At 64.3% G+C, this 57,671-nt stretch carries 54 protein-coding genes (1 of these 54 running past the window's edge); 37 read left to right on the top strand and 17 right to left on the bottom strand.

The genetic code is table 11. The features are described 5' to 3' along the window. The 24 genes from pseB to MT490_RS19385 all read left to right on the top strand — a co-directional run. Positions 1–206 carry the 3' portion of a UDP-N-acetylglucosamine 4,6-dehydratase (inverting) gene (pseB, locus tag MT490_RS19500; protein WP_297391375.1) on the top strand. The gene continues 805 nt to the left of window position 1, outside the view, so 206 of the gene's 1,011 nt are visible here — the last part of the coding sequence; its start codon lies beyond the left edge, outside the window; the stop codon is at positions 204–206. 23 nt (positions 207–229) lie between these two features. After that, positions 230–1,387, top strand: coding sequence for a UDP-4-amino-4,6-dideoxy-N-acetyl-beta-L-altrosamine transaminase (gene pseC, locus MT490_RS19495; RefSeq protein ID WP_297391373.1), 1,158 nt, complete (start codon positions 230–232; stop codon positions 1,385–1,387). A 4-nt stretch (positions 1,388–1,391) separates the two neighbouring features. Next, the gene (gene pseF, locus MT490_RS19490) at positions 1,392–2,078 is read left to right on the top strand and encodes a pseudaminic acid cytidylyltransferase (RefSeq protein WP_297391371.1); all 687 of its coding nucleotides are present in this window, start codon (positions 1,392–1,394) and stop codon (positions 2,076–2,078) included. After that, complete coding sequence (pseG, locus tag MT490_RS19485) at positions 2,003–3,160, top strand: UDP-2,4-diacetamido-2,4,6-trideoxy-beta-L-altropyranose hydrolase (RefSeq protein ID WP_363321769.1); 1,158 nt, start codon at positions 2,003–2,005, stop codon at positions 3,158–3,160. Before pseF ends, pseG begins: the two co-directional genes overlap by 76 nt. A gap of 3 nt (positions 3,161–3,163) precedes the next feature. Continuing rightward, positions 3,164–3,721, top strand: coding sequence for a UDP-4-amino-4,6-dideoxy-N-acetyl-beta-L-altrosamine N-acetyltransferase (gene pseH, locus MT490_RS19480; RefSeq protein ID WP_297391368.1), 558 nt, complete (start codon positions 3,164–3,166; stop codon positions 3,719–3,721). 2 nt (positions 3,722–3,723) lie between these two features. Then, complete coding sequence (pseI, locus tag MT490_RS19475; protein WP_297391366.1) at positions 3,724–4,767, top strand: pseudaminic acid synthase; 1,044 nt, start codon at positions 3,724–3,726, stop codon at positions 4,765–4,767. Positions 4,768–4,774: 7 nt separating this feature from the next. Continuing rightward, the gene (locus MT490_RS19470) at positions 4,775–5,773 is read left to right on the top strand and encodes a Gfo/Idh/MocA family oxidoreductase (protein WP_297391364.1); all 999 of its coding nucleotides are present in this window, start codon (positions 4,775–4,777) and stop codon (positions 5,771–5,773) included. Beyond that, positions 5,770–7,044 carry a DegT/DnrJ/EryC1/StrS family aminotransferase gene (locus tag MT490_RS19465; protein ID WP_297391362.1) on the top strand — a complete coding sequence of 425 codons (1,275 nt, stop codon included), beginning with the start codon at positions 5,770–5,772 and terminating at the stop codon, positions 7,042–7,044. The genes MT490_RS19470 and MT490_RS19465 overlap by 4 nt, the downstream gene beginning before the upstream one ends. After that, entirely contained in the window at positions 7,041–7,565 is a 525-nt protein-coding gene (locus MT490_RS19460) for a GNAT family protein (RefSeq protein ID WP_297391360.1), read from the top strand. The genes MT490_RS19465 and MT490_RS19460 overlap by 4 nt, the downstream gene beginning before the upstream one ends. Continuing rightward, entirely contained in the window at positions 7,565–8,431 is an 867-nt protein-coding gene (locus tag MT490_RS19455) for a hypothetical protein (RefSeq protein ID WP_297391358.1), read from the top strand. Before MT490_RS19460 ends, MT490_RS19455 begins: the two co-directional genes overlap by 1 nt. 168 nt (positions 8,432–8,599) lie before the next feature. Further along, a complete protein-coding gene (locus tag MT490_RS19450) occupies positions 8,600–9,727 on the top strand; it encodes an N-acetyl sugar amidotransferase (protein ID WP_297391356.1) in 1,128 nt (375 codons plus the stop codon). Then, the gene (gene hisH, locus MT490_RS19445; protein ID WP_297391354.1) at positions 9,724–10,335 is read left to right on the top strand and encodes an imidazole glycerol phosphate synthase subunit HisH; all 612 of its coding nucleotides are present in this window, start codon (positions 9,724–9,726) and stop codon (positions 10,333–10,335) included. The genes MT490_RS19450 and hisH overlap by 4 nt, the downstream gene beginning before the upstream one ends. Then, positions 10,332–11,102: a HisA/HisF-related TIM barrel protein gene (locus tag MT490_RS19440; protein ID WP_297391352.1), complete on the top strand. Its 771-nt coding sequence runs from the start codon at positions 10,332–10,334 to the stop codon at positions 11,100–11,102. The genes hisH and MT490_RS19440 overlap by 4 nt, the downstream gene beginning before the upstream one ends. 3 nt (positions 11,103–11,105) lie before the next feature. Beyond that, positions 11,106–12,338 (top strand): N-acetyl sugar amidotransferase, encoded by a 1,233-nt coding sequence (locus MT490_RS19435; protein WP_297391350.1) that lies wholly within the window; start codon positions 11,106–11,108, stop codon positions 12,336–12,338. Next, positions 12,335–13,339 carry a zinc-binding alcohol dehydrogenase gene (locus tag MT490_RS19430; protein WP_297391348.1) on the top strand — a complete coding sequence of 335 codons (1,005 nt, stop codon included), beginning with the start codon at positions 12,335–12,337 and terminating at the stop codon, positions 13,337–13,339. The genes MT490_RS19435 and MT490_RS19430 overlap by 4 nt, the downstream gene beginning before the upstream one ends. Then, positions 13,336–14,412 (top strand): Gfo/Idh/MocA family oxidoreductase, encoded by a 1,077-nt coding sequence (locus MT490_RS19425; protein WP_297391347.1) that lies wholly within the window; start codon positions 13,336–13,338, stop codon positions 14,410–14,412. The genes MT490_RS19430 and MT490_RS19425 overlap by 4 nt, the downstream gene beginning before the upstream one ends. A gap of 37 nt (positions 14,413–14,449) precedes the next feature. Then, complete coding sequence (locus MT490_RS19420) at positions 14,450–15,295, top strand: hypothetical protein (protein ID WP_297391346.1); 846 nt, start codon at positions 14,450–14,452, stop codon at positions 15,293–15,295. Between the two features lie 281 nt (positions 15,296–15,576). Then, positions 15,577–16,656, top strand: a complete 1,080-nt coding sequence (locus MT490_RS19415; protein WP_297391344.1) for a hypothetical protein — start codon at positions 15,577–15,579, stop codon at positions 16,654–16,656. 34 nt (positions 16,657–16,690) lie between these two features. Next, positions 16,691–17,233 (top strand): DapH/DapD/GlmU-related protein, encoded by a 543-nt coding sequence (locus MT490_RS19410; RefSeq protein WP_297391343.1) that lies wholly within the window; start codon positions 16,691–16,693, stop codon positions 17,231–17,233. Further along, positions 17,184–18,515: a hypothetical protein gene (locus MT490_RS19405; RefSeq protein WP_297391341.1), complete on the top strand. Its 1,332-nt coding sequence runs from the start codon at positions 17,184–17,186 to the stop codon at positions 18,513–18,515. The genes MT490_RS19410 and MT490_RS19405 overlap by 50 nt, the downstream gene beginning before the upstream one ends. Positions 18,516–18,584: 69 nt before the next feature. Continuing rightward, complete coding sequence (locus MT490_RS19400) at positions 18,585–19,862, top strand: hypothetical protein (RefSeq protein ID WP_297391340.1); 1,278 nt, start codon at positions 18,585–18,587, stop codon at positions 19,860–19,862. Positions 19,863–19,872: 10 nt separating this feature from the next. After that, positions 19,873–20,487: an acyltransferase gene (locus tag MT490_RS19395; protein ID WP_297391338.1), complete on the top strand. Its 615-nt coding sequence runs from the start codon at positions 19,873–19,875 to the stop codon at positions 20,485–20,487. 227 nt (positions 20,488–20,714) lie between these two features. Further along, on the top strand, positions 20,715–21,713 hold the full coding sequence (locus tag MT490_RS19390) for a hypothetical protein (protein WP_297391336.1): 999 nt from the start codon (positions 20,715–20,717) through the stop codon (positions 21,711–21,713). Beyond that, positions 21,706–22,680, top strand: a complete 975-nt coding sequence (locus MT490_RS19385) for a hypothetical protein (RefSeq protein WP_297391335.1) — start codon at positions 21,706–21,708, stop codon at positions 22,678–22,680. The genes MT490_RS19390 and MT490_RS19385 overlap by 8 nt, the downstream gene beginning before the upstream one ends. A gap of 19 nt (positions 22,681–22,699) precedes the next feature. Here MT490_RS19385 and MT490_RS19380 read toward each other — a convergent pair whose 3' ends face one another. Then, positions 22,700–24,025: a VCBS repeat-containing protein gene (locus tag MT490_RS19380; RefSeq protein WP_297391333.1), complete on the bottom strand. Its 1,326-nt coding sequence runs from the start codon at positions 24,023–24,025 to the stop codon at positions 22,700–22,702. A 531-nt stretch (positions 24,026–24,556) separates the two neighbouring features. Between MT490_RS19380 and MT490_RS19375 the strand changes: the two genes are divergently transcribed. From MT490_RS19375 to MT490_RS19345, 7 genes are read left to right on the top strand one after another with little or no spacing between them, the layout of a single operon-like run. Next, positions 24,557–25,603 carry a Gfo/Idh/MocA family oxidoreductase gene (locus MT490_RS19375; protein ID WP_297391331.1) on the top strand — a complete coding sequence of 349 codons (1,047 nt, stop codon included), beginning with the start codon at positions 24,557–24,559 and terminating at the stop codon, positions 25,601–25,603. Next, positions 25,600–26,475, top strand: a complete 876-nt coding sequence (locus tag MT490_RS19370; protein ID WP_297391330.1) for a hypothetical protein — start codon at positions 25,600–25,602, stop codon at positions 26,473–26,475. Before MT490_RS19375 ends, MT490_RS19370 begins: the two co-directional genes overlap by 4 nt. A gap of 10 nt (positions 26,476–26,485) precedes the next feature. Continuing rightward, positions 26,486–27,619 (top strand): NAD-dependent epimerase/dehydratase family protein, encoded by a 1,134-nt coding sequence (locus MT490_RS19365; RefSeq protein ID WP_297391328.1) that lies wholly within the window; start codon positions 26,486–26,488, stop codon positions 27,617–27,619. Positions 27,620–27,628: 9 nt separating this feature from the next. Next, entirely contained in the window at positions 27,629–29,086 is a 1,458-nt protein-coding gene (locus MT490_RS19360; RefSeq protein ID WP_297391326.1) for an O-antigen ligase family protein, read from the top strand. After that, positions 29,083–29,787, top strand: a complete 705-nt coding sequence (locus MT490_RS19355; RefSeq protein ID WP_297391325.1) for a polysaccharide biosynthesis/export family protein — start codon at positions 29,083–29,085, stop codon at positions 29,785–29,787. The genes MT490_RS19360 and MT490_RS19355 overlap by 4 nt, the downstream gene beginning before the upstream one ends. A gap of 34 nt (positions 29,788–29,821) precedes the next feature. Next, positions 29,822–32,029: a polysaccharide biosynthesis tyrosine autokinase gene (locus MT490_RS19350; protein ID WP_297391324.1), complete on the top strand. Its 2,208-nt coding sequence runs from the start codon at positions 29,822–29,824 to the stop codon at positions 32,027–32,029. A 55-nt stretch (positions 32,030–32,084) separates the two neighbouring features. Next, entirely contained in the window at positions 32,085–33,260 is a 1,176-nt protein-coding gene (locus MT490_RS19345; RefSeq protein ID WP_297391321.1) for a hypothetical protein, read from the top strand. 53 nt (positions 33,261–33,313) lie between these two features. On the opposite strand, the gene MT490_RS19340 is transcribed toward MT490_RS19345, so the two are convergent. Both MT490_RS19340 and MT490_RS19335 read right to left on the bottom strand, forming a co-directional pair. After that, complete coding sequence (locus tag MT490_RS19340) at positions 33,314–34,024, bottom strand: metallophosphoesterase family protein (protein WP_297391319.1); 711 nt, start codon at positions 34,022–34,024, stop codon at positions 33,314–33,316. Positions 34,025–34,286: 262 nt separating this feature from the next. After that, positions 34,287–34,469 carry a hypothetical protein gene (locus MT490_RS19335; protein ID WP_156404738.1) on the bottom strand — a complete coding sequence of 61 codons (183 nt, stop codon included), beginning with the start codon at positions 34,467–34,469 and terminating at the stop codon, positions 34,287–34,289. Positions 34,470–34,969: 500 nt separating this feature from the next. Here MT490_RS19335 and MT490_RS19330 point away from each other — a divergent pair, with 500 nt between their 5' ends. Then, on the top strand, positions 34,970–35,926 hold the full coding sequence (locus tag MT490_RS19330) for a M48 family metallopeptidase (RefSeq protein WP_297391317.1): 957 nt from the start codon (positions 34,970–34,972) through the stop codon (positions 35,924–35,926). A 6-nt stretch (positions 35,927–35,932) separates the two neighbouring features. Here MT490_RS19330 and wecC read toward each other — a convergent pair whose 3' ends face one another. Beyond that, positions 35,933–37,228 (bottom strand): UDP-N-acetyl-D-mannosamine dehydrogenase, encoded by a 1,296-nt coding sequence (gene wecC, locus MT490_RS19325; protein WP_297391315.1) that lies wholly within the window; start codon positions 37,226–37,228, stop codon positions 35,933–35,935. Further along, positions 37,212–38,342 (bottom strand): UDP-N-acetylglucosamine 2-epimerase (non-hydrolyzing), encoded by a 1,131-nt coding sequence (gene wecB, locus MT490_RS19320; protein WP_297391313.1) that lies wholly within the window; start codon positions 38,340–38,342, stop codon positions 37,212–37,214. Before wecB ends, wecC begins: the two co-directional genes overlap by 17 nt. A gap of 104 nt (positions 38,343–38,446) precedes the next feature. On the opposite strand from wecB, the gene galU reads away from it, so the two are divergent. Together galU and MT490_RS19310 are read left to right on the top strand one after the other, a co-directional pair. Further along, on the top strand, positions 38,447–39,307 hold the full coding sequence (gene galU, locus MT490_RS19315) for a UTP--glucose-1-phosphate uridylyltransferase GalU (RefSeq protein WP_297391312.1): 861 nt from the start codon (positions 38,447–38,449) through the stop codon (positions 39,305–39,307). Between the two features lie 102 nt (positions 39,308–39,409). Beyond that, the gene (locus MT490_RS19310; RefSeq protein ID WP_297391310.1) at positions 39,410–39,670 is read left to right on the top strand and encodes a hypothetical protein; all 261 of its coding nucleotides are present in this window, start codon (positions 39,410–39,412) and stop codon (positions 39,668–39,670) included. Positions 39,671–40,123: 453 nt separating this feature from the next. Here the strand turns inward: MT490_RS19310 and MT490_RS19305 are convergent, their stop codons facing one another. The 12 genes from MT490_RS19305 to MT490_RS19250 all read right to left on the bottom strand — a co-directional run bounded on the left by MT490_RS19305 (position 40,124) and on the right by MT490_RS19250 (position 54,411). Next, positions 40,124–41,470, bottom strand: coding sequence for a nucleotide sugar dehydrogenase (locus tag MT490_RS19305; protein ID WP_297391308.1), 1,347 nt, complete (start codon positions 41,468–41,470; stop codon positions 40,124–40,126). Between the two features lie 55 nt (positions 41,471–41,525). Then, the gene (locus tag MT490_RS19300; protein ID WP_297391306.1) at positions 41,526–42,536 is read right to left on the bottom strand and encodes an NAD-dependent epimerase/dehydratase family protein; all 1,011 of its coding nucleotides are present in this window, start codon (positions 42,534–42,536) and stop codon (positions 41,526–41,528) included. A 264-nt stretch (positions 42,537–42,800) separates the two neighbouring features. Then, positions 42,801–43,604 (bottom strand): molybdopterin-synthase adenylyltransferase MoeB, encoded by an 804-nt coding sequence (moeB, locus tag MT490_RS19295; RefSeq protein WP_297391304.1) that lies wholly within the window; start codon positions 43,602–43,604, stop codon positions 42,801–42,803. Beyond that, positions 43,601–43,972 (bottom strand): hypothetical protein, encoded by a 372-nt coding sequence (locus tag MT490_RS19290; protein ID WP_297391302.1) that lies wholly within the window; start codon positions 43,970–43,972, stop codon positions 43,601–43,603. The genes moeB and MT490_RS19290 overlap by 4 nt, the downstream gene beginning before the upstream one ends. A gap of 166 nt (positions 43,973–44,138) precedes the next feature. Then, positions 44,139–44,609 carry a dUTP diphosphatase gene (gene dut, locus MT490_RS19285; RefSeq protein ID WP_297391300.1) on the bottom strand — a complete coding sequence of 157 codons (471 nt, stop codon included), beginning with the start codon at positions 44,607–44,609 and terminating at the stop codon, positions 44,139–44,141. 251 nt (positions 44,610–44,860) lie between these two features. Next, positions 44,861–44,995, bottom strand: coding sequence for a hypothetical protein (locus tag MT490_RS19280; protein ID WP_297391298.1), 135 nt, complete (start codon positions 44,993–44,995; stop codon positions 44,861–44,863). A 101-nt stretch (positions 44,996–45,096) separates the two neighbouring features. Continuing rightward, a complete protein-coding gene (locus MT490_RS19275; RefSeq protein ID WP_297391296.1) occupies positions 45,097–48,750 on the bottom strand; it encodes an autotransporter domain-containing protein in 3,654 nt (1,217 codons plus the stop codon). Positions 48,751–48,978: 228 nt separating this feature from the next. After that, complete coding sequence (locus MT490_RS19270) at positions 48,979–49,773, bottom strand: alpha/beta fold hydrolase (RefSeq protein ID WP_297391294.1); 795 nt, start codon at positions 49,771–49,773, stop codon at positions 48,979–48,981. Further along, positions 49,763–50,932, bottom strand: a complete 1,170-nt coding sequence (gene coaBC, locus MT490_RS19265) for a bifunctional phosphopantothenoylcysteine decarboxylase/phosphopantothenate--cysteine ligase CoaBC (protein WP_297391292.1) — start codon at positions 50,930–50,932, stop codon at positions 49,763–49,765. Before coaBC ends, MT490_RS19270 begins: the two co-directional genes overlap by 11 nt. Then, entirely contained in the window at positions 50,929–52,041 is a 1,113-nt protein-coding gene (locus tag MT490_RS19260) for a hypothetical protein (protein ID WP_297391290.1), read from the bottom strand. Before MT490_RS19260 ends, coaBC begins: the two co-directional genes overlap by 4 nt. Positions 52,042–52,097: 56 nt before the next feature. Next, on the bottom strand, positions 52,098–53,630 hold the full coding sequence (ubiB, locus tag MT490_RS19255) for a 2-polyprenylphenol 6-hydroxylase (protein ID WP_297391289.1): 1,533 nt from the start codon (positions 53,628–53,630) through the stop codon (positions 52,098–52,100). 49 nt (positions 53,631–53,679) lie between these two features. After that, positions 53,680–54,411 (bottom strand): class I SAM-dependent methyltransferase, encoded by a 732-nt coding sequence (locus MT490_RS19250; RefSeq protein WP_297391287.1) that lies wholly within the window; start codon positions 54,409–54,411, stop codon positions 53,680–53,682. Positions 54,412–54,456: 45 nt separating this feature from the next. On the opposite strand from MT490_RS19250, the gene mutM reads away from it, so the two are divergent. The 3 genes from mutM to dnaA all read left to right on the top strand — a co-directional run bounded on the left by mutM (position 54,457) and on the right by dnaA (position 57,443). Next, on the top strand, positions 54,457–55,266 hold the full coding sequence (gene mutM / locus MT490_RS19245; RefSeq protein ID WP_297391285.1) for a bifunctional DNA-formamidopyrimidine glycosylase/DNA-(apurinic or apyrimidinic site) lyase: 810 nt from the start codon (positions 54,457–54,459) through the stop codon (positions 55,264–55,266). 119 nt (positions 55,267–55,385) lie between these two features. Then, on the top strand, positions 55,386–55,649 hold the full coding sequence (rpsT, locus tag MT490_RS19240; protein ID WP_297391283.1) for a 30S ribosomal protein S20: 264 nt from the start codon (positions 55,386–55,388) through the stop codon (positions 55,647–55,649). Positions 55,650–56,105: 456 nt separating this feature from the next. Then, the gene (dnaA, locus tag MT490_RS19235) at positions 56,106–57,443 is read left to right on the top strand and encodes a chromosomal replication initiator protein DnaA (protein ID WP_297391281.1); all 1,338 of its coding nucleotides are present in this window, start codon (positions 56,106–56,108) and stop codon (positions 57,441–57,443) included. Positions 57,444–57,671 lie beyond the last annotated feature (228 nt).

Here is a 57,671-nt window from a genome sequence, read left to right as displayed (position 1 = left end):
GCTTCAACACCGTCGATATGGGCGACTACTACGCGATCCTGCCGGTCTCCGCGGTCTATTCGATCGAGGACTATTGCGCGCGCCGCAATGGCGTGCCGGTCCCACCGGGATTTGCCTATGATAGCGGATCGAATCCCGATTTCCTCACCGTTGAGCAGATTCGCGCGTTGATCGAGGAACATGTCGTCGGCAAGACGATCGATTGACACCAGCCAGCGGAGGCCCTGCCGTGGCGTTTATCCCCTATAGCTGCCAGAACATCAGCGACGACGACATCGCGGCGGTGACTGCAGTCCTGCGTTCCGAATATCTGACGCAGGGGCCGTCCGGACCGGCGTTCGAGAAGGCGTTCGCGGAGCGACATAAGGTCAGGCACGCAGTCGCGGTGTCGAGTGCCACCGCAGCGCTGCATATCGGTTGTCTCGCGCTAGCCATCGGTCCAGGCTCGCTGGTCTGGACGAGTCCCAACAGCTTCATCGCCTCGGCCAATTGTGCGCTATATTGCGGCGCCGATGTCGACTTCGTCGATATCGATCCGGTGACGCGTAACATGTCGCTGTCGGCGCTGACCGAGAAGCTCGCGGCGGCGGACAAGGCCGGGCGCCTTCCCGATATGGTCATTCCGGTCGATTTCGCGGGGTTTGCGGTCGATCTCAAGGAGATGCGCGAGCTTGCCGACTGCTACGGGTTCAAGATCCTCGAGGATGCGAGCCACGCGACTGGAGCCTCCTATCTCGGTGAGCCGGTCGGCAGCGCCTATGCCCATGCCACGGTGTTCAGCTTTCACGCCGTTAAAGTTGTGACCACCGCTGAAGGCGGGATGATCACGACCAACGACGACGACCTCGCACGCAAATTCCGGCTACTTCGCTCGCACGGCATGACTCGCGAGCCGGACCAGATGGAGGGCGAGCCTGAAGGCGGTTGGTATTATGAGCAGGTCGCGCTCGGCTACAATTACCGCCTGACCGACCTTCAATCGGCGCTGGGCCTCTCGCAGCTCGACCGGCTAGACCAATGGCAGCGCCGCCGCGCTGAGATCGCCGATCGTTACGATCGGCTGTTCGCTGGCATGCCGCTCAGACTTCCGGCGCGCCTTCAGGACCGCGAGTCTGCCTGGCATCTCTATGCGATCGAACTGGGCGACGACGTCGCAGCATCTCGTGCGGACGTGTTCGCGGGCATGCGCCAGGCGGGGATCGGAGTGAATGTCCACTACATCCCGATCCATACCCAACCGCAATACCGGCGCTTGGGCTTCGAGCGTGGCGATTTCGCGAATGCGGAGCGCTATTATGACCGCGCGATCTCGATCCCGCTGTTTCCGGCGATGACCGACGAGCAACAGCAGAAAGTGGTCGATGCCGTGCGCGGACTCATCGGCTGAAGCCATGAAGGTTGCGATCATTCCGGCGCGCGGCGGCAGCAAGCGGATCCCGCGCAAGAACATCAAGCTGTTCGCGGGCAAGCCGATGATCGGCTACGCGATCGAGGCGGCGCTCGATAGCGGCCAGTTCGACCGAGTGATCGTCTCGACCGATGACGAGGAGATCGCGGACGTGGCGCGGGCGCATGGGGCTGAGCTGCCCTTTCGCCGCCCGCCCGAACTCGCCGACGATCACACGCCGACCGTGCCGGTGATCCGGCATGCGATCGAGACGTGCAACGGCCTCGGTTGGTGCGTGAGGCATGTCTGCTGCATCTATCCGGGCGTGCCGTTCATCCGGGCTGCCGATCTGGCGGCCGCGTTTGAACTGCTCGAGGCGAATGGCGGTGAAGGCTATGCCTTTCCTGTCGCCAACTTCCCGTCCCCGATTCAGCGCGCGCTGAAGCAAGGGACCGATGGCAGAGTCGCCCCGTTCAGCCCCGAATATGTCGGCACCCGGACCCAGGACCTGGAACCCGCCTATTTCGATGCGGGACAATTCTATTGGGGCAGCGTGGCGGCTTGGCTGAGCGGCGCGTCGCCGCATGCCGGCGGCCGGACGATCATTCTGCCCGAATGGCGCGTGGTCGATATCGATACGCCCGCGGACTGGGAGCGCGCGGAAATCCTGTTTCAGGCCTTCGCAGAATGAATGTGGCGATACGTGCCGACGCTTCGACGTGGATGGGTACGGGTCATGTCCGCCGCATGCTATCAATCGCGATCGCGTTGCGGCCTCTCGGTGTCAGCGTCGTTTTCGTGTCGCGCCGTCTCGACGTGGATGTCGAGAAGCTGATCACGGCGGAGGGCTTTCCTGCGCTGATGCTGGCCGCGCCGCACGAGCGGCACGCGGCCGGGGCGAAGGCGCACGCAGACTGGGCGGGAGTCGCGCAGGAGCGGGACGCTTCGGAGACGGTCGCGGCGCTTGGCGATCATGGCCCGATCGATCTCTTGATCGTCGATCACTACGCGTTCGACGCGGCCTGGCATCGGCAGGTCGCTGCCCAGTTGGAGGTTAGAACGGCAATCGTCGACGATCTGGGTGATCGCCCGCTATTCGGCCGCTGGTTGATCGATCACAATTATCATCCGGATCATCTTGCCAAATATGCCGGCCTGACCAACCCGGGAATCGCAATGCTCGCCGGCCCGCAATATGCGATGCTGGGGCCGAACTATGCGGACGCAGCGCGTTACCGGTTCGCGCCGGAGGTGCGCAGCATCGGCATATTCCTGGGGGGTGTCGACGAGCGTTCCGACAATATTCGAGTGCTTCGCGCACTCGACGCCATCGGCTGGACCGGCCCGGTTGAGATCGTCACCACCAGCGCAAATCCCGCGCTCGACGTCTTGGAAGCGGCGGTGCGCGATCGGCCGGGCGTTCGCCTGTCTCGCGATCTTCCCGATCTGGTTGATTTCTTCGCCAGGCACGATCTCCAGATCGGCGCAGGTGGCGGAGCGATCTGGGAGAGATGCTGTATCGGTCCGCCGACGGTGTGCCTCGTCTGTGCCGAAAATCAGCGGCTGAGCGTGCCGTTCCTCGACGCTATCGGCGTCGTGGCGGCTTGCGATCTTCTCGCGGACGCGCCGCCGCAATCGGCGACGCTGGAAACGGTCATCGCGAACATGATCGCCTCCGTGGAGCGGCGTCGGCGGATGTGCGAAGCGGCGACAAAGCTGGTAGACGGCCATGGCGCGAAGCGGATCGCCGAGGCGCTGCTGGGTGGGAGATGAGAGATGGCGTGTAGGCTGCGCAAGGTCGCCGAGCGGGACCTCGAGCGGATTCGCGAGTGGCGCATGCTGCCTGAGATCACGCGCTACATGTACTCCGACCCGCAAATCTCGCCCGAGCAGCAGCGTGCCTGGTTCGCGCGGATCGACGCGTCGCCGAGCGACCGGGTGTGGATCATCGAACTGAGCGAAACGTCCGAGCCAGTCGGAATTCTCAGCCTTTCGGATATCGATCTCGCGCATCGCCGCGCCTGTTGGGCATATTATATCGCGAGCGAGGCGGCGAAGGGGAAAGGGCTTGCTAAGACGCTCGAGCTGAACCTGTACCGGTACGTCTTCGAAGAGATGCAGTTGAATCGCTTGTGGTGCGAGGTACTGGCCTTCAACGATCGCGTCGTTTCGCTCCATGAACGGTTCGGCAGCAAGGTGGAGGGCGTCTTGCGCCAGCACATCTTGAAGAACGGCGAAAAGCACGACGTCGTCCGGATGGCCATATTGGCCGACGAATGGCCGGACGTGCGGGAGAAATTCCGCTATGACCTCATCGAAATTGAGCAGGGTTGACCATGAAGATCGGTGATGTCGAAGTTGGCCGGGGGGTACGTCCCTATCTGATTGCGGAGATGTCGGGGAACCATAACCAGTCGCTCGACAGGGCGCTGGAGATCGTCGATGCTGCGGCAGCGAGCGGCGCGGACGCAGTGAAGCTCCAGACCTACACCGCCGACACGATGACGCTCGACGTGCGTGCGCCCGGGTTCGTCATCGAGGATCCCGACAGCCTGTGGGCGGGCCGCCAGCTCTATGAACTCTACGACGAGGCGCACACTCCCTGGGACTGGCACAAGCCGATCATGGAGCGCGCGGCGAGCCACGGGATGCATTGCTTCTCGACGCCGTTCGACGACAGCGCGGTGGATTTCCTCGAAGAGCTGGGTGTGCCTGCTTACAAGATCGCCTCGTTCGAGATGACCGATCTTCCGCTGATCCGGAAGGTGGCGAAGACAGGCAAGCCGATGATCATCTCGACCGGCATGGGCACGGTGGCGGAGATCGACGAGGCGGTGCGCACCGCGAAGGATGCGGGCAACGACCAGCTCGTCATCCTAAAATGCACCAGCACCTATCCGGCAACGCCCGAGAACACGAATATCTCGACCATCCCCAATATGCGCGAGGCGTTCGGGGTGGAGGTCGGGCTTTCCGACCATACGATGGGATGCGGCGTCGCGGTTGCCGCGGTGGGGCTAGGCGCGGTTCTCATCGAGAAGCATTTCACGCTGAGCCGAGCCGATGGCGGAGTCGATTCGGCCTTCTCGCTCGAGCCGCAGGAATTCCGGTTGCTGCGCGACGAAAGCGAGCGCGCTTGGCTGGCACTGGGCCGTGTCACCTATGGCGGCACCAAGGCGGAAGAGAAATCGCGCGCGTATCGCCGTTCGCTCTATATCGGCAAGGACATGGCGGCGGGCGAGGAGCTGACGCCCGAGACGTTGCGCATCATCCGCCCCGGTTTCGGGCTGCCGCCCAAATTCTACGACCAGTTGCTGGGCAAGCGCGTAAAGCGCGCGGTGACCGCGGGAACGCCCGTCGACTGGGGTGTGGTCAGCTGAACGAAGCATGCGCGAGGTCCTGATCGTTGGTTGCGGCAATATCGCCGGAGGGTTCGACGCGGGTCGCGGCGCGGACATGCCGCCCTTCACCCATGCCGGCGCGTTCGCGCAGCATCCGGATTTCGTGGTAACTGCCTGCGTCGATCCCGACGATGCGCAGCGAGCCGCGTTCGCGGAGCGCTGGCAGGTGGGCGAGGACGCGGCGAGCATAGAGGCGCTGGCGGCTGAGCCGGGTCGGTTTGCGGTCATTAGCATCTGTTCGCCGACGCGGTTTCACGCCAGGCATGTCGACGCCGCTCTGGCGCTTCGTCCGCAATTGATCTTCTGCGAAAAGCCGGTGGCGGCGAGCGCCGCCGAGACCCGCGCGCTGGCCCAGCGATGCGCCGCCGCAGGCGTGTTGCTCGCGGTCAACTACACCCGACGCTGGGCAACCGACGTGGCCCGTCTGGCGCGCGAACTCAAGGAGGGCGCCTGGGGCACCGTTCGCGCGGCGAGCGGTGTCTATACGAAGGGCGTGGTCCACAATGGCGGCCACATGATCGACTTGTTGGATATGTTGCTGGGCGAGATCGACTTCGTCGGCGCTGGCGCGCCGAGCTTCGATTTCTGGGACGACGACCCGAGCGTCCCCGCACTGCTCGCCAGCCGCGCGGGCGTGCCGATCACGCTCGCGATCGGCGACGCCCGTGACTATGCGCTGTTCGAGCTGACGCTCGTCACCGAGCGCGGCGCGGTGGTGATGCTCGATGGCGGTCAGCGCTGGGTCGTTCGTCGCGTCGGCGACAGCGACACATTCGCAGGCTATCGCAGCCTTGGCGGCAGCGAGTATCGCGCCGGCGAGTATGACGAGGCGATGCGCGCGGCTGTGGCAAACATCGCGGCCGCGCTCGACGACGGTGCTCCGCTCGCCAGCGGGCCGGACAACGCACTCGCCGCGCAGACTCTGTGTGAAACCATCCGGGACGCCGCACTCGCGGGTTCCGCCTCTCGAAGGACGATGCAATGACCGCGACCTTGGCTCTGAATGGCGGCACGCCCTCGATTCCCCGCCCGCTCGAGCTCTTCCGGAGCATGGGCGAGGATGAGGTCGAGGCCGCGGCGAGGGTTGTACGCACGGGCGTGCTCTCTGCCTTCATTGGCGCACCGGGCGAATTCTTCCTCGGCGGTCCCGAGGTGCGCGCCTTCGAAGCGAAGGCCGCGGACTATTTCGGCGTCAAGCATGCGATCAGCGTCAACAGCTGGACCTCCGGCCTGATCGCGGCGGTCGGCGCCATCGGCATCGAGCCCGGCGATGAGGTCATCACGACGCCCTGGACCATGTCGGCCACCGCGATGGCGATCCTCCATTGGAACGCGATCCCCGTCTTTGCCGATATCGATCACCGCAGCTTCAACATCGATCCCGCCAGCGTCGAGAAATTGATCGGGCCGCGGACGAAAGCGATCATGGCCGTGGATATTTTCGGCCAGTCGGCGGATATGACGGCACTACGCGGGATCGCCGACAGGCACGGCCTCAAGCTGCTCACCGATACTGCCCAGGCGCCGGGATCGCGCACTGGCAATCGCTTTACCGGCACGCTTGCCGACATCGGTGGATTCAGCCTCAACTATCACAAGCATATTCACTGCGGCGAAGGTGGCGTGCTGGTCACCGACGACGACCAATTGGCCGCGCGGCTCCAGCTGATCCGCAACCATGCGGAGTCGGTGATAAAGAGCGACAATCCCGCCGATCTCGCCAACATGATCGGCTACAACTTCCGCATGGGCGAGATCGAGGCGGCGATCGCCGCGGTGCAGCTCGGCAAGCTCAAGGCTCGCGTCGAAAGCCGCCAGCGTGCCGCCCAGCAGCTCGATGAGGCTCTGGGCGAGCTTCAGGGGCTCACCACGCCGCAGGTCGAGACCGACGGTACGCATGTCTACTACGTCTATGGCCTGACGCTCGACGTGGATCGCCTGGGCGTTTCGCGCCAGAAGGTGGTCGACGCGCTGAGGGCCGAGGGGGTTCCCGCCCTGGCGGCGGGGTACCAGAACCTGCACCTGCTGCCGATCTTCATGCACAAGATCGCCTATGGCACGGGCGGCTTACCCTGGACGCTGGCGGAGCGCGAGATCGCCTATGGCCCGGGGACGTGCCCGGTCGCCGAAGAGCTGCATTCCAAGACCTTTGTCGGCATCAACCTGTGCGCGTGCGAATTCGATCCCGACGATGTGGAACTGGTGATCGGGGCGTTCCGCAAGGTGTGGGGCAATCTGGACGCGCTGAAGGGGTGAGCGGAGCGGTCCACCTCCGCGGCGACAAGGTCCGGCTCGACAGCTTCGTCGGGGCGGACCTGACGGATGCCTATGTCGGCTGGCTCAACGACCCCGAGGTGACGCGCTTCTCCAACCAGCGGTTTCGCCAGCATTCGCGCGAGAGCTGCGGCGCCTATCTCGCGAGCTTCGAGGGTACGCCCAACGATTTCCTGTCGGTGAAGGCGAGCGACGGCAGGGCGATCGGCACGATGACGGTCTATCGCTCGGTGCCGCACGCGACGGCCGATGTCGGAATCATGATCGGCGACCGCAATTATTGGAATGGCGGCTATGGGCAGGATGCCTGGAACACGTTGCTCGATTGGCTGCTCTCGCAAGGCGACGTGCGCAAGGTGACAGCGGGAACCCTTTCCTGCAATCGGGGCATGGTACGACTGATGGAGCGTTCCGGCATGGCGCTCGAGGGCACGCGGCGCGCGCAGGAGATCGTCGACGGCGAGCCGCACGATATCCTGCTCTACGCCAAATTCGCCCGATGATGGACCTGCCGGTGCCGCTGGCCGTCGTCGCGCACGATGCCGGTGCGGCCAATATCATCCTCGCGTGGATCGAGGAGCGGGACTTGGAGTCGCTGCGCGCTGTGATGCGCGGGCCGGCGGAGAAGCTATGGCGCGCGCGGTTCGGTGAGGCCCGGCTGATGCGGGACATCGATGCGGCGCTCGACGGGGCGGCTGCGCTTCTTTCCGGCACCGGCTGGGCAAGCGAGCTGGAGCATGATGCTCGCGCCGCCGCCAAGTCGAGAGGGCTGCATTCGGTGGCAGTGGTCGATCATTGGGTGAACTACCGCGCACGCTTCGAGCGGGGCGGGGAACAGGTTCTCCCGGATGAATTGTGGGTGACGGACCGCTATGCGATGGCGGAGGCGCATCGCGCGCTGGGCGGAATTCCGGTTCGCCTGCAACCCAATCGGTATCTGCGCACCCAGGTCGAAGCGGCGGGGCCGGTGCCCGAGCACGGCGACCTGCTGTTCGTGTCCGAGCCTGCGCGCAGCGACTGGGGGCGGGGGGAGCCCGGGGAATTCCAGGCACTCGACTATCTCGCCCTGCATCGCGACGTGGCCGGGATCGACGCGGGAGCGACATTGCGCATCCGCCCGCATCCTTCCGATCCCCCCGGCAAATATGCCGAATGGATCGGACGGCGCCCGGGAGCGGTGCTGGATTCTTCCGCCGACATGGCAGATGCCTTGCGGGGCGCCACCTGGGTCGCGGGGTTGAACTCCTTCGCGCTCGCGATTGCCTTGGAGGCGGGGCGGCGCGCGATCTGCGCCTTGCCGCCGGGGGCCCCCGATTGCGTGTTGCCTCATCAAGGGCTGATCCACTTGCGCGCGTTGGTTCGCGCATAGCCGATACGCCGTCGACGTCCCTAGCTTTCGCTGGATTTCCAATCGGCTCCGGCTATAAGTGCAAATCTCTCCTCGGGGATGGCTGCCGCCGCCGTTGCTGGAATGTCCGGCACCTGATGCTTTCGGGGCGACAGTCATCTGACCATTTTGCAGCGTTGGTGGATTTGGATGAAGTACTGCTCGCGTTGCCTTCAGCCTGATACGCGCCCCAACACCAAGTTCACTGCCGAAGGTATTTGTCCCGCTTGCGATTATTTCGAGCGGCTTCGGGACGTGGATTGGCAGGAGCGTTACGAAATACTGGAGGACCTGCTTGCGAAATTTCCCCGCAAGTCCGGGCAGTATGACTGCATCATCGGGGTGTCCGGGGGCAAGGATTCGACGCGCCAGGCCTTGTGGGTGCGCGACCAGCTCGGCATGCGGCCCCTGCTGGCCTGTCTCAGCTACCCGCCGGAACAAGTTACGCAGCGCGGCGTGGACAATCTGTCGACGCTGATCGAGCATGGTTTCGACGTTGTCGTCGCCTCGCCGGCGCCGGCAACCTGGCGCAAGTTGATGCGCGCATCCTTCGATCGTTTCACGAACTGGGCGCGTTCGACGGAGCTGGCCCTGTTCAGCTCCGTTCCGCAGCTCGCGATCCGGTATGGGATTCCGCTGATCCTGTGGGGCGAGAATCCCGGACTTCAGCTCGGCGATCTCAAGACCCTCGGCCGAACCGGCTATGATGGCAACAATTTGCGCTACATGAACACCCTGTCCGGCGCCGCCATGGACTGGATGCTGGAGGCCGGCGTCGAAGCCCGCGACCTCATCGCCTATCAATATCCCTCGCCCGAGGAGTTCGATCGGCATGGCCTACAAATCGTCTATCTCGGCTGGTTCCTTGGGGACTGGTCATTGACCAACAATGGCCTCTATTCGACGGTGAACGGCTTGGGCGTGCGGCGGGATACCGTGGAGAACACGGGAGACCTGCGCGGCGTCACCTCGCTGGACGAGGATTGGGTGACGCTCAACCAGATGATCAAATATTACAAGTTCGGCTTCGGACGCGTCACCGACTACGTCAACGAGGAGATCCGCCTCGGCCGGCTCACGCGCGATGAGGGCATCGCGCTCGTCGCTGAATATGACGACAGCTGCTCGCCTGACTATATCGCCGCCTTCTCGGACTATATCGGTATCGGTGTCGACGATTTCTGGCGGCAGGTGCACGCGTCGGTCAATCCCACGCTTTTCGACCTGCGATCGGACGGGCGCATCGAACGGAAGTTCGAGGTGGGGGTCGGACTGTGACACCGCGCCGCACCATCGGCATTGTCGATTATGGGGTGGGCAACCACGCGTCAGTGTGGCGTGGGCTCCATGCGCTGGGCTACCGGTGCCGGGTGAGCGCGGACCCGGAGATCCTGAGCGAGACCGATCTGCTCATGCTGCCTGGCGTGGGCGCTTTCAGCGCGGCTATGGAGGCGCTCCACCGGCACGATCTGGTCGGCTATCTCAAGTCCCAGTCTGTCGCGGGCAAGCCGATTGTCGGATTGTGCCTTGGCATGCAACTGATGGCGGATGGTTCGTTCGAGCACGGCTTCACCGCGGGCTTGGGATTGATTCCTGGACAGGTCGTCCCACTCCAAAGTGCTCGCTGGCACATAGGCTGGAACTCGATTGAGGTTCTCAGAGAGGATCGGATGTTCCGGCCCTCCGATGGGGAGTCGATGTACTTCAATCACAGCTATATCTTCGAAGCGGCACCGGAGTATCAGACCTGCGTCGCGAGGCTGGACCGGCCGTTGCCGGTCGGCGTTCGTCGCGGCAATCTGGTGGGCCTCCAGTTTCACCCTGAGAAGAGCCAGTTCGCGGGGCGCCGTCTGCTTCGCAACGTTGTTGAAGGACTGTGCGGGTGATCCGGAAGCGGTTGGTTGGCGTCGTCACGGTCAAGGACGGCTGGGCTGTCCAGTCCATAGGCTATCGGCGCTATCTGCCGCTCGGGCGACCCGAGATTCTCGTCGAGAATCTCGATCGCTGGGGCGCGGACGAAATATTGCTTCAGGTCATTGACCGGACGCGCCGGGCGTTGGGACCAGACATGGAACTGCTCGAACGGATCGGCGGTCTCGGCCTGTCGACGCCGCTGATCTATGCCGGAGGGATCGGGAGCGCTGCGGATGCCGTGGCGGCGGTAGCGGCGGCAGCGGACCGGATCGTGGTCGATGCGCTGATCCACGACAATCCCGACGAGGTCGTCAAAGCTGGCGAATTGCTCGGCAACCAGGCAATGATCGCCTCGCTGCCGCTCTCGATCGAGCACGGCGTCGCGCAGTTGCTGGACTATCGCGCGCGCGCCAGCGAACCACTGAAGGAGCCGCTTCTCGAGATGCTCAGATCGGGTGCGCTATCTGAAGCCCTGGTGATCGACTGGAAGCATGAGGGCGGGCCGAGCAGCTTCGACGAGGCGCTGCTCACAGCATTGCCCGAGGGTGTTCCGGTCATCGCATTCGGCGGGCTGTCGTCGCCGGCGCAAATGGGGAACATCCTCGCGTGTCAGCACGTAGTTGCCGGCGCGGTGGGCAACTTTCTTTCCTATCGCGAGCACGCGATCCAGCACTATAAGACGGAGTTGTTCGGCGTGCCGATGCGTAGTCCGACCTATCAACAGACGCATCGGTTGTAAGCCATGGCAGTCTCTTGCAGCCGTTGCCTCTATACCTCCGATCACGCGCTCGGCCTGATTGTCGACGAGGAGGGCATTTGTTCGGGGTGTCGTATCCACGAGGAGAAGGACCGCCTCGATTTTGCAGAGCGGTGGGAACGCCTTGTCGAGCTCGTCAAGCCGTACCGTTGCGTCAGCGGTACGACATATGACTGCATCGTTCCCGTCACTGGCGCGCATGATTCGCACTGGATCGTGCATGTGGTGAAGGAGCGGCTCGGGCTGAACCCGCTGCTGGTCACCTACAACAAATATTTCAACACGCCGCTCGGCATACGCAATCTCGCCAATCTTCGGATCCGCTTCGATTGCGACATCCTGATCCAAAATGTGAACCCGCTGTCGGTGAGGAAGATCACCCGCACGAGCTTGCGTCGGCTCGGCAGCATCTACTGGCCGTGCCTCGCGGGGCAGACGGTGTTCCCCGTCCAGACGGCGATTCGGTACAAGGTGCCGCTGATCATCTGGGGAGCGCATCAGGGCCTCGAGCAGGTCGGCATGTTCAGTCATGAGCATGAGGTCGAGATGACGCGGCGCTACCGCAAGGATCATGACCTGATGGGGCATGAGGCGGATGACCTCCTCTCGATCTTCGACACGTTGAAGGAAGAGGACATCTGGCAATATCGCTATCCGGACGACGCGGATCTCAATGCGGCCGGTGTGCGCGGCATCTATCTTGGCAATTATGTCCGCTGGGATCCGAAGGCTCAGCACGAGCAAATGGTCGCGACCCACGGCTACAAGGGTGCGCGGTTCGACCGCACGTTCGACACCTACGACTATGTCGATTGTTTCAACTACATGGACCTGCACGATCATCTGAAGATGGCGAAGCATGGCTATTCCAAGGTTACCGACCACGCTTGTCGCGAGATCCGTCATGGTCGCATCACGCGCGAGGAGGGGGAGGTGCTCGTTCGCGCATATGAGGAACAGCCGTTGCGCCACGTCGACAAATTCCTCGAGTGGCTGGGGCTCGACCGGAGCGGACTGGACTTCATCATCGGCGAACATCGCGGCGCCCATGTGTGGCGGGAAGTGAAGCCCGGTCGCTGGATACGGCGCAAGCCCATGAGCGGGCCCGAAGGAATGGCGCCGAAGATCGAGGCGCGGCTCGGCTTCGCTGCAGACAGTGCTCTCGATTACACCGGTGGCGATCGCTACATCACGATTGGGAAGGGGCATCCGCTATGAGCGGCGGCGAGGCCGATGTGGTCTGGCTCGATTCGCCCGGTGTCGCGATTCTCCGCAGCGAGCCGGTCGGCGAATTGCAAGAAGGCGAAGTCCTCTGCGACACCATGGTCAGCGCCATCTCGCCGGGCACCGAAATTGCGGCATATCAAGGCCTGCCGCCACTTCGACCGAGCGTGGGATATCCAAGGCTTCAGGGCTATTGCAACGTCGCGCGGGTCGTCGACAGCAAGGCGCAGGACCTCGCTCCCGGAGACCGGGTGCTGAGCTTCATGTCGCATCGCAGCCGGTTTCGACTGCCGTCCGGTGATGTCCTGTTCAAGCTGCCCGAAGACGCCGATGCTGGCGTGACTGCGTGCGCCTATCTCTATCATCTCGGCTACAATGCGGTGCTGAGGTCCGGCGTCAAGGCTGGTAGCCGGGTACTGGTGATCGGGCTTGGCGTGCTGGGGCTCACCAGCATCGCCATGGCCCGGATCGCGGGCGCGGACGTGTTCGCGGTCACCAACCAGTCCCAACCTGCCGCGATCGCCTCGAACCTCGGCGCGCGCGTCTTTGATCGTTCCGGCCGGACTGTACTCGCCGAAGCCCTGGGTGCCGGGGCCGATGTGGTGATCAGCACCGTCAACGGATGGGAGGACTGGCGACTTGCGCTCGAGATGGCAGCGCAGAACGGCATGATCGCCTGTCTGGGATTTCCGGGGCGAGGCGAGGCCCTGCCCAGCTTCAACCCGTTCGACAGCCAGTATTTCTACATGAAGCAGCTCCGCATCGAGGCGGTGGGCGCGTCGCCTGAAACGGACGATAGTCGCGGATTCCTGCGTTTCAACGAACGCGAGAATATCCGCTGGATCATATCGCTGATCGCGGCGGGGCGGCTCGACCCCCGGCAGCTGATCTCTGGAGTCTATGCGGGCCAAGAGATAGCGCGGGCATATGAAGATCTCGCCGCACGGAAGGGAGCGTCTTTGACCTATCTGCTCGACTGGAGCGCCCGGGCATGAGGGCGGCGGTCGTGGGCTGCGGCCGCATGGGCGCATTCAGTTCCGAGAAGGTCAGGCGCTTTGCCCCGCCGCCATGGTTCCCGCTGGCGCACGCCGAAGCAATCGCCGCGCACCCGCAACTCGAGCTTGCTGCCTTGTGCGATGCCGACCCTGAGGCACTTGCGCGCGCCGCTCAGGTCTACGGAGTCGGGACGACCTATACGGACTACAGCGCGTTGGCTGATGCCGTGCGCCCCGCGCTGGTGGGCATCGCGACACGTACGATCGGGCGCAGCGACGTCATTCGTTGCTTCTTCGAGGCCGGCACGCGCGCCGTCCATGTCGAGAAGCCGTTGTGCAATTCGGTTGAAGAGCTGAAAGCGATCGAAGCGCTCCTGGCGAGTGGCTCTCGATACATGACCTACGGCACCATACGCCGTCATTTCGCGATCTACCGCGACGCGGTGTCGCTCGTCCGTTCGGGCCGCTTCGGGGATCTCAAGGAACTTCGCGTGAGCTTCGGCGGCGCTGCCCTCTACTGGGGGCATCCGCACGGGATCGACCTGATCCTGTTCGGCGCGGGCGAAGGACGCAGGGTGGCCGGCGTCCAGGCAGTTCTGGCCCCCCTCGAGCGCGACGAGGCCGGCGTCGTGATCAACGATCCGGAAGTACGATCGGCCACGATCTGGTTCGACGACGGCGTGGCGGGCCATATCGGCCGCGCGCCGGGCATGAGCTTTTCGCTCGGCTGCGAGAATGGCGAAGTGACGGTCGCGTCCGACGGACGGGAAACCAGGATCGTCGAGGCATCGGACGACGATCCCTATCCCGAGCTTCGCGTGGTAGGGGCGAAGCCGGAGGAACCGGATGCGGCTACCGGCACGCTGGGACCGATCGCGCAATTGGTCGGCTGCCTGAAGGGCGATGCGGAAGCGATCCGCGCGAACGCTGCGCTGCGCGCCGACATTCTGACGGGCCAGCGGGTCGCCTTCGCGATGGTGCAGTCCAGCCTGGAGGGTGGGCGTGTCGTGCGCCTGGATGAGATCGATCCCTCCATGCGGATTCTCGGGAAGACCGGCGCGAACTTCGCTTGATCTGGAACCGAGTGAGGAAAGAGGATAGGGGGTAGCCATGCTGGCGCTCAGAGATATGTATCAGCTGCTGCGCTGGAGGCTGATCGCGCTCCGGTATCTGGGAAAGCTGCGAAGCTACTTCACTTCGCGGCCGCATTCGGACGTGCGCACCACCGTCGACGAGCGCCTCGCGACGCAAGGTTATGATACCGGGCCGACCCTTTCACCCGAGGACCTCGCGCGGATCCGGACGCTGTATGCGGACCGGATAGCGCAAGTGATCCCGAAGCCGGGCGGGCACCCGTTCGTCAATCTTGTCGGTCCCGAGGATCTGGATCCCGAGAATCCGATCCTCCGCTTCGCCTTTTCCCCGGCGATCCTCGATCGCGCGCATGACTATTTCGGCGGCCGGTTCCGCTTCGACAGCATCCAGCTTCTCTATTCCTGGCCGACCGAGGGCAAGTTGCTGGAGAGCCAGATGTGGCACCGCGACTATGGCGATTCGAAGTCGTTGCACTGCGTCGCCTATGTCAACGAGGTGCTCACGCCCGAACATGGACCGTTCGGCTTCGTGGACCGGATCGACACGCGGCGCATCGCTGCTTCGCCGTTCATCCGCCGGATCTCGGACGAGCAGTTCGCGCGCGAACTCGGCGATGGCGTCCTGCGCACCTTTTATGGAGAGGCAGGGGAATCTGTCTTCGTCGATCCTGCGAATTGCTACCATTACGGCAGCCGGTGCAAGGTGCCCCGGCTCGCGATCTTCGTCACCTTCAACACCGACCGGCCCTTCGTGGGGCCGGTTCCGCTCATCCGCAACCATGCCAGGGATGTGCTGCGCGTGGCCCGGGAACTGCGTCCCGATCTCAGCGACGCCTATCTGAGCCGTATTCTCGGCGCCTAACCTTCAAGGGTTCCATGACCAAACCAGCAATCCTGTTCTTCGCGCGGGGGTATCAGGCTGACTTCTTTCCGACGCTGGAAAGCGATCGCTACGAATCGGTGTTCGCGACGCTTACCCGAGGGGAGAAAAGCGCCGTCGAGCGACAGGGCGCGTCGGTCGCGGGGTGCTTTGAGGCAGAATATGAATCGCTCATCGCTGAGCCGGTTCCTGCGAACTATCTGATAACCTCGTTCATGTCGGACCGCTTTCTGGGGCGCTTCGGGGACACGAGGCGTCACGAGGTGCTGGGGAAGGAAATCGCCTTCTGGTCCCGCCTGCTCGATACCTACAAGCCCGCGGCGGTGGTCAACGAGCTGGTCGCGATCGAGATTTCGGAAGTGCTCCTGATCGAATGCCGCAGGCGGAACATCCCGTATCTCGCCGGCATGAACTGCGTGGTCGAGGACCTTTTCTATTGGCTTCCGAACCCGATGACGATCTCGGGGCGATATCTTCAGCCGCCCGAACCCGGCGTATCGGCGCTGGCGGCGGCGGACGCGTATCTCCGGGAGGTCGTCGACAAGGAATACAAGCCCTTTTACGTCAAGAACCTGGCCGGACGACGCGCCCTGCGGCCGATCGCGGTGGCTGCCGTGAAATCGCTTGCCTGGAGGTTCCGCAAATGGCGGAGCATGAACGGCGGCGGCTTCCGCTACGAGATGTATGACGAGGAATATTCCAAGCGGGTGGAGGTTTTCGTCAAGGGCTGGTTCCGCCGCTATGACCGGCTCGAGGACATACCTACCGGGCGCGAGGTCATCTTCTTCCCGCTCCACCAGGAGCCCGAGGCGACGCTCAATTACATGAGCGAATTCTACGCGAACCAGGTCGCGACGATCGAGAACATCCTCAAGTGCCTCTCGCCCAATCAGGTCCTGGTCGTGAAGGAGCATCCGGTCGACAAGGGATCGCTGCTCCGGCCGAAGTTCTGGGAAATCCGCAAGCGCTACTCCGGCCTCTATTACCTGCCTGCGGAGCTTCATGGCCGCCAGGTGCTCGACGTCGCGGAACGGGTGGTGACGCTCACCAGCACGGTCGGCTGGGAGGCGGCCGTCACCGGCAAGAAGGTGTATGTGCTGGGTGAGATCTTCTACGACCAGCTTCCCGGGATAGAGCGGGTCGACGATTTCGGCGCCTTGAAGTCGGCGCTGAAAGACCCCGCGACCGCAGGAGAGCGCGTGACGATCGAGCGGACGCGCGCATTCGTAGCGGGGATGGCCGAAATGTCATACCCGGGAAACCCGTTCCCGCACGACCGTCTCTATTCGCGGGAGAATCGAGACCAGGTGATCCACGCGATCGTCGACGGGGCGGGGATTTGAGAGAGTCGGGGTGGAAGCGGGGCGGATGAAGCGAATGTTCCACATGTTCTGGCACATCGATCCGAACATTCGGCTTCGGATGGCGATCGCGCGCTACTGCTACGCCCGGGTCCCGCTGATCGGCCGCTTTCTGGGCATGCTGGTCGATCGCAGCCTGCTTTGGGCATATGGGCTCGATGTGCGCTCGGATTCGGTGCGCGTCGCGGCCCTCACCATGGCGCATCCCGACGGCATCCTGCTAGGCGGCAACGGAATCGTCTCTCCCGGCCGCGTGGCCGTGATGGCGGGTGTGAAGTTTGTCGGCCGCAGTCCGAACGACCCCGAGTTTCTTGCCCGCCACCGCGAGCGGGCGGTTTTCCGGTTGGGCGATAATGTCGTGATCGGTGTGAACAGCGTGATCGTCGGGCCGGTCGACATTTGCGACAACGTCGTGATCGGTGCGATGTCGCTGGTCAATCGTTCGATCACCGAGCCCGGCGTTTATGTCGGTGTCCCGGTTCGACGCATTGGCGACACGGTCCCGTCGGATGAATGGGTGGCCCATCTGGCTTTGCCGACTGGGGGCCATCTTGGCTGAGCTGGCCGGCCGCCTGCGGGCACTGCTCGCGGGCGAGCGACAGACGTTCGTGCTGGTAAGCTTCAGCGTGAACCTGCTCTTCCTGGTCCGCAGCTATGCGACCATGCAGCTGCTCGATTATCGCGGGCTCGGCTTGGCTGCGCTGCTGCAGTCGGTCATGCTGCTGATCGGGGCGTTGCACTTCGGGATCATCAACGGCGGGTACCGGCTCATCTGCGCCGCCGATGGCGAAGAGGCGGCCCGGCTGAACGATTTCGTTTTCAGCTTCATCGGCGGGCTCGCGCTGGCGGCTTTGGTCGTGGGCGGCGCTTCACTTCCATTCGTCCGCGGCGGCGAGGCCGACCTAGTCGTTCTACTCGGCGTTTTCGGCGGAGCGCTCACGCTTTCGCGCATCTGGGTCATGAACCGGATGGTCGCGGGCGGCATGCTGCGCCTCTTGAATCGCGTCAACTTCTGGTCGGCCGCCGGATCGCTCGTGGCGCTCGGCTATGCGGTGATCGACCCCCTGCCGGCCTGCCTTGCGGCCATCGTCCTGCAGCCTGCGTTCTTCCTCGTGGCCGCGCTCTACGCGGATCGGCGATTATTGCCGCGCAGGATCGAAGTCGACCGACGCCTGGTCCGGAATGTGCTGCACGCGGGCTTCGTCGTGTTCCTCACCGGCATCTTCCTCCAGGTCAACGTACAGATCGAGCGCTGGTACGTGACCGCGTATCTGGGACTCGACGCGCTCGGGCATCTCTATCTCGCGATCCTGTTCGTGACGCTCTTCCAGCTCGTCCCGACGTCGTTCGATCAGATCTATCTGCCCGCAGTCGTTCGGGAGCATGCCGCGGACAGCGGGGATGGGCTCGCGCGCATCATGCGCCAGTTCTTCCTCGTCGTGGCGGGGTATTGCGTCCTGGCGGCGATAGCCGTGGCGCTACTGGCGCGGCCCGTGACCGCCCTCATCCTCCCGCAATATGTGGGGGATCTGCGCTATGTTTACCTGATCGCGCCGGGGATGATCCTGTTCACGCTGGGCGCGCCGCTGGCGATCATGTTCAACGTGCTGATCCGATACCGGACCTATTTCATCGCCTATGGCATCGGGACGCTGGTCACTGCCGGCGTCGTGGCCTGGGCAATCCTGTCCGGCACCGTGTTGAGCCTGGATGCGGTCGCGCTTCTGCGATCCGGCGCCTATGCGCTCATGACGGCGATGCTCGTCGCGGGGTTCCTGGTGTTGTCCCGTGAGCATCGGCGCTTCCGCTTCCGCTTCCGTCAAAGCTCGCGGCGACCGTGATTGCCGGGACGCGTGTGGATGGCTAGTCAGGTTTTGGCGGGAGAGTGCCCCCTCGGTAGGAGATTGCGTGTGTCGGCGGCAGCGGCTGAGGGCAGAATTCAGCAGGAGTCCTTCCGGACCATCCTTCGTCGCACGGCGCTGCTCATCGGTATTTTGATGAGCGGCGGGCATCTCTTTTTCCCGCGACTGCCGATGTTCGGCGTGATCCTGGTGATTTTCCTCCTCTATCGCGATCCGGCGCAATTGCTGCGTCGCGAACTTGCCTCGATCTGGTGGTTGCTGCTCGCCGTGTTGGTCATGGCACTGATCGGCGGCGGCGGCATCAGTGCCGTCCCCTTCGCGAATCGATATGCGAACTTCTTCGCGGGAATGTTTCTGCTCGGTATCTATATGCTCGAGCCAAGAAAGTCCATTATAGACGATCTCGTGATTATTCTCCGTCTTATGGCAATTCAGGCTATATTGACCGTAATTATCGCATTTATTTTTCCAAGTTATTTTGGCATGCTAATCTATGGAGATACCGCATATAGGACAATATTTCTCCTATTTACCTATCATGACGTATTGGCGGTTTCGAGTAGGATTAAGCGGGCCGACGGATTCTTCTTTGAGCCTGGCGTGTATCATATCTACTTGAATATATTCTTGTATATCGTGCTGTTCCTCCGCAAGAACGTTCGCGACGTGGCATTGGCTGTGATAGGGGTGGTCGCCACGCAGTCCACGATGGGATTTGCCGTGACCGCCTTCTTGTTGACTGCTGCCTATACGCGGGGAGTTCAGACGGTACACATTTCCGCGAAGCTGGTGGTCGCGATGTTCGTGCCCTTGCTCATCCTGCCGGTCATGTGGATCGGCTACAATAATTACATCGACAAAACGCAAGGCGCATTGCGGGGGTCGGCTTGGGCTCGAGAATATGACTTGTACACGGGGTTGCGGATCATCGCCGAATATCCCCTTACCGGCATCGGGTTCGATCTCGACAGATATGCCGAGGCGGCGCAGCGTTTCGGATATCGCGGTACGCAACTCGATTTGAACTCCGCGGCGGAGCGAGTCAGCTCGAATGGCGTGATCACGCTGGCCTTCATGGTGGGCCTTCCCCTGTTTTTCGTGTTCGTCATCGGCCTGTTTCGGCAGCGCTTTTTCCCCAATCGATTCATTTTCGGCACGGCGCTCCTCATGTGTTTCCTGACCGAGGCGCTGATGTTGACGCCGTTTTTCCTGATGATCATGTTCAGCGGCTTGCTGAATGCTGCGTCGCCCAGGCTTGCGATTCGCGGGATGCGCGTAGCCCAGGGGCCTCGGGCCGCCCGGGTGCCTGTTGCACCTGCGGAATGAGGCATCAGCCATGATGTTCCATATGCGGCTGGCTGATGCGATCCGCACCAGGATCTTCCGGCTGATATTCGGCTGGCGCTTCGCGGCTTTTGGCCGAGGATGTCGGATCGTACGGCCGGTCGCGATCGAGGGGCCTGAAAACATTCATCTGGGCGACCGCGTATATATCGCCGCGCAGTCTTGCCTCGCGGCTCCCCGGTCGGACGAGGGGACGTGTCGTCTGAGGATAGGCGAGGGCAGCCAGATCGGGCGCTTCAACCACATTTACGCGACGAAGTCGGTGGAGCTGGGACGAAAGGTCCTGACCGCCAACGGCGTCTATATTTCCGACAATCTTCACGGCTATCGGGATCCCGAGACGCCGGTGGCGGATCAGCCGCTGGTACAACTTGGCCCGACCGTGATTGGTGATGGTTCGTGGATCGGGCACAATGCTTGCGTGATCGGGGTGCGGGTCGGCAAGCAGTGCGTGATTGGCGCCAACGCGGTGGTGTTGCGGGACCTTCCCGACTATTCCGTCGCGGTGGGCGCGCCGGCGCGGATCGTTCGCCGATACGACGTGGAGACCAAGGCGTGGCGTCCCACCTCTGAGGATGGCAGCTTCGTGCTCCCGGATGGCGTCTGAACCGCGCGCCCATGGAAAGAGAGCTTGCAAGGGAGGGGACCGAATTGCGGCAATCCGTCCCGGGATCGCTCGGCGAACGGGATGCCCTCGAGCGCTCGCGCTGCGGTCATGATATTCGCGGCGTCTCCGTGATCGCCGCGTCGCCGATCGCAAGCCGTTTTTAGCGGCGCGGCTTCCGACTTCCCTCTGGCGGCGCGCGCCAAAGTCCCGATATCTTGGGGAAATCCATGAACATCCTGATGATTGCCTTGCCCTATCACACCTATACCGCGCAGATCGCGGAGGAACTGCGGAGCGCGGGCCATACGGTGAATCTGCACGACATCCAGCCGAGGGACATCCTGACCAAGAGCCTTCGCAACATCTCGCCCAGGTTATGGCAGGCTCGCATGGATCGGCATCACCGTGCGATCCTCGAGGAAGAGCGTGGGCGAGGCTACGATCTCGTCCTGTTCATTCAGGTGCACCAGATGCGCCGTGATATTCTGGAGGCATTTCGTGCGGAGTTCGGCATAGCGAAGTTTCACCTATATAACTGGGATTCCATCGATAATCACGACTACCGGCCATATATCGATCTTTTCGATAGTGTTTTGACGTTCGATCCCGATGATGCTTTGCACGAGGGTGTTGAATATCTCCCCTTATTCTGCCTTCGTGAATTTCAGGCGCTTCGTAAATTCGACCAGCATGAGAATGCCGTCTATTTCGTCGGAAATCTGGTGAAGATTTCACGCTACGCCGCCTTTCGTTCCTTCATGGATTATTGCGAGCAGAATGGAATACGTCTTCGATCGCACTTGAAAAGCACTCCACCGGTCCTGCTCAAGCTTCTTCGCAGCGGCCATTGGCCCCGAGGGGTAGCGTATGACTCGATAGATCGTGGCGATTTTATAGATATGATGGAGAGATCGACGGCGACGTTCGATTTCGCCAACCATCAACAAAGCGGATATACGATGCGGGTAATTGAGAACTTATGCGCTGGTAAGAAGATAATTACCAACAACACGCGGGTTGTCGGGGAAAAATTCTATAGTCCTGATAGGTTTCATGTCTTTCAGGACCTTGATTTCGAAGGAGTGAAGACATTCTTGGATGTCCCGCTGTCCAATCCCGAGCTGGATTTCCCCGAATACCACATTCAGGCATTCGCGCGGCATCTCGTGGAAGGCAAGGGGCACGACCTTCCACGGCACGTCGGGGCGCGGTCGGCAAATGGCTGAGACCGGACGTCGCACCTGTCTGCTGGTTCTGCCGAAGCGCTTCTATTCCTTCGCGCGGACGTTTTCGCGCACGCTCGAAAGGATGGGGTATTCCGTGACGGTCGCGAACGAGGAATATCCCGAGAATCCGCTCGGCATCATTCTCAGCAAGCTCGATACCGGCATCGGGCGCTGGTGGACGCGGCGGACCTTCCACCGGCGGTTCCTCGACGGAAAGCACTGGGATCTCGTTGCGATCTTCAAAGGTCGAGGCATTGGGGAGCGGCTGGCGCAGGATTTCAAGCGGCATGCCCGGCGCGTAGTGGGCTATCATTTCGACTCGCTCGCTTATGATCCCGCCACCGAGCGCTGGGCCGCGGCCGCGGATCGCGTCACGACCTTCGACTATCTCGACGCCGAACGGAAGCAATGGCCCTTGGTTGAGCTATTCTCGGCTTCCGCGACGCCGAACCCGTTGCCGCCGATCCGCTACCGGATCACCGCTATCCTGCGGAACCATTCGGACCGCCTGGCATATGTCGATCGCACCCTCTCGGCGCTGGGGACGGAGGGCAGCTTCGTCTATCTGTTCGAGAAGGATGCGGGCACGTTCCTCGTCAATGCCCTGCGCAGCCCGCGGCTATACTGGAAGTGGCGGCGCCACATCCATCGCACGCCGCTAGACTATGCGCGCTATGTCGACGTGCTCGCCTCGTCGGATTTCACGCTGGACTATGCCCATCCGAAACAGAGCGGCGCGACGATCCGTTCGTTCGAGGCGTTGGCCATGAGTGTCAAGCTCATCAGCAACAACGCGGAAATGGCCCGCAGCCCGCATTTCGACGAGGACAACCTGATTGTCTTTGGCCGGAATGGTGAGCCGAGCATGCTACGCGATCGCGCGGCGGCGCTCGCCGGTTCCCGGCCGGTCGCGTATCACCGGACCGCCGAGCGGTTCATGGCCGAAGTGGTCGGGGTCGATAGTTAGCGCCGCGCAACAGGAGGATTCACTTGATGCCGTTCATCAACACGTACATCGAATTTGCCGGGTATTCGAGATTAGTGATGATGTCGAGGTCACCATCCTTGTCGTAATCGACCAGTTCGATGCTTTGCACGGCGCTAGTTGTTCGCTGGATTTCGAATATTTTCCAACTCGTGCCATCGGGCCGCATCCAGTAGACGCCGCCGCGGCGAGCGTTGGTGAAGCTGTTGCCGGGCGAACTGAGGCTGAAGACGATGTCCGCTTTGCCGTCGAGGTCTAGATCTCCGACGTCCACCTGAGAAACGATGAATTGTGTCGGTTCGCTAGCGAAGGTCGCAAGCCGGATCGCCGACCAAGTGCCGGTATTTCTGAGTAGCGTCACCCCTTGATAGGTGGGCTGGAATATTTCGGCTCTCTTGTCGTTGTCGAAGTCAGCGGTCGCGCCGAAATGCGCATGAAGTGCAAGAGGGTTGATGTCCTCTCTGGTCCATTGCTTTCCGCCGTCCCCGCTCAGGATGGCGACATTGCCATTGCTCGAATCTGATACCGCCACGTCGAGATTCCCGTCCGCGTTGAAGTCGGCTATCTGGAGGTTGCGGGTGTCGATCAGGTCATCGGTGGGGCCGATGGCCTGCTGAGCCCAGGTCTCTCCGGCCTTCCCTGGGTTTTTGAGCCAGACCACGCCGCGAATGTCGGGGTTGGGATCGGTGGAAGGCTGGTCGCGCATGGCGACGATCACGTCCTTGAGGCCGTCCTTGTCGATGTCGCCTGACGTAAGGTTGACCGCGCCCGGCGTGTCTTCCGAGAGGTAGATGCGCTGCCACGGCGTGGCCCGATATCCGGGGTTGAGATAGGCGACGACGCTGTGGTGGGAGTTTGCTACGGCCACGATGTCGGTGAAGCCGTCAGCATTCACGTCGAGCCCGATCTGCCGCTCGATCAGCACGAGCCCTTCATTGTACTGGTGGGTTACCTCGGTGAGTTCATCGGTGGCGATGGCTTCCAGCGGTCCGCTGTTCCAACTGACATAGCCGACGGAACTCGGCGTCGGGCGATCCGGCGAGCGGCCCGTATAGGAATCGAAGAAGCTGACGTCGATTTTGCCGTCGCAGTCAAAATCTGCGGCTGCGAAGCCATAGGAATAGTTCATCCCGGAAAGCAGATCGATTTGCGAAAAGCTGACCGGTGAAGCGGGTGCCGTTTGCAAGTCAACTTCGCCAGCCAAAATCGGCACGTTTGCGAGGTCGAAGCTGCCCAGCGGCTTTGCGGCCGGTGCAGGCGCCGGGCACGCAAATTTCGGCGGTGGGGCTGTAGGCGTAGGAGTAGGAGTGGTGAGGCTTTGACCCATCCCGCCAGAGCCGCCGTCGCAAGCCGTCAGTAAAGTCGCTGCGCAGATTAGGAGCGTATAGGCCTTAGATCGATAACGTGAATCGAAAGAATACTTGCACGATTTCTGGAACATTGCAGGCCACACTCGCTAAGCTACCCGAGTTCAATTAACACTTGAATACCTTACCCATGAATTGTCAACGGTTATTCCGGAAGGGAAACATTTCGGAAACATAATGACATCCGCCCTCTCGTCTTGGAAGGGCGACCTTATGCAGGCGCGCGGAAGGAATCTCTTTGTGGGCACTCTATGGTCGACATGCGATTCCCCCGGATTAGCCCGGATCGCCGTCCATCGTTGTTTGCCGCTCTCCCAGGTCAAGGAAGAATGGGGGCGGAGTTCGGTCTGCGGCCGGTTGTGGAATCGGTTGTGTCGGCCGCACCCGGGCGTGGGCGTTGGTCTTGCAGGTTGACTTCTCTTTGGTCCCAGAGGATAGCCTCCATCCGCCCCGGACGGGCTCCCATCGAGATTTCCTGAATTGTGAGACTAATGACTGGTTCCGAGCTTAAGGTCGGCATCATCGGGGCCGGCCGGATGGGAATCACGCACCATTGCATCGTCAATTCGCGGCCAGACGTGCGGGTTGTGGCAATCGCGGATCCCTCGGTGCTCATCGGCAAGCTCCTCGGCAAATATGCCGGTGTCAGCCCCTACAGAGATTATCAGGCGATGCTCGAGCGCGAACCGCTCGACGCCGTCCTGGTCTGTACGCCGCCCGCGCATAACGCCGATATCCTGAGAGCGGTCGCGGCGAAGGGACTTCATGCGTTCGTCGAGAAGCCGTTCACGCTTTCCGCGGCTTCAGGCGAGGAGCTTGCGCGGCTGTTCGACAGTGCGGCGCTGGTGAATCAGGTGGGCTATGTAAACCGCTTCAACGACGTCTTCGTCAGGGTTCGGGAGATGATCGAAGGCGGTCTGCTTGGTCGAGTGGTGCGGTTTCGGTCGGAGATGTTCAGTTCGACGATCGTGCGCGAACAGGGCGAGGAGGGATGGCGCGCCACGCACGCCAATGGCGGTGGCGCGATCTACGAAATGGCCAGCCATGCCATCGATTTGATTCATTTCCTCTTCGGGCGACCGGATATAGTGCGGGGAACAACCCTGTCGCGCGTCTTTTCCGCGTCGGTCGAGGATATCGTATCTTCGAATTTTCTCTACCGGGACGGCGTGGGCGGCTCGCTGTACGTCAATTGGAGTGACGCGAGCTATCGCAAGCCCACCAACAAGCTGGAAATTTTCGGGGAAGGCGGCAGGATCCAGGCCGATCAGCACGGGATGAAGGTCTATCTGAAGGAGTCGGATCCGCGCTTCGAATTGAAGGCGGGGTGGAATCAGTTGTACATCACCGATCTCTACAACAATGTTCCTTTCTATCTTCGTGGCGTCGAATTTACGGCGCAGCTCTATGACTTCGTGGACTGCATCCGTGAAGGTAGGCGCGCGCGCTGCGCGTTCGCTGACGCGTCCGACACGCTTTCCGTTATCGATGCGATGTTCAGCGATTGGCAGCAGATACAGAGTGAGCTTGGTCAATGATTCCGATCGATCGCATTGTCTTCGGCGACAATCAATTCTTCGGCATCAATCATATGTCGCAGGAGAAGGCGCAGGCTCAGGCCGAGCGCTTTGCCGATCTGGACAACATCTTCGCGGTATACCGAAATGCGTTCGACACGGGCATCCGGGCGATCATGCTGAACAGCAACGATCGAGCGGCGGAAATCTGTGAAGAGTTCCGGCGGCGCAAGGTCGAGTTTCCCGACCTGCGCTGGTATCCGTCGATCCCCTATCCCCATAAATATGCGAATATCGTTGCCGAGAGGGGCATGGTGGGCGCGCTCCAGGGCATACTCTTCTCGAATGGCTCCATGTCCGCACTGGGGAAGATCGCCCAGGGCGCTATGGCGACGATGGCGTTTGATGCGGTTCGTCTGATGAAGATGCTGGTCGATCAGGAAATGGCCATTTTCAAGGGGCTCGATGTTCGTGTCGTTTTTCTTCAGAATATCGTCGTTGACCTCATGCTCGGGTTCGATGTTGCCGAACCTTTCGTGGAATATTGCAAGCACATTCGTAAGAAGTACGGCGCAATTCCGGGCTTCATTACCCAAAATATGCCTTTCCTGCGACAGAAGCTGATCGAGTGGGGAGTCGGTGAGGTCGTGATCTGTTCGTCGATCAACAAGATCGGCTATCTGATGTCGCCGGGCCGGGAAGAGTATGAGAAGGTGCTGTCGAGCAACGATCCGCACCAGTTTCAGATGATGGCGATGTCCACGCTTGCATCGGGCGCAGTTCCGGCTCCTGAAGCATATGAGTACATCAATGGGTTGAACGTGCAGTCGGTCGTGTTCGGCGCGTCGTCACGGGGCAATATCGAACAATCCGTTAAGCTGATCTGCGGCTAGGGAGAGGGGCGTGACGAAGACTCTGATTACGGGCGGCGCAGGATTCATAGGTTCGCGGCTCGCGCTTCGATTGATTGCCGCGGGGCATGAGGTCACCGTCGTCGATACGCTTTCGCCGCAAGTTCACGGGGCGGACCCCGAGCAGTCGGATCTGTTCCAGGCGATCCAGGGGAAAGTCCGCTTCATCCGCGGCAGTGTCGTCGATCGAGCGCTCATGCAGGAGGCGATGGCCGGTCAGGAAGTGATCGTCCACTTTGCCGCCGAGACGGGTACCGGACAGTCGATGTATCAGATCGACCACTACACGCGTGTCAATGTGGGCGGTACAGCGCTGATGCTCGACATCCTCGCCAATGCGCCGCGAACCGTGAGGCGGTTCGTTGTCGCCTCGTCGCGGTCGATCTATGGCGAGGGACGCTATCTCTCGCCGGAGCTCGGCTATGTATATCCTGGGCCGCGGGCGGCCGCCGACATGCAGGCGGGTGACTTCGACGTGAAGTATCCGGGTGCTGTGGCGCCGCTACAGCTTGTGGCGACCGACGAGGATTCGAAGATTCACCCCTCGTCTGTCTATGGCATCAGTAAGCAGGTGCAAGAGCAACTGGTGATGACCGTTTGCCCGTCTATCGGTATTGAGGGCGTGGCATTCCGTTATCAGAATGTGTTCGGTCCGGGGCAGTCGCTCTCCAATCCCTACACTGGCATTCTGTCGATCTTCTCGAACCTGATGATGCAGGGTAAGGCCATCAACATCTTCGAAGATGGCGAGGAAAGCCGCGATTTCGTCTTTGTCGACGACGTGGTGGAGGCGACCCTGCTGGGAATCGAGCATCCCCTCGCCGCAAACGAGGTTTTCAACGTCGGAACCGGTGTACCGATCAGCGTCAGTCGGGTAGTCCAGGTGCTCGCGCAATTGATCCGGGGCGACGTTCCGGCCACCATTTCAGGCAACTTCCGTCTCGGCGACATCCGCCACAACTTCGCTTCCATCGAAAAGATCGGGCGCCTACTCGGCTTCACTCCTGCTTATGATTTCGAACGGGGCGTTGCCCTGTTGGTTGCGTGGGCACATGGGGCCGGCGCAAAGGCGAGTCCGTACGAAGCATCCCTGCAGGAGATGCGTCAGAAGGGGCTGCTGAAATAGGAGATGGCGGTGCAGCATCGTATCGGTCTCGGTGAACGGGCGCGGGCTGACCATCCCTTTTGGGTGCTCCTGCTTCTGCTTGCGGCTGCCTGGCTTTTCGGTGGCAGCGCCCGTGACGACGTGACTTCGCTGCTTGTGCTCCGCCCGCTCGCGATATTGTGTCTCGCCATCGGACTCGTCGGCCTGACGAGGGAGCAGATGCGGAATTCTCGCTGGCCTCTCACGGTGATGGCGGCGCTGCTCGCCCTGATCCTGATCCAGCTCATCCCCTTGCCGCCGACGATTTGGAGCAACCTGCCCGGGCGAGGGCTGGCCCATGAGGTTGCGGCGGCGGCGGGCGTGCCGCAGCCGTGGCGTCCGTTTGCGATGGTGCCCTGGCGCGGCTGGAACGCATTCTATGCCATGCTCGTGCCCGCCGCGGCGCTGGTCCTCGCCGTACGCTGCAGTCCCGAGCAACGGAAGCTGCTCGTCTTCGTCGTTCTCGGCCTGGGTCTGGCAAGCGCCGTAATCGGCGTCATGCAGGCGGTGAGCGGCGGCCTGCCTCAGTTGTATTTTTATCGGATTTCCAACGTCGGATCCTCGGCGGGCGTTTTCGCGAACAGGAATCACCATGCGGCGTTCCTTGCCAGCCTGTTCCCGCTACTTGCCTATGGCGCTTCCTTGCGGGGGCGAGGCGAGGGGCTCCAGCGGCGCGGCATGCCGACGGCTACCATGTTGCGGACCTGGGCCGCCGTTTGCGCGGGAATATTCTTCTTCTTCCTAGTGCTCACGACCGGCGCTCGGGCTGGCCTCGGATTGGCGATCGTGGCGATGGCGTTGACGGCGGTAATCTATCAACCGCGTGGCGGCGGAGGGCTCGACCGGAAACGGTTGATCTGGATCGCGGGCGGGGTGATTGCAGTCGCGCTACTGCTCCTGGTCGCGGTTTTCTTCTCGCGCGGGGAGGCGGTCGAGCGTATCCTGAATATCCAGACCTCGGACCAGCGGCGCTTTGAAACCTGGGCTCCGATACTCTCGATGGCGGGCGAATATTTCCCCTTTGGCTCGGGCGTCGGATCGTTCGTGGATATCTACAAGATCTATGAGCCCCAGCAGTTGCTTTCCCCCAATTATTTCAACCACGCGCATAATGATTGGCTCGAGTGGCTGCTCGAGGGGGGCGTGGGCGCAATCCTGCTGTTCACGGTGCTGATCGTGTCCTGGATCTGGGGTACCGTGCGGCTCGTCCGCAGGCGCGGCGAGGGGGAGCAAGCGCGTCTGGCGCTTGCTGGCGCGGCGATCATTTTACTGCTTGGTCTCGCCAGCGCGGTGGACTATCCCACCCGGGTGCCGTTGATCGGCTGCGTGCTTGCTCTCGCGACAGTATGGATGTCTTCGGAGCGAGTGGAAATGCAGCTTCGTGTGGCACGAGGAGGAGCGCGCAGCCGCAGCGGTAAATCGGCGCGCGAATCAAGGGATTATCGATGAAATTGCGTTTCGTCATTCCATTTGCGCTGCTTTCCGCCTGTGCTGGCAAGCCCCCGATCCAGAGCTCCCCGGACGTGCGGGTGGTTTCGGCATCGGAGCTGCCGCCTCCTGCGCCTACCGATTTGTTCGCCAATGATCGTCCCTATCTTATCGGGCCGTTCGACAAGCTGCGGATCGATGTCTTCGGCTTACCCGAGCTCAGCGGCCGGATCGTGCAGGTGGACGCAAGCGGCCGGATCTCATTCCCGCTCGCAGGCGTGGTGGAGGTCTCCGGCAAGCCTCCCATCGAAGTCGCGGTTGCACTTGCCGAGGCACTGCGCACTGCGCATGTTCGGGACCCGCACGTTACCGTGAATCTCGAGGAGACTGTGAGCCAGGTCGTGACGGTCGACGGCGAAGTGCGCGAGCCGGGCCTGTTTCCCGTCGTAGGGCACATGACCCTCATGCGCGCTGTCGCTCGTGCGCGCGGACTTGGCGAACTCGCGGACCAGAAAGATGTCGTGGTGTTTCGGACGGTTAATGGTCAACGTCTGGCGGCACTCTATAACCTCAGCGCGATCCGTCGCGGGGCGTATGCCGATCCGGAGATTTTCGCCAACGACGTGGTGGTGGTGGGTGATTCAAAGGCTCGCAGACTATTTCGTGACATAACGGCGGCCGCATCGCTGCTCACGACCCCGCTTATCATTGCACTGCAGTGATCGTGATCTTCCTAGGTTTTGAGATTTGCTCGCAATGAATTATTCAAGTGCCCTGTCGACTCCCGACGAAGATCGGACGCTGCTTGACGATGGTCCCGAACAGGGAGGCGCGCGCGCCACGGCGGCGCCGATGCTTTTGGCTTATTGGGGCATCATCCAGCGATGGCGATGGGCGATCCTTGGCATCGTGAGCCTCAGCGTTCTGGCCGGCCTGGTCGTCACGCTGATGATGACTCCGAAATACTCCGCCAGCGCCCGGATCGAGATCAGCCGGGATCAGCAGCGCATCACGAATGTCGAAGGCGTCGAGGGGCGCGATGCAAATCGCGATCAGGAGTTTTACGAGACGCAGTATGCCCTGCTGAGGGCGCGGTCGGTAGCCGAGCGCGTGGTCCGCCAGTTGCGGCTGGCCCATACCGATGAGTTTTTTACAGCGCATGGCGTGGACTATTCGGGAACGCCGCTGGCTATAAACGGGAACATTCCGCCGACAGCCTCGCAGTTGGCCCAGCGCGAGGCTGCGGCTATCCGAATCCTGCTCGCCAATATCGAGATCGAGCCGCTTGCTCGCTCGGCGCTCGTTGATGTGCGCTATACGAGCCCCTCGCCAAAGCTCTCTGCGGCGGTGGCTAATGCATGGGCGGAACAGTTCATCGAGGACAGCATAAATCGCCGCTTTGGCTCTACTGCCGACGCACGGAAGTTCCTCGAGGGGCGGCTCGAGGAATTGCGGCAGCGTGTGCAGCAGTCCGAACGTGACCTGGTCAATTATGCCAATCAAAAGGGCATCATCGTCTACAGCACCACCACGGCGGAGGGCCGGACGCAGGAAGTCCAGACCGCAGCGTCGGCCAATCTGCAGGCGCTGACTCAAGCGCTCAACGAAGCGACGTCGCGCCGGATCGATGCGGAATCGCGTGCCCAGGCGCGCTCCCGTACAAGCACCGCTTCGGCCACGAACGCGGCTATTGGATCGATGCGTCAACGCCTGGCAGAGGCGAATGCCGAATATGCCCGGCTCATGGTGCAATTCGAGCCCGACTATCCCGGTGCGGTTGCTGTTCGCCGCCAGATCGAGGCGCTTCAGGCCTCGGTGGCGCGGGAAGAAGCGCGCGTATCGGGCGGGGTTGTCGGAGACTATCAGGCTGCGGTGCAGCATGAGAACGAGCTGCGGAAGCGGGTTGGAGAGCTGACGCAGAATCTGGTTCAGCAAGAACGCGACAAGATTCAGTACAATATCTACCTTCGCGAAGTCGACACCAACCGGCAACTCTACGACGGGCTGCTGCAGCGCTACAAGGAAATCGGCGTCGCTGGTGTTTCGGCAAACAATATCGCCATTGTCGATAAGGCAGAAGTTCCTCAGGCACCTTCGTCGCCCATACTGCCCCTCAATTTGGCCATTGCATTTCTCGTCGGCATCGCGCTCGCGGGGACTGCGGTGTTCGCTCTGGAGCAGATCGACGAAGGCATCCGGCAGCCGGGCGATGTTTCGCGTCAGCTGGGCCTTCCCTTGCTCGGTTCGGTGCCGCTCACGGAGGACAACGAGTTCAGCACGCTCATCCAGGATCCGAAGTCCTATGTGTCGGAGGCCTATCATACGGTGCGTTCGAATCTGGCTTTCTCGACCGATCATGGAGTCCCGAAGACACTCACCATCACCAGCACGCGGCCGCGGGAAGGCAAGAGCTCCACGAGCTTCTCGCTCGCGATGGTCCTCGCGCGTACCGGCAAGCGCGCGCTCCTGATCGACGCGGATCTTCGTTCGCCCTCGATCGAGTATCTCGTGGGCGTGCCCAACGAACGGGGTCTCAGCAATTATCTGGCTGGCGAGGATGATTGGCAGGCCATGGTTCATGCCACGCGCTGGGAGAATCTGTACGTCATGACGACGGGTCCGATGCCGCCCAGCGCGCCGGAATTGCTCAGCAACGATCGCGCCGAGAAACTGCTCGCCGAACTGGCGAACAGCTTCGATCATGTCATCATGGACGCGCCGCCGCTTCTGGGGCTCGCAGACGCGCCTCTGCTTGCGCGCGTGACCGAGGGCGTTGTGTATGTCGTGGAAGCGCAGGGGCCGCCGGCGCGCGGAATCAACATGTCACTTGATCGACTGCGCTCCAGCCAGGCCCATATTTTCGGCGTCATCGTAACCAAGGTGAAGCGTCGCGAATCCTATGGCTATGGCTATGGCTATGGCTATGGCTATGGTCTGAGCTACGGCGGCGATGCGAAGGAATGATGGCGTGCGGGCAGGGCTCCCGGTGTGGCGTGTCGCGCTCGTGGGATTGCCGGCGGTGGGACTTGCCTGGCTCGCATTTACCGCTGCGGCGGCCAATGTAAGTCGGACGAGCGATCCGCAGCGCGCGCTGAAATTCCGGCCCGGCGACCCCTTGGCGCTGGGAATGCTCGCCCAATCGCACATGGTCGGCACCGCGGTACCTGCCAGGCGACCGGATGCTCGGATGGCCGAGACTGCACGGCGAGCCATCGAAGGGCTGGCGATCAACACGCCCGCCATTCAGGCTCTCGCCGTGCACGAGAGCCTGTCCGGGAACGAGGCGAAGGCGCGTCGTCTCTTCGGCCTTTCTGACCGCCTCTCCCGACGGGATCTGGCTACCCAGCTTTGGCTGATCGAAGATGCGGTCAGGCGCAACGACGTCCCCGGCGCCCTCCGGCACTATGACAGCGCGCTTCGCACCAAGATGGAGTCGCGCCAGCTTCTGCTTCCCATTCTGGCCTCCGCCGCCGAAGACAGGGAGTTGTGGCCCGCCCTCGCGCCGTTCGTGAATGCCCACAACCCCTGGCTCAACGCGTTCATTCGACAAGCTCTCTCCTCGACCAAGCGGCCGGATCTGCTTGCTAATATGCTGATGCACGCCGGCGGCCTGCCGGAGACGGATGATCTTCGCCCGCTGACGGAGGAACTCCTGCGTGGCCTGGTGGAAGGTCGCTATTTCGACGTGGCGCAGCGTTATTATCTGACCCTGCCGGGAGCGAGCGCGCGCGTGCTGCGCGATGCGCAACTGGCCGAGGCGACGACAGTCGCGCGCTTCGCCCCGATCACCTGGCAGCCTTCGGCGTTGGAGGACATTCGCGGTTCGATCCTTGGGGGAGGGCCGGGCGGCAGCTTGGTTTTGAGCGCTACCTTCAGTTCGGGCGCGCAGGGCTTTGTCGCTCGCAAGCTTCTTGCCCTGGCTCCGGGGAACTATGTCCTGCAGGCAAGGCAGGCGATCCGGGAAGAGTCCCAGAACGCCGAGCTTCGTTGGTCGATGCGTTGCGTCGACACAGCCGGACAGGTCTTGTGGAGCACCAGCGCGCCGTTGAAAACTGGACCTCAGCTTGTTCGCGGCAGCTTCAATGTTCCCGACGGTTGCGCCTATCAGTTCATGTCGATCGACGGCTATGCTGGGACTAGCCCCTTCGGGGGGGATGTGAATATCGACTCGATAGATGTGCGTCGAACGGATTGAGCGTTTTCCGGAGCGAGGCGCGATAGCGCGGTACCGGCAGGCTAAAGCGTAAGTTAGGCGCCCGTTTGAAGCAGCCAGCGCCGATTGCCTTCGAAACCCATCCCTGACAGCCTGCCGCTTGCGTAGGCGCCAGTATCCAGCCCGATCCGGTGCGGAAGCAGTTCCGCCTGTTCGGTTATCGTGTGGCCGTGGACGATGACCTTCTCGAAGCTTCCGTTGAAGTTCAGGAATTCCTCTCGAATCCAGCGTAGGTCCTTCGCCTTCTGCTCGGGTAAGGCCTTTCCCGGGCGAATACCCGCGTGGACGAATGCATAATCGCCGACGATCACCATGTCCTCAAAGCCGGAGAGAAATTCGATATGCTCGGCTGGCACTAGGTCGCCCAATTCTTCCTGGAGCTCGCTATAGTTCAGCGTCGTATAGCGGGATGGGCTGATCCCATAGCTCAATATCGTCTCGCGGCCTCCGATCCTGATGAAGAACTTCAGGGCCTGCTCGTCGCCCTTGAGGGCCTCTAGGAACACCTCCTCATGGTTGCCGAGAAGGAAATGCGTGTTCGGATGGTCATGTTTGAGGCGCAGGAGCGTATCGACGACTTGCGCAGATTCGGGGCCTCGATCGACAAGGTCGCCCAAGAAAATGATGCGAGTGGCGGCAGGGCCGCGATCCTTGTCGTCGGCGGCAATCTTGGCCAGGAGTTCGGTCAGCAGATCGTGCCGACCGTGTATATCCCCAATCGCATAGATGCGTTCGCCGTCGGGCACCGACGATGATGGGGCGGCTTTCGGTGAGGGGCGGCGGAAGAATTTTAATGGCATGATTGGGATCGGTTCGGCTTAGCAGACCGAATATATAGGGAGTCCCTGCAACGCCGGTGAACGGAATTTCCGTTGCTCGCGGGCACGCGTCGCGCCGCGCGGGGAGAGCCCAAAGGTTCGGCAACACATGGTCGGCGATCTGCCAACGGCACAAACGAAAGTGGCGGCCCTTTCAGGCCGCCACTCATATTTCCGGATGCCGGACAGCTTACGGGCTGTCGGGATCGTCGTCGTTGTTGGCCAGCGCGATCGCGCCACCGATGATCGCGGCCGTGGCAAGCACGCCAATGATCACCGCCGGGGCCAGCTCGCTATCCTTCTCGCTCGCCGTCGAGGCGCGCGAAAGCGAAAGCTTGGAGGCCGGAGCCGCCACAACCGGGGTGGCTGCCATCGTAACGACTGCAGCTGCCGTAAGAAGCTTTGACAACATTATTCTACTCCCTCTTCGAGCTCCGGTGTTCTCGTCAGGCAGTCCTATGGCATAGGAGTCTGCCGACGGCAACACCTCAAAATCCAAGCTCACGACAAACCTAGTCGTGCCGTGGCCTGAACGCAACACCGGTCCGGTTTATCCGAACTCATTGCTCACAACTTGGACCCGTGCTGCGAGCGCGCGCATTTCTATAACGCGACGCAGCATTAGTGCCAAGGGGGTTAACGGAATGTGACAGGGAGCCCCGCCAGGCCCCAGGGGGAAGGACGCTGCGCGATCTGCTCTCGCGAAGACGTAGCATGCCCTCGGGCGCATCGGATTGTGATTGTCCGCCCCGCATGGCTAAAGAGCGTATGCTTCGCTCCTTCCGCCATGGTTGCCGGCTCCTGGCCGATCGATTCTTCGCAGGCGCCGCGGGTATCGTCGTGATCCTCGGGACCCCATCCGCAAGTGCGGCTGTGGGACAGAACCGGGAGGAGTTCGAGGCCGTCAGGAACGCCGACCTCGAGCTCGCGGAGATCGGTTGGCGGCTCTCGGTTGCCAACGCGCCGCTTTGCGATCGGCTGGAGCCTGGGATGGGCTTCCAACTTCATACGCTCGATCAATTCGATACTGCGTCTCGCGATGCGGCCCGGGAGCATTTCGGTTTCGCCACGCCCGTCGCGGTCGAGGGCGTTCTGGCCGGGAGCCCGGTGGCGCGCGCAGGGATTCGCCGCGATGATTCCCTGGTGCGCGTCGGACCGATCGTGATCGCCTCGATGCCGGGAAAGCCGGGAACGACGCAGCGGCTGGTGGCCACCCAGCTCGCGATCGCCGCCTTGGCGCCGGACGCCCCGATCGAAGTGGAGGCGATTCGGGCCGGCGCGCCGATCAAGGTCACGGTCAGCCCGGTCCCGGCGTGCCGTTCGCGGTTCGAGCTGCGCTTGGCCGGCGACTATAACGCCTCGGCCGACGGTACGATGGTGCAGATCAGCGCGCGTTTCCTCGAAACCTATACCGACGAGCAGGTCGCCGGCGCCGTGGCGCACGAATTCTCGCACAACATCCTGCACCATCGCGACCGGCTGGAAGCACGTGGTGTCGATTTCGGAATGCTCTCCGGCTTCGGCGCCAATGTGAAATATTTCCGCCAGACCGAGATCCAGGCCGACCTTCTGTCGGTCTATCTGCTCGCCAATGCCGGCTATTCGCCGCGCGCCTCGATCGCCTTCTGGAAGAGCTTCGGGCCGAGCAAGGCAGGGGGCATCTTCCGCAGCCGGTCGCATCCGCATTGGCGCGATCGTGTCGCCACGCTCGAGGCTGAAGTCGCGAAGATCGAGGCGATCTCGGCGCGGCCGATGATTCCCGGGCTGATCGCGGAGCGGAACCAGCCGCTCAGCGGCGACTGGCAGTCGCTGCTGATCCGGCACAAATAGACCGGGTCACCCGGCCATTCGAAGCGGCTCCCCCGGGGGCGTCGCGGGCTGGTCGGGCCAGATGCCGCGGGTGTCGTAGACCTGCTTGTCCGCGCGCTCGTCGAGCGGGATCGAGCGGAATACGTCGTGGTCCACCAGAACGATGAAGGTACCGCAGGTCTCGATCGCAGCGTCGACGTCGGTCAGCACCGCCCCGGTGCCGTCGAAGCAGGCGGGCAGTGCGGCGGCATAGGGTTCGACGATAGCGACCCGCTCGCCGAAGCGCTGCGCCAGCGCGAGCGCGACCTTGAGCGCGGGGCTCTCGCGGAAATCGTCGATATTCGCCTTGAAGGCGAGGCCGAGGCAGGCGACGCGGACCGCGGGATCGGCTTCGATCATCGCCGATGCCCGGGCGATGACGTGCTCGACCTTGCCGTCGTTCACTTCGCGGGCGGTGCGGATCAGCGGCGTGTGGTCGGGCGCGGCGCTCACCAGGAACCATGGGTCGACCGCGATGCAATGCCCGCCCACGCCGGGGCCGGGCGACAGGATGTTGACGCGCGGATGGCGATTGGCGAGGCGGATGACTTCCCAGACGTCGACGCCCATCTGGTCGGCCACCAGCGACAATTCGTTGGCGAAGGCGATGTTGACGTCGCGGAAGGCGTTCTCGGCGAGCTTGGTCATCTCGGCCGCCTTGGCGGTGGTGGTGACGCAGGCGCCGCGGACGAAGCGGCGATAGAATTGCAACGCCTTGCGCGCGCAGCGCGGCGTGATGCCGCCGATCACGCGATCATTGTCGATCAGCTCGACGAGGATGCGGCCGGGCAGCACGCGCTCGGGGCAATAGGCGATCGCGATGTCCGCGCTGCCCGTGCAATGGCCGGGGATCTTCAGATCGGGTCTCAGCTGCGCGAGCAATGCGGCGACCTTCTCCGTGGTGCCGACCGGCGAGGTCGATTCGAGGATGACGACGTCGCCATGCTTGAGCACGATCGCGATCGTGGTCGCTGCCTTGAGGACATAGCCGATGTCGGGCGCGTGATTCTCGCCGAAGGGCGTGGGCACCGCGATGACGAACACATCGGAAGGTTCGATCTGCAGCGAGGCGCGTAGATTGCCGCGGGCGACCACGCCCGAGACGAGGCCGTCGAGGTCGATCTCCTCGATATGGACCTTGCCCGAATTGACCGTGTCGACCACCGACTGGTGGACGTCGACGCCGAGAACCTTGGCGCCGGTACGCGCGATCACCGCCGCGGTAGGGAGGCCGATATAACCCAGGCCGAGGACGGCGACCTTGAGTTCAGAGTCCGAAACCATGTGCGACGATCCCCGCAATCCGCTCTGCGGCATGGCCGTCGCCGAACGGATTGTGGGCGCGTGCCATGGCAGAATAGGCCTGAGGTACGTCAAGGAGGGTTGAGATTTCGGAAACGATACGGTCGGGATCGGTGCCGACGAGCTTGGCGGTGCCCGCGGCGACGCCTTCGGGCCGCTCGGTGGTCTCGCGCATGACGAGCACCGGCTTGCCCAATGCGGGCGCCTCTTCCTGCACGCCGCCCGAATCGCTGAGCACGATCTCCGCGAGCCCAAGCGCGCGGATGAAATGGGGGTAATCGAGCGGATCCACGCGGCAGATATTGGGCCGGTCGCCGAGCACGCGGTCCATCACCGAGACGACATTGGGGTTGGGGTGCATCGGGAAGAGTATGGCAGTGTCGGGCCGCGCGGCGATGCGGGCGATCGCGTCGGCGATTCCCGCCATGCCGTCGCCGAAATTCTCGCGGCGATGCGTGGTGACGAGCACCAGCCGCTTGCCGGCGAAGCGCTCAGCGATCGTGTCGAGCCCGGCGGCGAGCGACGGATTCGCGGCGATGCGGGCGCGGGTGGCGTGGAGCGCGTCGATCACCGTGTTGCCGGTGACATGGATGCTCGCCGCGTCCACATTCTCGCGGCGCAGCGCCTCGGCCGCGGTCTCGGTCGGCGCGAAATGCTGGTCGGCGATCGGCGCGACGATGCGGCGGTTCACTTCCTCGGGCCAGGGCTGGTAGATGTCGCCCGAGCGCAGCCCGGCCTCGACATGGCCGACGGGGATCTTGCGATAATAAGCGGCGAGCGCGCCGACCATCGCGGTGGCGGTGTCGCCCTGGACCAGGACCCGATCGGGCTTCTCCGCGTCGAGTACCTTGCCCAGGCCGGTGAGCAGTCGCGCGGTCAGCTCGTCGAGCGACTGGCCCGGCGTCATCAGGTCGAGATCCATATTGGGTACGATACCGGCTATTCCGAGTACCTGGTCGAGCAGGCCGCGATGCTGCGCGGTCACGCAGGTCCGCACCGTGAGCCCGCCATGCGCCTCGAGTGCCTGGACGACGGGGAAGAGCTTGATCGCCTCTGGGCGGGTGCCGAAGACGACGAGGACCTTGGGTGCGGACATGGCGCCGCCTTAGCGCGAGAGGTTTAAGACCGATATAAGCACGCGGGCGCTGCGCTTGATCGGACCTTTCGGAACGGGCAAGACCACCGGCCAGGAGAGTGTTCATGATAAAGCCCTTGCGCAAGGCCGTATTCCCCGTGGGGGGCCTTGGCACCCGTTTCCTTCCTGCCACCAAGGCGATGCCCAAGGAGATGCTCCCGATCGTGGACCGGCCGCTGATCCAATACGCGGTCGATGAGGCTATGGAGGCGGGGATCGAGCAGATGATCTTCGTCACCGGCCGCGGCAAGAGCGCGATCGAGGACCATTTCGACATCGCCTTCGAGCTCGAGACGACGATGAGCGAGCGCGGCAAGTCGCTCGAGATCCTCGAGGCGACGCGGCTCAAGCCCGGTGCCGTGGCCTATGTCCGCCAGCAGGAGCCGATGGGGCTGGGTCATGCCGTCTGGTGCGCGCGCGACATCGTCGGCGACGAGCCCTTCGCAGTGCTGCTCGCCGACGATTTCATGGTCGGCAAGCCTGGCTGCCTCAAGCAGATGGTCGAGGCCTACAACCGGACCGGCGGCAATCTGATCTGTGCCGAAGAGGTCCCCGACGATCAGACCCATCGTTACGGCATCATAACGCCCGGTACGCGCGACGGATCGCTCACCGAGGTGAAGGGACTGGTCGAGAAGCCTGCGCCAGGCACCGCGCCGTCGAACCTGTCGGTGATCGGCCGCTACATCCTCCAGCCCGAAGTGATGCGCGTGCTCGAGGGGCAGGAAAAGGGGGCGGGCGGCGAGATCCAGTTGACCGACGCGATGGCGCGGATGATTGGCGATCAGCCCTTCCACGGCGTGACCTTCGCCGGTACCCGCTACGATTGCGGCGACAAGGCTGGTTTCATCCAGGCGAACATCGCGGTGGCGTTGGATCGCGAGGACATCGCGCCGGCGGTGCGCGGCTTCATCGCCTCGCGCTGAGGCGCGGAGGGCTAGGCAAAAGCGAGGCTCGTTTCACGCGGCCGCTTCGGCGATGGAAAGCGCCGCTCGATAGCCGAGGCGCGATCGGCTACCCGTCCTGCCATGGCGAAGAAGAAACGCTACCTCACGGCCACCTTGCCCGACGGATATGTCAAGACGATCGGGCCGACGGCGGTGCCCTTCACGCATTATTGGCGCATCGTCGCGCATCTGGGCGGGGGGCGCACCGAAGTGTTCTGGGGACACGCCAAGTCGCTGCGCGAGGCGGCGGGAAAGCGGGCCGCGACCGCCGAGGCCGCCAAGCAGCGGGGCTGGGAGCGCTACGATTTCGAAGTCGTGGAGCTGGTGGAAACATCGGGTTGATGCCGCGCCGGAGAACCCGCTGCTGACCAACTTGACTCGCCTACGCTGTTTGTGGGGACGGGGGATGCAGGTAATGCATTGATTTATAAGAATTGTGTTCCCGGCGCGCTTGACTCTGCGCGTCGCGTTCGCGCCAGTGTGGCGTCGGAAAAGCTACGGCTGAGCGCCTTCGGCGTGACACCAGGGGCACACCTACGCGGCTGTGCGGCGCCACCTGCGTCACAGCCGCGCGCCGGACAGGCGCCGCCAAGGTCACGGAGGCGCCCGTCACGCGCGACAACGCATGCGCGCGGCAGGGATTGGTCCGACGATGTCAAAGTGCGGCGACCCGGTCGCCCGAACGACTTAGTACACCGTCGGAGATGTTCAATGTTTGTTCCGATTCTTTTGAGGTGCGGTTGGGTGGCCGACCGACGGCAATTGAATCGATCTCGGGTTTTGCCGCGACCCTGTTCAGGCCCGAACCACCTTCCCGCTGACGATCCCGGCCTTGCCGCAGGCGTTGCGCGTGTCGATCACCAGCGGCGCCGCCTCGACCAAGGCGGCATAGTCGACGGCGTCGTGATCGGTGGCGATCAGCACTGCGTCATAACCCGCGATCGCGGCCGGATCCCATGCCACGCCGTGGCGATAATTGAGCGTCGGGTGCTCGCGGGTGCCGTTGATCTGGGCGACATGCGGATCGTGGAAGTCGGCCACGGCGCCGCGCGCCTCGATCATCTCCATCAGGCGAAGCGAGGGGCTTTCGCGGATGTCGTCGACATTCTTCTTGTAGGCGACGCCGAGCACCAGCACGCGCGCCCCGCGCAGGCCGCGGCCGAAGCGCGCGTCGAGCGTGTCCGCCATCACCCGGATCACATGCTGCGGCATGTCGGCGTTGATCTGGCCGGCGAGCTCGATGAACTTGGTGTGCTGGTTATACTCGCGCGCCTTCCAGGTGAGGTAGAAGGGGTCGATCGGGATGCAGTGACCGCCCAGGCCCGGCCCCGGATAGAAGGGCATGAAGCCGAACGGCTTGGACTTGGCCGCGTCGATCACTTCCCACACGTCGATATCCATCGCGGTGAAGATCAGCTTCAGCTCGTTGACCAATGCGATGTTGACCGCGCGGAACACGTTCTCGGTGATCTTCACCGCCTCCGCGGTCGCCGCCGAGGAAACCGCGATCGTCTTGGGCACCACATGGGCATAGAGCGCGAGCGCGAGATCGGCAGAGACCTGGTCGTCGGCGCCGACCACCTTGGGGATCTGCGTGGTCGAATAGGTCGGGTTGCCCGGATCCTCGCGCTCGGGCGAGTAAGCGAGGAAGAAGTCCTTGCCCGCTTCCAGCCCGCCGGCCTCGAGGATCGGCTGCATCACTTCGCGCGTGGTGCCGGGATAGGTGGTCGATTCGAGGATGACGAGCTGGCCCTTGCGCAGCGTCCTGGCGATCGCCGCGGTGGTCGCCTCGACATATTTGAGGTCGGGCTCGAGATGGCGCGACAGCGGCGTGGGGACGCAGATCAGCAGCACGTCCGCCTCACCGAGCCGTGCCAGATCGGCGGTGGCGTCGAGCCGGCCTGCCTCGACCTGCGGCGCGATCCGGTCGCCCTCGATGTGCTTGATGTAGCTCTGGCCGGCCTTGAGCGCCTCGATCTTGGCGTCGTCGAGGTCGAATGCGAGCACCGGGCACTGCGCCTCGCAGAAGGCGACGGCGAGCGGCAGGCCGACATAGCCCATGCCGATCACGCCGATCTTCGCGGTGCCGCCCTCGATGCGCGCCTGGAGCTTCAGTCCGTGCGCCGGCCATTCGATACTCATGTGGATCCCCGTCAGCGATGGTGCCTTCCCGGCACGCTATCGCTCACAGGGGGTTTCAAGATCGATAATGCTCCAGATACCAATCGACGAAGCGCGCGACGCCGATTGCCGGCGGGGTGGAGGGCGCATAGCCGGTGAGCCGCCGGAGCAGGTCCGATGAAGCTTCGGTCGCGGGCACGTCGCCTTGCTGCATCGGCAGATAGTTCTTGATCGCCTTGCGGCCGAGCGCCTGCTCGAGCGCGCCGATATAGTCCATCAGCGGCGTGGGCTGGCCGTTGCCGATGTTGACGGAGCGGAACGGCGCGACGGGAGAGAGGCTGTCACCTTCGACCGGCTCGCGGCCGGGCACGGCATCGGTCAGGCGCACGATCGATTCGGCGAGGTCGTCGATGTAGGTGAAGTCGCGCACCATGTCGCCGTTGTTGTAGACGTCGATCGGCTCGCCCGCGAGCATGGCCTTGGCGAACTTGAACAGCGCCATGTCGGGCCGACCCCAGGGGCCGTAGACCGTGAAGAAGCGGAAGAAGGTCATCGGCGTGCCGAACAGATGGCTGTAGCTGTGGCCCATGAGCTCGGTCGCGCCCTTGGTGGCGGCGTAGAGGCTGAGCGGCGTCTGGGTGCGCTGCGTCTCGGTGAAGGGCATCTCGGTGTTGGCGCCGTAGACCGAGCTGGTCGAGGCGGCGAGCAGGTGCCGGACCGGGTTGTGCCGCGCGAGCTCGAGCACATTGTGCGTGCCGATGATGTTGGCGCCGATATAGCTGCGCGGTTCGTCGATCGAATAGCGCACGCCGGCCTGGGCGGCGAGATGGATCACCGTATCGGGCTTGAAGTCGGTCCAAGTCTCGCCGAACGCGTCCACGTCCTCGATCGACACGCGGGCGAGCGAGAAATCGGCGTGGTTGGCGAGGACGTCGGTGCGCGCTTCCTTGAGCGCGACGTCGTAATAGGCCGAGAAATTGTCGACCCCGAGCACCGTCGCGCCCTGTTGGAGCAGCTTGCTGCAGGTGTGGAAGCCGATGAACCCCGCCGAGCCCGTGACTAGAACCCGCTTGCCGTTGTTCGCCATATACTCCCGCCCGCTGAATTGAACCGCTCCCGGCCCGGCTAATCTCTAAAGGTTACCAGCCGCTCAGCGATAGAGCGATAAAGTGTCAAGGATGACTATTCTTCGCCGACTCCCAACAGGGTGAAATTTGCGTTAACTTGCGCCATCGACTCAGGGAGTTACGGCCGTGAAAGAGCCGCAGAGGGACGAGAACGCCGCCGCCGAACCACATGCGGCGGAGCCGGAAGCCAGCCGGCCGCAGGAATTGGCGGTCGAGCCGAAAGTCTATGCATTCGACGGCTGGGGTATGGTTCCGTTGGAGCTCGACACCATCTGAAGACCTGAACAGGCCGCGCAGCCCGGATCCTTGGGCAGGGCGAGCGTGCGGAAGCGCAGCGACAGCGCATCGACCAGCAGCAACTTGCCCGCACTATCCTCGCCGAAGGGCGCACAGGCGCGGATCGCCTCGAGCGCGGCGAGGCTGCCCATCACTCCGGTGAGCGCGCCGAGCACGCCCTGTTCTGCGCAAGTCGCCTCGGGCCGTTCGGGGTTGCCGCCGACGAAGCAGCGGTAGCACGGCTTGTCGGCTTCCCATCCGCGGAAGGTGCCGAGCTGGCCCTCGAACTCGGCGACCGCGGCGGCGACCAGGGGGACGCGGTGGCGTAGCGCAGCATCGGCGACCGCCAGCCGCGTGGCGAAATTGTCCGAACCGTCGAGGACGACGTCGCTGCCGCGCACATGCGCGTCGATGTTGCCGCCATCGATCCGCTGCTGCCAGGCGCGCACTTCGACATCGGGGTTCAGTCCCGCGACGCGCGTGGCGGCGGCGGTGACCTTCGGCCGGCCGATATCGTCGGTGCCGAACAAGGTCTGGCGCTGGAGGTTGGAGAGGTCGACGCGGTCGTCGTCGACGATGGTCAACGTGCCGATGCCGGCGGCGGCGAGATACTGGATCGCGGGCGAACCGATCCCGCCGGCGCCGATCACCAACACCCGGCTAGCCTTCAACCGCGCCTGCCCCGCGCCGCCCAGCTCGCGCAGCACGATGTGGCGGGCATAGCGTTCGAGTTCTTCGTCGGTGAGGCTCATGGCGTCCAGGTAAAGTTTAGGTGCGCACGATACCAGATCTGGCCGGTCCCGGTGCCGGAGCGCGGGAGGAGGTTGTTGCGCGCGAAGCTCGCGACCAGGGCCGCGGCATATTGCTCGACGGTGGGGCAGCGGATCGCGCGAGGCACGGTGGTGCGGATGCCGTTCGCTTCGTCGACCAGCACTGCGACCTCGACGTCGAGCGTGCCCGGCTTGAGCAGCGGGCATTTGCGCGAGACCGCCTCGCGCTGAACGAAGGCGCGCATCTCGGGCGTGATGATAGGCGGGGCACGGAAGGGCAGCGGGGCGAGCCCGTTCCAATCGATCGCGGCCGTCTGCAGCGCCGCGGCAAGGGCGAGGGATGCGATCACATTCCGGTGGAGCCGAAGCCGTCGGCTCCTCTCATGGTCTGGCCTTTCGATGCCATCGGAAGTTCCTTTCCGGGATCGCTTCCCGCTACACTCAATTCGGGTGATCGAGGGAGTTTCTCAAGCCCTCGATCGTAACCGCCCGGGAAGCCGTCTGCGACGGACCGACTCAGAGGCCGGTCGATCCGAAGCCCCCCAAGCCACGGCCGGTGATCGAGGAAAACTCGGAGACGACCTCGAACGTCGGGCGCAGAATGGGCACGAAAACGAGCTGCGCGATGCGATCTCCGGGATTGACGACCAAGGGTTCGCTGCCGGGAGGGGTCCTCAGCCAGGCGCTGATGAATATCTCATTGGCGTAGTCGGCGTCGATGGTGCCGACGGATTGCCCGAGTATCAGGCCCTTCTTGTGCCCCAAGCCCGACCGGGCCAGAAGAAACCCGACCATGTGAGGGTCGTTCATCAGCATGGCGATCCCGGATGGAATGAGCACCGCCGGTGCCTGGGGTTCGATCCGCATCGGTTCGCCGAGGCAGGCATACAAGTCGATGCCTGCCGACATTTCCGTGTGGTAGCGCGGCAAGCCCCATTCATGGATCCGCTCATCCAATACCCGCAATTCGATCTTCGGCTTGCTCACGTCGGCTCCTCGTACGTATCGCTCTCCGCGCTACCGCCTGGCGACGGGCCCCGCAACCCGGCTGGATCGCCGGTCGCCGCTCGGGCGTTTGCCGCCCGAGAATGGGCGGCGCGCATTCTTCGATCCGGAGACGGGCGCGGTCCATGGTTCCGGCTCGGGTGCCGGCGGCGGCAATCCCGGCGAGGATTTCAACAGCGATCCCAGTGCCGGCGACGGCCGTCCGCGCACGCGTGGCCGGGAAGGGCCGCCGCTCAGGTCTGGCTTTGCAGGAAGACGACCGTCGTAACGAACAGGAGCATGATCAGGAGGAGCCAGACTCCGATGAGGGCGCGGCTCGGGCGGGAATCGCGCGGCGGCAGGGGGTCTGAATTGAGGATCGACGACATTGCCTGTCTCCCATGGCTGGCGTCATCTGATCCTCAGGGCCACGGTGCCGGAATCCGGTACTTCACGGATGATCCGGCGCTCGCGGGGAGGGGCGGCTGCCCTAGAACGACCAGGTCAGCGCGGCGCGTGCCATGTGGTCCTGCGCGTTGCGCGAAAGGGCGCCGCTATAGCCCAGGTTGAAGCGCAAGGCGGGGGCCAGCGCGGCGTCGAGTCCCAGCTCGCCGACCAGGCTGTCCTGCGCGATCGGTACGCCCGAGACGACGAACCGCCTCCCGCCGAGCGCGGCGTCGACCATGCCGGTTCGATCGCCGAACGCATGCTGCCAGCCCGCCGACGCGCGGAGCGAGAGCGTGCGGTCGCCCAGCGGAAGGGCGGTCTGTCCGCGAAGGCCCAGGGTCGTGTAGCTGGTGCGCATCGAATCGCGCGCGAGCTCGAGCGCGGCGCCACCGCCGGCCTCGCGGCCGCCGCCGACCTTGAGCGCGACATGGGTGAGGCCGGCAAAGGGTTCGAGCCTGCCGCGCGCGAAATCGATGCGCCAGGCCGCTTCGCCGAAGGCCTGCAGGGTCGAAGCGCGATAGCGCGCATGCACGCCCTCCTGGAACTCGCCGAACGCCACCAGGCGCCGCGCCGCCACGTCCTGCCAGCCGAGCATCAGCCCGCCGCCGAGTGCGAGCGCGCCGATCGTTCCGCCGGCATAGGCGCCGGCGTGGTAGCTATCTACGTCGGCATTGCCGCGCCCGCGCAACTCGTCGCGATGATGGCCGCCGAGCATGCCGATGCGCAGGCCGCTGGGTGCTTGCGCCTCGACCCCGGCCAGCGCGCCACTGGTGTCCTGGGCGAGCCTGGCCACGCTGGCATTGCCGCCCCAGCGTCGTGAGGAATCGAGCGCCTGTCCCCAGATGGCGAGGCCGGGAGCGTCGCGGCGGGCGCGCAATCGTTCGAGCGTCGCCTCGCGCGAAAGCCGGCTGCCTTCGACCAAAGCGGTGCGCAGCGAGGCATGGAACTCGCCCGAAAGGCTGTCGAACGCCTGGCGGGCGCCGGCCGCATCGGCGGTGACCACCGCGTCATAGGCGCCGTTGCCCGACGCCAGTGCCTCCACCGCCGAGCCGGCCGCGCGCTGATTGGCGGTGACCGCGACCTGATCGAAATGCACGTCGTTGCGATCGAGCACCAAAGTGACGGCGTTCGCCGTATAGCCGAGGCTCGGCGTCAGGAAGGCGTAGGTCGAGGTGACATTGTCGAACCGGCCCTGGATCCCGCCCTGCGCGGTAAGGATCGTGTAGGTCGCACTCGGGCGATAGGTGCCGCTGGCGCCGATATGCGCGACGGTGCCGCCCAAAGTCGCGGTGCCGAGCACGTCGATGCGATCGCTCGCGGTGCCTGTCGGATCGACCTCCACTTCGTAGCGCGCGCCCGGCGCGATCACGAGATCGCCGGTGACCGTGAGCGTGCGGATCGACGGGCCGGGCGCGATGCGGCCGCCCGGGTCCACGCGGACCGAACCCAGGCTGCCATGACCGGCGAGCGCGGCATCGGCCGCGACCGTCAGCCGGCCCCGGATCGCACCCTCGACCGTCAACGAGCCGGCGCGGACCAGCGTCTCGCCCGTGAAGCCTTGCGAATTCGTGCCCAGTGCCAAGTCGCCTGCGCCTGCCTTGACCAGGCGGCCGGTGCCCGAAAGCGTGCCGAGATAACGCGTGTCGGTGGCGCTCGCGAACTCGATCGTGCCGCCCGAGCGGAGCGCTGCATCGCCTGTGAAGCGCGCCGCGTTGGTGAGCACGCGGCCCTGCTCGATGGTCCAGTCGAGCGTGCTCGTGGCGGTCAAGGTCAGGTCGCCGCTCCCGCGCTTCAGTACCGTGCCCGCAACGCCGTCGAGCGGTGTGATGCCGCTCTTGAACTTCCCGTTCTCCTGCTGGTCGAAGATCACGGTTCCGGCATTGGAGAGGTCGCCGCGGATCGAGCGCGCATTGCCGATCAGCGTGCCAGCCTCGACCTGGATGCCGAGTATGTAATCATTGTCGCCCGACAGGATCAGCGTGCCGGCGTCGCGCTTGACGAGGTAGCTGGTGCCCGTGATCCGGGCGGCGATCTCGGCGGTCATGCCCGACGAGGCGGCGCTGCCGTCGCCGACGCGGATCACGGTGTGCTGGCCGCCGGCGAGCGTCAGCGTGTCGCCCGACAGCACATAGCCCGACGTCGCGAACTGCATCCCGCCGGTCGAGATCGCGCCGTTGCCGTCGTCGAGCAGGACATGTCCGCCTTGCCCCGCGAATACGGCGAAGTCTCCCGGGCCGGCAGAGCCGTTGGCGGCACCGTCCGCGCCGGTCCAGCTCGCGCCGCCATTTCGCCAGGTGCCGGAGCCGCCATCGATGGCGCCATTGGCGTAGCGCGTCGCATCGCCGCCGTCCCAGAAGCGGAGTGGGCGCGTTCCACTTGCGGACACGACGTTCACTTGCCCCGGGGTCGCGGTCTGGACCGAAAGCGTGCCGCTTCCCTGGCCGGTCGGCAGCGTACCGATCGCCAGCCCGTTGTCGGTCAGCTGTCCGCCATAGCTGAACAGCCGATAGATGCCTTCGTCGAGCGGTTCGCGGCCGCCGACATTGAGCGTGCCGTCGAGCGTCAGATCGCTGCTCACCGCGAACAGCGTCGGGGCGTCCGTCCCGGTGAAGGCGACGTCGACCGTCGCGCCGGAGCCCAGTGCCAGGCTAGAGAGCGTGAGCGTGCTCCCGCCCGCGCCCACCAGATGCCCGCCGGAGCCGACCGTCACCGCGCCGACCTGGCCGGTGCCGGAGAGCGTGCCGCCGGCGCCGACCGCGAGGCTCCCGCCGAGCGCGCCGTCCACGCGGAGAGCGCTGGCTTCCACGCGGCTATGGCCGGTGAAGCCGCTCGATTGACCGGCGAGCACCAATGCGCCGGGTCCAGCTACGTCGAAGCCGCCGCTGCCCGACAGGGCGTAGCGATAGACGGACCATGCACCCGGATCCTGACTCGTGAGCGTCAGGTTTCCGGCGCTGCCGATCTCGATATTGCCGCTGAGGCTCGTACCGGGCGAGACGAGCCGCCCTTCCTCGACGCGCCAGTCGAGCCCGCCGCCGCCGATCGTGAGCGTGCCCTGGCCGCGCTTGATCATGAAGCCCCAGATGCTGGACAGCCCGGTGATGTCGCCGGTGAAGACGCCGTCCTCCTGCTGGTCGAAGATCACGATACCGCCATTCTCCAGCGTGCCGCGGATCGAGCGGGTGTTGCCGATCAGCGTGCCGGCATCGACGCGCGTGCCGCCGGTATAGCTGTTGTCGCCGGTCAGGATCAGCGTGCCGAAATCGTTGAACAACAGGCCGCTGCCGCCGGTCAGCTCGGCGTCGATCCGCGTGGTCACGCCCTGGCCGGGGCGGATCGACGTAAAGGCGCCGCCGTCGAGCTGCAGCTTCCCGCCGGTGAGGCGATAGCCGTCGGTCAGGAACTGCATACCGGTGACCGACGGAACGCCTTGCGAAGCGTCGATCGTCACCGTCCCGGGCGCGCCCTGGAAGACGGCGAAGGCGGGCATGGGTTGCATCGGGCCGTTGCTGGCGCCGCTCGCATCGGTCCAGCTGGGATCGGTCGTGCTCCAGACTCCCGATCCGCCGTCGACGATCCCGTTTTCGCGGTGCGCGGGATCGCTTCCATCCCAGAAACGGAGTGTCGGTGCGGCTTGCGCCGGCGCCGGTTCGTCCGGGGGCGCAGTGGTCTGCGCCTTCGCCGTGACGGGTATCAATATCAGGCCGACCCCGAGGAGGAGGGAAGCGAGGCTGCCATTGTCGAGGGCTGCATATTGGGCAAATGCCCGGGTCCGACTCTCCCGTCTCACAAGCGTCTCCCCTTTTGTGCTTTCGCTACCAGCCTGGGGAACAGGCAACGTCTTCAATGCTTTTGCGTCGACTCGTGAGACATATGCGGGGAGACGACCGGTCCGAGGAGAAAGTGTCTCTCGGGGTGGGGGTTATCAGCCCTTCTTCGGGAGCGCGGCGGCGAGGCGCTCGGCGGCGCTCAGCACCTCGGGATCGTCGAGGATCTCATGGCCCTTGCCGGGGATCACGCGATAGTCGGTGGCGATGCCGCGCAGCGCCAGCGCCTCCGCATAAGCGCGCGAGAATCTGGGCGGCGTGATCGGATCGTCGGCACCGACGACCAGGGCGGCGCGCAGGTCGAGCTGGGCGCCGCCGACGGTCTGGAGCGGATCGAGGCTGTGGACCGGCTGATCGAACGGCGCCGCGGGAAGGCGCGCCTTCATGTGCTGGCGCCATTCGGGGAGGCTGCACGGGCAGGCGGCGAGGAGCAGCCCGTCGACGAGCTCGGGCCGGGTGCCGGCAAGATCCGCCGCCATCGCCGCACCGCCCGAATGACCGATCAGGACGAGGCGGGCGCGGGGATAGCGGGCGCGGAGCCGGCGGAGCGAGTCGCTGACGGCGTCTAGCCGGTCGGGTGTGTAATTGTCGCCGGTGGTCAGGCCGCGCTCGCCGGGCGAGCGATTGCCCTGCGGATCCTCGTAACCGGGGCGCAGCAGCGCGACGACGCGCGAGTTGGGAATGCGCGCGGCGAGGGCCTGGGCGAAATCATACTGATAGCCGGGATTCGTCGCAGGCGCGTCGCCGTGGAGGACGACCAGCAACGTCACCGGCCGGGCGGTGCCGAAGCTGCGAGCGTAGAGCTCGGCGGCGGGGCGCGCGGCCTGCGGCGCGGTGGATGTGGTCGCGCAGGCGGCGAGCAGCAGCGGCAGCAGCGCGAGGCTAGAGCGCATCGGCGATCCGCTCCGCGAGCCGGCGCGCGACTTCGGTTTTGGGCAAGCGCTCCCAATGCTCGACGCCGTCGGCGGTGACGAGGTGGATGGTGTTTGCCTCACCCCCCATGACGTCGCCCGAAACATCGTTGGCGACAATCCAGTCCGCGCCCTTGCGAGTCCTTTTTGCGGTAGCGTGTTCGATCACCTGCTCGGTCTCGGCGGCGAAGCCGACCACGAGCCGCGGGCGGTGCGGGCTGCGTGCCAGCAAGGCGAGGATGTCGGGATTCTCCGAGAGCTGGAGCGCGGGCGGAGCTTCGCCCTTCTTGAGCTTCTGGTCGGCGGTTTCGGCGCGCCAGTCGCCCACCGCGGCGACCATCACCGCGGCGTCGGCGGGAAGCGCCGCGGCGACGGAGTTGGCCATCTCCTGCGCGGTCTCGACGTCGACGCGCGTGACGCCCGCGGGGGTAGCGAGCGCGACCGGGCCGCTCACCAAGGTCACCCGCGCGCCGAGACGGGCGAGCGCTTCGGCGATCGCGAAGCCCTGGCGGCCCGAGGAGCGGTTGGCGATGTAGCGGACGGGGTCGATCGGCTCGTGGGTGGGGCCGGCGGTGACGAGGACGTGGCGGCCGTTCAGCCGCTGGTCCGCGCCGAAATGCGCCTGAATCGCGGCGAGGATCGCATCGGGTTCGGGAAGGCGGCCGGGGCCGTATTCGCCGCAGGCCATCGGGCCTTCGTCGGGCTCGAGGATCGTGACACCGTCGGTGCGAAGCTGCGCGACGTTGCGGCGCGTGGCGGCGTGCTGCCACATGCGGACGTTCATCGCGGGTGCCGCGAGCACCGGCTTGTCGGTGGCGAGCAGCAACGTCGTCGCGAGATCGTCGGCGAGGCCCGCGGCCATCTTCGCGAGCAGGTCGGCCGTGGCGGGCGCCACCACGACCAGATCGGCCTCGCGGCTCAACTGGATGTGGCCCATCTCGGCCTCGTCCTTGAGGTCCCAGAGCGTGGTGTAGACCTGGTTCTCGGACAGTGCCGCGAGCGTCATCGGAGTGACGAAATGGCTGCCGCCTTCGGTCAGCACGACCTTCACGCCGATCCCCGCCTTGCGGCACAGGCGAACCAGCTCGCAGGCCTTGTACGCCGCGATGCCGCCGCCGACGATCAGCAGGATGCGCTTCATCGCGCTACCCTTGTCACGGTGATGCGGCGCCTGTCGAGGGGCGGGCGGAACAGGTCGCGCAGGCCGTCGGGGACGAAGACGAGGCCAGCGAGGAACACAGGCGCCACCATGAGCGCCCAGTAGAAGGTGTCGCTGCGCGCGAAGATGCCGATCAGCGCCGCATAGGCCGCGAGGGTGACGAGCATGCGCAGGGCGAGCGGATCGTTCCACGACGCCCAGCCGAACAGGCATAGCCCGACCAGCAATGCCGCGGCGGTCATGGGCAGCAGCTGGAGCGCGGTGGCGAGGCTCAGCGCCTTCACGAAGAAGCCGAAGCCGAGCAGCCCGTTCCAGCCGGGCGACGCCGGGTCGAGCGGGCCGGTGACGCCCGCGACCGCATGCGCATGCGCGGCGAGCGCGGCGGCGAACAAGGCGAGCGCGGCGAGCCAGCCCAGCGCCTCGCGCCGCTCGCCCTCGAGCCAGGCCAGCGCCAGCATGACGAGCGCGTAGAGCGCGGCTGTCTCGCGTATCAGCATCGCGGCGAGCGCGAACGCCACTGGCTCCAGCCAGCGCCCCGGGCGGCGCATTCCGAGCGAGAGCGCGATCAGCAGCCCGGCCCAGATCTCGTGGAAGGCGGCGAGATCGGCCTGGAGAAAGGCGAGCATCGAGCCGAGCAGGAGCAGCAGCGCGGCGATGCGCGGGAGCGTGCGCGGGAGCGCTTCGCCGAGGCGGAGGCCCCAGACCATGCCGACATAGGCGGCCAGCAGATAGAGCAGGGCCGTTGGGCCCCAAGGCGGCAGCGCGGCCTGCATCACCGCCAGCGACGGCATCCGGACGGTGAAGAACGGGCGAAGCGGATAGCCGCCGGCACGCAGCGCGTCGGTCGCCACGATGTAATAGTCTCCGCCGTTCCTCACGCCCGCGACGATCTTTTCATAGACCATCAGGTCGGTCTGGTCGGACTGGCCGATCGGTCCGGTGGAGACGGCGGCCGGATCGGGCACCTTGAGCGCGGTCAGGCAGGCGACCAGCAGCAGCACGAGCACGCCGATCGCGAGCCGTGCGCGCGCCCTGCCGAGCGCCGCAAAGCGGCTGGGGGCGGCGAGCCAGAGAGTGGCGGAACGAGCCATGCAGGCGGGGAACTACACGCGCGGCGGCAGGGGTGTCGAGAGGGCTGGCCCTGCGACTAGAAGACGAGCCACGTTGCGGCGGCGCCCGCTGCCGCCGCGGCGAACGCCACCGCCGCATAGCGCCAGCCGCCGCCGACGCGCACCACCTCGATCTCGCGGAGCGGCGGCGCAGGCGGTGCGCCGCCCGGGGTCGGGTAGCGGAGCTCGATGTTGCGGATCAGCTGGGGAAGCCGGGCAAGTGTGCGCAGGTCGGTGATGATCCGATCGGCGACCGCGGCTTCGGGGCCCAATTCGGTGCGGATCCATTCGCGCACGAACGGGGCCGAAGTCTCCCACAGGTTGATGTCGGGATCGAGCCCGCGCGCGACGCCCTCCACCATCACCATCGTCTTCTGGAGAAGGAGGAGGTGCGGCTGGGTCTGCATGTCGAAGTCGCGGGTGATGTTGAACAGACCGTCGAGCATCGCGCCGACCGACATGTCCTTGACCGGCAGCCCGCGCATCGGTTCGCCCACGGCGCGGAGCGCGGTGGCGAACTCGGCGACATTGTGGTGCGGAGGCACGTATCCCGCCTCGAAATGGATCTCGGCGACGCGCTTATAGTTGCCGGTGATCAGCCCGTAGAGGATCTCGGCGAGCCAGACGCGGGCGCGGCGGTCGATCCGGCCCATGATGCCGAAGTCGATCGCTGCGATGCGGCCGTCGGGGAGCGCGAAGAGGTTCCCCTGGTGCATGTCGGCGTGGAAGAAGCCCTCGGCGATCGCCTGGCGCAGGAAGGCGCGGATCAGCTTGCCGGCGAGCGCGGTCGTGTCGTGCCCGGCGGCGATCAGCGCGGCGCGGTCCGACAGCTTGATCCCGTCGAGCCATTCGAGGGTGAGTACCTTGCCGGTGGTGCGCTGCCAGTCGATCTCGGGCACGTAGAAATCGGGCTCGGCGGTCATGCCCTCGGCGAGCTCGGAGGCGGAGGCGGCTTCGCGGCGGAGGTCGAGCTCGCGCGCGGTCCAGCGCTTGAAGGTCTCGATGACGAGGCGCGGGCGCAGCCGCGATGCTTCGCCGCCCATGCCCTCGACCTGCGCGGCGGCCCATTCATAGGTCTCGATCGCCTTGGCGAACTCGGCCTCGATGCCCGGACGGAGCACCTTGACCGCGACCTGGCGGCCATCGGTGGTGACCGCGCGATGGACCTGCGCGATCGAGGCGGCGCCGACCGGGATTTCGTCGATCGAGGCGAAGAAGGTCTCTAGCGGGCGGCCATAGGAGGATTCGATCCGCTCGCGGATCACCGCGAAGGGGAGCGGCGGGAGCGCGTCCTGGAGGCGCAGCAGGTTGCTCGCCGCGGCCTCGCCGACGAGATCGGGACGCGTGGCGAGCGTCTGGCCGAGCTTGATCGCGGCGGGGCCGATCGCCTGGAAGGCGTCGGCGTAGCGCGGCACCTCTGGAATACGCGCGCCAAAGCGAAGGATGCGCGCGAGACGGCGGACGGGGCGCGGCGTATTGGGATCGCGCTCGATGCCCATGAGCGCACCGTGGCGCGCGAGGATGCGGCCCCATTTGCGCAGGCGCCAGAGATGGATGGCGGGGGCGGTCACTTCCTAGCCCCTCCCCTGAAGGGGAGGGGCTTAAGAACGGCGCAGCCCATCAAATCTTCCAGCCGCTGTGAATCGCCACCAGCCCGCCGAGCAGCGGCTCGACCCTGGTCTGCGTGAATCCCGCGTCGCGGATCATTGCCTCGAATTCGGGCATCGGCGGGAAGCGGCGGATCGATTCGATCAGGTAGCGATAGGAATCGGCGTCGTTGGCGAGCAGCTTGCCGAGCTTGGGCACCAGATGGTGCGAATAGGCGTCATAGACCTGCGCGAAGCCCGGCCATTGCGTCGTCGAGAATTCGAGCACGTAGAAGCGGCCGCCGCGCTTCAATACGCGGTGCGCTTCGCGGAGCGCCTTGGGGATGTCGGTCACGTTCCGGATACCGAAGGCGATCGTATAGGCGTCGAAGAAGCGATCGGGCCATTGGAGCGTCTCGGCATTGGCCTCGCTCCACACCAGCCCGTCGATCCCGCGCTGCGCCGCGCGCTCCACCCCGACGGCGAGCATCTCGGGATTGATGTCGGCGACGGTGATCGCCGCGCCCGACGGCGCCATGCGGAAGGCGATGTCGCCGGTACCGCCGGCCATGTCGAGGATATGTTCGCCCGCGCGGGGCTTCACCCGGCGGACGAACAGGTCCTTCCAGAGGCGATGCAGGCCGCCCGACATGGCGTCGTTCATCAGGTCGTATTTGGATGCGACGCTGGAGAAGACCTCGCCGACGCGGGCGGTCTTTTCCTCGGGGGCGATGTCTTCGTAGCCGAAGGAGACGGTGTCGGGCATGGCTGCGCTCTAGCGAGGGGAGGGGAGCGCGGCTAGGGGGTTGGCATGCCCGAATTACCCGAAGTCGAGACGACCGTCCGTGGCCTCGAGCCCGTGCTGGACGGCGCGCGGATCGAGCGCGTGACGCTGCGGCGCGGCGATCTGCGCCGGCCGTTCCCGCCCGATCTGGGGCAGCGGCTGACCGGCGCCCGGGTGACCGGGCTCGGTCGCCGCGCCAAATACGGGCTGATCGACACCGATCGCGGCGATACGCTCGTCTTCCATCTCGGCATGTCCGGGCGGTGGCGGATCGATCCCGAGGAACTGGGCAAGCACGATCATTTCGTGCTCGAGACCGCGCAGCACCGCCTCGCGCTCAACGACGCGCGGCGATTCGGCTCGCTCGACCTAGTACCGACCGATGGACTGGCGCAGTGGCCGGCATTCGCGGCGCTCGGCCCCGAGCCTTTGGGGCCGGACTTCGACGCGGCGCATCTGGCCGCGGCGTTCGAGGACCGGATCGCGCCGGTAAAGGCGCTGCTGCTCGACCAGCGCGTCGTGGCGGGACTCGGCAATATCTATGTGTGCGAGGCGCTGCACCTGGCGCGGATCGCGCCGACTCACCCGGCGGGCTCGATCGCCAGGGTGCGGTTGGCCAGGCTGGTCGAAACGGTACGCGAGGTGCTGGAGGCGGCGATCCGCGCGGGAGGCTCGACGCTCAGGGACTATGCGCGGCCCGATGGCGAGCTCGGCTATTTCGCCAAGGAATGGCGCGTCTACGGCCGCGAGGGCGAGCCGTGCGACTGCGGGGGCAGGGTGGAGCGGCGCGTCGATTCTGGGCGCTCGACCTTCTGGTGCCCGCGGTGCCAGAAATGAGGGCCAGAAATGAGCGGCGGTAACGGTTGACCCGAATCGTCTCAGACGTTAAGGGGCTCGCCTTTCCCGGCGTGGGCCCGTTCCTGCGCCTTCCCAATTCGAGCTAGGAACGAGACGGCATGGCGAATACGCCGCAAGCGAAGAAGCGTATCCGGCGGAACGACCGCCGCGCGGAGATCAACGGCAACCGCGTGAGCCGTATCCGCACCTTCATCAAGAAGGTCGAGTCGGCGCTCGAGTCGGGCGACAAGGCCGCCGCCACCGCCGCGCTCGCCGCCGCGCAGCCCGAGCTCGCCCGCGGCGTCGCCAAGGGCGTGCTGCACAAGAACACCGCCGGCCGGAAGTTCTCGCGCCTCAACAAGCGTCTGCAAGCGCTGGCGTAAACGTCACATTTCCGTAACGATGACCCCGCCGGAGCAATCCGGCGGGGTTTTTCGCGTGTGCAGCAAGGGCTTGGCGACTATTGGGGGCCAGCCCCGGTTAAGTCGCGGAAATCCCGCGATTCGCATGCTTCAATTTTATGAAGGTTGAGATAACTATTTGATATATCAACTGGAAATATGTGACAGCACGGAAAACCGTGGGTTCGGGCGAGTCAACAAAACTATTTCACTTTCTTTGCATCCCGGGCCCTTGATCGACTCGAATTTCGGTTCCTAAAACAGTCCTCCGGCTCGCGTTTCGATGCCGGGTTTAGTCGAGCTCAACGCGCCAGCCTGGGGGCTATTCCGGCTGCGAGGGGCCTTTGGTCGTAACGAGTTTGCGCGCGGAAAAGTCTGTTTCCGCGAATGGAGGGGTGCGTCGTTGTGACTCAGGTGCAGACACTGGAGCGAGATGACATGGAGGCAGTCAGCAAGGCATGGAGCCATGTGCGTGGCAACCTGCGGCGCTCGGCTGGCCAGCGTCTCTTCGACCAGTGGCTGAAGCCAGTGGTGCTGGTCGACGGCTCGACCCATGAAGCGATTCGCCTCGGTCTGCCCTCCGCATTCATGACCCAGTGGGTGAAGAATCACTATTCGGAGCGCCTGCTGCTCGAATTCCGTGCGGTGCTGCCCGATGTGCTGAGCGTCACGATCGAGACGATGGCCGACGAGCCCCAGCGCGTGCTCAGGGCCGAACCCGAAGCCGCGCCCGTGCCGCTGCCGCACGGCGAGCGCCCGGCGTTCGACCCGCGCTTCACCTTCGAGCGATTCGTCGTCGATTCGACCAACCGAGTCGCGTTCAACGCGGCCAAGGCGGTCGCGCAGCCGGGCCTGCCCCAGTTCAGCCCGCTCTATCTCCATTCGGGCACCGGCCAGGGCAAGACGCACCTGATGCATGCGCTGGGCCAGGCGTTCCTCGACGCCAACCCGCAGGCGACGGCGATCTACGTCACTGCCGAGCGCTTCATGTTCGAGTTCGTCCAGGCGCTGCGCAACAAGGACACGCACGCGTTCAAGACGCGGCTGCGCTCGGTCGATCTGCTGATGATCGATGACCTCCAGTTCATCGGCGGCAAGGACGCGACGCAGGAGGAGTTCTTCCACACGGTCAACGAGTTCATGGCGTCGGGCAAGCGCCTGGTGATCGCGGCCGATCGCGCGCCGCAGGCGCTCGAGGGCTTCGAGCCGCGGCTCGCCGGGCGGCTCGGCTCGGGACTGGTCGCTGACATCAAGCCCGCCGAGCTCGAGCTGCGCCGCGCGATCGTCGCGCGCAAGCTCGAGGACATGCCCGCGGTCGACATGCCCGACGAAGTGATCGACCTGCTCGCCGCGCGGATCACCTCGAACGTCCGCGAGCTCGAAGGCGCGCTCAACCGCCTGCTCGCTTATGCGAATCTCTCGAACGAGACGATCACGATCGACTTCGCGGTGGCGACGCTGGGCGAAGTGCTGCGCAACGCGCAGCGGCGGATCACGATCGACGAGATCCAGCGCGCGGTCTCGAGCCATTTCGAAGTCAAGCAGATCGACCTGATTTCGGAACGTCGTGCCGTGGCGATCGCGCGCCCGCGCCAGATCGCGATGTATCTTGCGAAGCGACTCACTACGCGCTCGCTTCCCGAGATCGGACGCAAATTCGGCAATCGCGACCACTCGACCGTGATCCACGCGGTCAAGCGGATCGAGGAACTGCGCGGCAAGGATGTCGAGATCGACGGCGCGGTGCGCGCGCTGATGCGCTCGCTGGAAGGCTGAGCGCGAGCCGGTTTCCGCCTCTCAGGCGAGGCGGTTTCCCACCCCTAGGGGTGGGGGCGGGGTGGAGGAGACGAGAGCGGGGCAAACGCTATGGTCACGCCTCCACCCCGATTGTCCTTGTTTTGGAAATAGGCCCTTTCCCGACATTCCTCCCCCTTGAGGGGGGAGGATAGCGAAGCTTGACAGCTTGCTGCCTAGCGCAGCTTGGAGAGGGTGAGCGGAGCGTAG

Source organism: Sphingomonas sp. (assembly GCF_026460985.1).
Lineage (GTDB): Bacteria > Pseudomonadota > Alphaproteobacteria > Sphingomonadales > Sphingomonadaceae > Sphingomonas.
This window is presented reverse-complemented; position numbering and strand designations above follow the sequence as displayed.

Excerpts from the sequence above, each read along its gene's own strand:
- pseF (WP_297391371.1), top strand. The coding sequence starts at position 1,392 with ATGAAGGTTGCGATCATTCCGGCGCGCGGCGGCAGCAAGCGGATCCCG.
- pseG (WP_363321769.1), top strand. The coding sequence starts at position 2,003 with ATGGCGCGTGGTCGATATCGATACGCCCGCGGACTGGGAGCGCGCGGA.
- pseH (WP_297391368.1), top strand. The coding sequence starts at position 3,164 with ATGGCGTGTAGGCTGCGCAAGGTCGCCGAGCGGGACCTCGAGCGGATT.
- pseI (WP_297391366.1), top strand. The coding sequence starts at position 3,724 with ATGAAGATCGGTGATGTCGAAGTTGGCCGGGGGGTACGTCCCTATCTG.
- MT490_RS19470 (WP_297391364.1), top strand. The coding sequence starts at position 4,775 with ATGCGCGAGGTCCTGATCGTTGGTTGCGGCAATATCGCCGGAGGGTTC.
- MT490_RS19465 (WP_297391362.1), top strand. The coding sequence starts at position 5,770 with ATGACCGCGACCTTGGCTCTGAATGGCGGCACGCCCTCGATTCCCCGC.
- MT490_RS19455 (WP_297391358.1), top strand. The coding sequence starts at position 7,565 with ATGGACCTGCCGGTGCCGCTGGCCGTCGTCGCGCACGATGCCGGTGCG.
- MT490_RS19450 (WP_297391356.1), top strand. The coding sequence starts at position 8,600 with ATGAAGTACTGCTCGCGTTGCCTTCAGCCTGATACGCGCCCCAACACC.
- MT490_RS19435 (WP_297391350.1), top strand. The coding sequence starts at position 11,106 with ATGGCAGTCTCTTGCAGCCGTTGCCTCTATACCTCCGATCACGCGCTC.
- MT490_RS19430 (WP_297391348.1), top strand. The coding sequence starts at position 12,335 with ATGAGCGGCGGCGAGGCCGATGTGGTCTGGCTCGATTCGCCCGGTGTC.
- MT490_RS19425 (WP_297391347.1), top strand. The coding sequence starts at position 13,336 with ATGAGGGCGGCGGTCGTGGGCTGCGGCCGCATGGGCGCATTCAGTTCC.
- MT490_RS19420 (WP_297391346.1), top strand. The coding sequence starts at position 14,450 with ATGCTGGCGCTCAGAGATATGTATCAGCTGCTGCGCTGGAGGCTGATC.
- MT490_RS19410 (WP_297391343.1), top strand. The coding sequence starts at position 16,691 with ATGTTCCACATGTTCTGGCACATCGATCCGAACATTCGGCTTCGGATG.
- MT490_RS19405 (WP_297391341.1), top strand. The coding sequence starts at position 17,184 with ATGAATGGGTGGCCCATCTGGCTTTGCCGACTGGGGGCCATCTTGGCT.
- MT490_RS19395 (WP_297391338.1), top strand. The coding sequence starts at position 19,873 with ATGATGTTCCATATGCGGCTGGCTGATGCGATCCGCACCAGGATCTTC.
- MT490_RS19390 (WP_297391336.1), top strand. The coding sequence starts at position 20,715 with ATGAACATCCTGATGATTGCCTTGCCCTATCACACCTATACCGCGCAG.
- MT490_RS19385 (WP_297391335.1), top strand. The coding sequence starts at position 21,706 with ATGGCTGAGACCGGACGTCGCACCTGTCTGCTGGTTCTGCCGAAGCGC.
- MT490_RS19380 (WP_297391333.1), bottom strand. The coding sequence starts at position 24,025 with ATGGGTCAAAGCCTCACCACTCCTACTCCTACGCCTACAGCCCCACCG.
- MT490_RS19375 (WP_297391331.1), top strand. The coding sequence starts at position 24,557 with ATGACTGGTTCCGAGCTTAAGGTCGGCATCATCGGGGCCGGCCGGATG.
- MT490_RS19370 (WP_297391330.1), top strand. The coding sequence starts at position 25,600 with ATGATTCCGATCGATCGCATTGTCTTCGGCGACAATCAATTCTTCGGC.
- MT490_RS19355 (WP_297391325.1), top strand. The coding sequence starts at position 29,083 with ATGAAATTGCGTTTCGTCATTCCATTTGCGCTGCTTTCCGCCTGTGCT.
- MT490_RS19350 (WP_297391324.1), top strand. The coding sequence starts at position 29,822 with ATGAATTATTCAAGTGCCCTGTCGACTCCCGACGAAGATCGGACGCTG.
- MT490_RS19335 (WP_156404738.1), bottom strand. The coding sequence starts at position 34,469 with ATGGCAGCCACCCCGGTTGTGGCGGCTCCGGCCTCCAAGCTTTCGCTT.
- wecC (WP_297391315.1), bottom strand. The coding sequence starts at position 37,228 with ATGGTTTCGGACTCTGAACTCAAGGTCGCCGTCCTCGGCCTGGGTTAT.
- wecB (WP_297391313.1), bottom strand. The coding sequence starts at position 38,342 with ATGTCCGCACCCAAGGTCCTCGTCGTCTTCGGCACCCGCCCAGAGGCG.
- galU (WP_297391312.1), top strand. The coding sequence starts at position 38,447 with ATGATAAAGCCCTTGCGCAAGGCCGTATTCCCCGTGGGGGGCCTTGGC.
- MT490_RS19310 (WP_297391310.1), top strand. The coding sequence starts at position 39,410 with ATGGCGAAGAAGAAACGCTACCTCACGGCCACCTTGCCCGACGGATAT.
- MT490_RS19305 (WP_297391308.1), bottom strand. The coding sequence starts at position 41,470 with ATGAGTATCGAATGGCCGGCGCACGGACTGAAGCTCCAGGCGCGCATC.
- MT490_RS19300 (WP_297391306.1), bottom strand. The coding sequence starts at position 42,536 with ATGGCGAACAACGGCAAGCGGGTTCTAGTCACGGGCTCGGCGGGGTTC.
- moeB (WP_297391304.1), bottom strand. The coding sequence starts at position 43,604 with ATGAGCCTCACCGACGAAGAACTCGAACGCTATGCCCGCCACATCGTG.
- MT490_RS19280 (WP_297391298.1), bottom strand. The coding sequence starts at position 44,995 with ATGTCGTCGATCCTCAATTCAGACCCCCTGCCGCCGCGCGATTCCCGC.
- MT490_RS19270 (WP_297391294.1), bottom strand. The coding sequence starts at position 49,773 with ATGCGCTCTAGCCTCGCGCTGCTGCCGCTGCTGCTCGCCGCCTGCGCG.
- coaBC (WP_297391292.1), bottom strand. The coding sequence starts at position 50,932 with ATGAAGCGCATCCTGCTGATCGTCGGCGGCGGCATCGCGGCGTACAAG.
- MT490_RS19260 (WP_297391290.1), bottom strand. The coding sequence starts at position 52,041 with ATGGCTCGTTCCGCCACTCTCTGGCTCGCCGCCCCCAGCCGCTTTGCG.
- MT490_RS19250 (WP_297391287.1), bottom strand. The coding sequence starts at position 54,411 with ATGCCCGACACCGTCTCCTTCGGCTACGAAGACATCGCCCCCGAGGAA.
- mutM (WP_297391285.1), top strand. The coding sequence starts at position 54,457 with ATGCCCGAATTACCCGAAGTCGAGACGACCGTCCGTGGCCTCGAGCCC.
- rpsT (WP_297391283.1), top strand. The coding sequence starts at position 55,386 with ATGGCGAATACGCCGCAAGCGAAGAAGCGTATCCGGCGGAACGACCGC.
- dnaA (WP_297391281.1), top strand. The coding sequence starts at position 56,106 with ATGGAGGCAGTCAGCAAGGCATGGAGCCATGTGCGTGGCAACCTGCGG.